This window comes from Mucilaginibacter sp. NFR10 (assembly GCF_900100445.1).
Lineage (GTDB): Bacteria > Bacteroidota > Bacteroidia > Sphingobacteriales > Sphingobacteriaceae > Mucilaginibacter > Mucilaginibacter rubeus.
On sequence record NZ_FMTV01000016.1, the window covers coordinates 1 to 43,190 of the forward strand.

The following is a 43,190-nucleotide window of genomic DNA, read 5'->3' on the forward strand; positions in this document are numbered from 1 at the left end:
GGTACCGTAGCCGGTTACCCGCTGAAAGGAGGGACTATTAACGGGTGGACCTATTACGAGCACCAGGTTACCGGGCAGACGACAGTTGCCGTATCAGGTACAGGTAATATTGATGAACTCAGGTTATATCCGAAGGGCGCTCAGATGACCACCTATACTTATACGCCGCTGATCGGCGTGACCAGTTCGATAGATCCGAAGAACAATGCCTCGTACTACGAATATGACGGCCTCGGACGTTTGCAAAACATCAGGGATAAAGACGGCAACATCGTTAAACATACAGATTACCATTACCAGGGACAATAACAAATTAGAACCAATCACATGAAAAAATTAACCTTAATCACCATTCCATTCGTTTTTATCTCGAACTATCTTTTTGCGCAATGGACAACCAGCGGCACCAATATATATACCAATAATGCGGGCAGTGTGGTTATCGGGGCGACAACCCCAACAGTAGTCAATGCTTCAGCGGCTTTATTTCCATCTGTTACGTCCAAATTTAATGTAGTAACAGGGACCGGACCGGCAACCTTTGCTGATCTGGTAGTTCTGAACCATCCAGGCGTAAACGCAGATGCAGTACAACGGCAGATCGGCCTCGTTTTCAAATTATCAAGCGAAAGCACCACAGGTGAATCTGACAAAATGGGCGGAATGCTATTGGAAAGCAGTAATGTATATGCCAATCTCCCTTCTTTTAGCCTGGTAACAGGCAACATCCGGAGGCTTACCATAGATGCCTCTGGAAATATAGGTATTGGCAAAACGGACCCGCAAAACAAACTGGATGTTAATGGCACCATACATTCTAAATCCGTGCTGATCGACCTGAATGGCTGGAGTGATTATGTGTTCAAAAAAGATTATCGCTTGGCACCGTTATCGGAGGTCGAAGCATATATCGATCAAAACCAGCATTTACCGGAAATCCCTTCAGAACAGGAAATGACCAAAAAAGGGCTTAATGTCAGCGAGATGAACAAGTTACTGATGAAGAAAGTGGAAGAACTGACCTTGTACGCGATAGAGAACGAGCAGAAGGACAAGAAAAAAGACAAGCTTTTGGCTTCGCTCCAGGAACAGATCAACGCGTTAAAGCAACAACTCAAGCCTGCTTCAGGGAAAGCAAAAAAATAACCGAACCTATCACAGCTAAATATTTGAAGCATGAAAAGAAATGCTCGTCACAGAAACCGTTTTACGGTTTCCTTACTTATATCGCTGTTTACAGGCAGTATGCGTTTGGCGGCACAAATCTACCTGTCGCCTCCGGCAACATTAACAGCAGCACCGGCAGCGGGCTCATATTATAACTATACGGGGATCACGCTGAACCCAAACTTCAGTTTTACGGCAGCAACTGGTAGCAGCCTGAACCTGTATATCGCCAATCCCGACTGCCAGCAGCTAACAAACAGTTTTAGCCAAAACCAGAACTATATTATTACCAGTACGCCGCGTACGGCAATGAGCTCGTTTAGCACGAGCGGTAAAACGGCCTGTGACCTGATGCAAACAGTGCAATACTTTGACGGGTTGGGCAGGCCGCTGCAAACGGTACAGGTAAAAGGGTCGACAGCGGGTAAAGATGTGGTCCAGCCATTTGTATATGACCAGTTCGGGCGGGAAGCACAAACGTACCTGCCTTACGCGGCACAGGGAGCAGCAGACGGGAGCTATAAAAGCGCAGCAATCAGCGACCAGAATACATTTTATACCTCCCCGCCATCAGGCTCGGGCGTTTCGGCGGTTGCAAGCCCTTTTTCTATGACCAATTTTGAACCCTCGCCACTGAACCGGGTGCTGGAACAGGGAGCTCCCGGTGCCGTATGGCAGCCGGTAGCGGGCAGCACTGCCGGGCATACCAATAAGATAGATTATACCACCAATAATATCACCGCGCTAAGTGATGTAAACAACAGTTACCTGGCAGTTTTGTACACAGCAGCGATCAACAGTGATCAAAGCCGGACGCTCAACCACGCAAACGGTGCCAACTATGCTGCCGGTCAGCTGTACGTAACAATAAGCAAAGATGAGAACTGGGTAAGCGGGAAGCCCGGCACTACAGAAGAGTATAAAGACAAAGAGGGGCATGTGATACTGAAACGGACATTTAATCAGGTGGGCACAACCGTACAGGTATTATCAACCTATTATGTGTACGATGATCTGGGAAACCTGGCTTTTGTATTGCCTCCGAACAGCAATGCCGACGCGGGTATCACCAGTGCCGCCAATCAAGCCACACTGGATAATTTATGCTACCAGTACCAGTATGATGAGCGGAACAGGATGGTTCAAAAGAGGCTGCCGGGTAAAGATTGGGAATATATGGTATATAACCTTTTAGACCAGGTGATCTTTACCCAGGATGGCAATCAACGGATCAAATCGCCTCAGGACTGGAGCTTTATCAAATATGACGCTTTAGGCAGGGTAATTATGACCGGTACAGAAGGTGGACATACCGAAACCAGGCAGGGCCTTCAGGATTATATAACTACAACACTAAAGAACGCATCGTCAGGAGTTACGGAATGGGAAATTCCCAGTGCTGCCGGTACTCATGGTTATACCAACACTTCATTTCCGACCGGTCCGGGGGCAGTAGCGTTGACGGTAAACTATTATGATAGTTATAACACTCTGGCAGGTTACCCGGGTTACCCAACCAATTTTACCGTATCGGGGAACAGCACTATGACCACAGGATTAATAACAGCCAGTAAGACAGCGGTGCTGAACAACCCCTCAGATTATTTGTGGACAGTACATTACTATGACGATAAGGGCAGGGAAACACAGCTGTTTAAACAGCACTATTTAGGCGGCACGGTAAGCCAGTATAATTATGACCAGATCACCAATACATATAATAACATTACCAGCGAACTGACGACCAGTAAGCGTGAACATTATGTCAAAAACGCGAACAATACGGATAAGGTTAAATCGGTAACGATACTAAACACCTACGCTTATGACCATATGGGCCGCAAGGTGCAAACCAAGGAGCAGATCAACAGTGGTGCGAACATATTGTTGAGCCAGACAGATTACAACGAGATTGGCCAGGTTCAAACCAAACACCTGCACGGAGCAACAGGAGCAGCACCGTTTATGCAGAATATCGCGTATGCCTATAATGAACGTGGATGGTTAAAGAGCAGTACTTCACCCTTGTTTGCCATGCAATTAACCTATAATAATGGTAATACCGCTCCGTTTAATGGCAATATCAGTAACCAAACCTGGCAGATCCAGGGCGGCGCAAGCAAAAGTTATAATTATACCTATGACGCGCTGAACAGGCTGACAGCAGGTATATCTAATGAGAACTATAATGAACAGGGCATTGATTATGATTTGGCAGGGAATATCCAGCACCTGACTCGCCAAAACTCAGCCTATACTTATAATTATACGGGCAACCAATTGCAATCGGTAAGCGGGCTGACCACGGGTACATATCAATACGACCCGAATGGGAATGTCAAATTTGATGCCCGTAACCAGAAGACCATTGCGTATAACCTGCTGAACCTGCCGCAGAGTGTAACCGCAACAGGTTTTAACCTGAGCTATACCTACGATGCGGCAGGTAAAAAACTCCGTAAAAACAACGGGGCGACCATAACCGATTATATTGAGGGCATTCAATACGAAAACGGTAACATCATTTTTATCCAAACCGAAGAAGGCCGGGCGATCAACAGCGGAGGCAACTATATCTATGAGTATACCCTGACAGATCATTTGGGCAACAATCGGTTAAGCTTTGATCAGAACTCGGCGACAGCAATCAGGCAGCAGGATGATTATTACCCGTTTGGTATGGAAATATCAAGAGGTACTACTGCAAGTCCGAAGAATGAGTACCTTTATAATAAGAAAGAACTGCAGGAAGAATTGGGGCAATATGATTATGGCGCGCGGTTCTATGATCCGGTCATTGGGAGATGGGGAAGCGTGGATCCATTGACGGAGAAAATGAGAAGGCATTCTCCATACAATTATGGATTCAATAATCCAATGCGTTTCCTTGATCCTGATGGGATGGTACCTGGAGATTTTCTAGATCAACAAGGTAACAAAATTGGAACCAACGGTATCGATGATAAGAAATACTATGTGGTATCTAATCAAAATGAAATAAATAAAATCTCTACTACTAATTCAGCAGGAGGAACGACCCAAGTTATTGAAGTTTCTTCCGCGATACAATTACCAAGCGAGGTTGTCAGAGATAGAATGGTAGCGGCTGTTGATAGGTCTAATAGCGCTAGTACAGAGGCAAAGGACACGAAAGGTGGTATGCATGAAGAAGGAGGGGTTTATGGAAAGGTAGGAACAAAGGATGTTGCACTTGATTCTAAACCAGGGATGGTATATCAACCGGGAGGAAAAGGTTTAGGTGTGAATCCTTTAAATACAACGGGCAGTACGGAAGACAGAGTAGGGATTAAGATAGAAGGTACTTACCATGTTCATCCCAAAGGAGACGGTAAGACATCTTTTGTGCAGCCTCCATCATCTGCAGATTTAAATAATGCAGGTTATAGAAGTGAAAGGTTTGGTATAAATGGTTCGAGTTACGTATTAGGAGCAGGAAATAACACAATATACATTTATAAGCCTAATGGTGCCAGCGGCACAGCTACTGTTGTTGCAACGTTCCCTTTAGACAAATTTAGACAATTAGGTAAATGAAAAAGCGTATAATATCAATTACAGTGCTGTTGTTTCTACTGATTAGTTGCAAGATTAGCGGTCAGATCAAAAACAGGAACAGTTCTGTTCCCTCGAAGTTCTTTATAGATGAAAAAGATGCTGGTTTATCCGGATTAACCATAGCGTTCAGTGATGAAAAGGGTTTTATTAAGTATGGGATTGTTAAGAGTAATTATATAATACCTCCTCAACTTAATAAGAAAGTAAAGACAATCACTGTAATTATTACCTATAAAGGTTATAAAGGGGTTTTTCATAATGTAGATCGCCGCGTAGTCCAATCAACTCAAGATGTAAAGTGGATTTTTGGTGTTGATGAAGCACCTTTTGACAATTTGATAGGGGTTTCTACCGAGGGAGATAGTGACAAGTACAAGAAGATTGTTTATTGGAAGTTTGACTTACTTAAAGAAGGTGATGGTATAATGTTTACCGATAAGCAAAACTAACCAAGACAATGATAGACATAAGAAAGCCCGGCCAAGTCCGGGCTTTGCTGTTATTTTCTCCGCCCCCCCTGCTGCCGCAAGCGTTTTCGTGGCTGTTGCACCTCACTGGTCGAAGTTTAGCGAAAGCGTAACTTCGACCAAAAACAAAGCAAGCATCCTGCTTGCGAGGTATAGGAAATGCTGGATGAAATCAGCATCCGGGATTTTCGTAAATGTATTATCGGCTATTGATGCTTTGTAGCTGATCTTCGAGCCGCTGCGAGTTGAGCAAAAGGTCTGTGAAGGGAAAGCTGCATAGCAGCGACTTCACAGCATGCTTCACAAGGCTACTGGCGCTGCATTTGACTATAAGGGCAAAGCGTTGGATATTTCAAATGCTGTGACAGTACCGAAGCCTTTTGCGATGGCGCAGGCGAGCCTAAAATGATGAGCGACTGGCTGAGTTAATCTTGAGCGTTGCAAGCTTCACCTGGTCGATAGACCAAGTGAAAGCGCAGCATAGGTGAAAGGTTGATGAAGACAGGGAGAGCTCATGTGATGAACGACTTTGCGCCCTCAAATAGCGTGACAAGCCGCATCTGTGCGTTGGTCTTACTTCCGCACATTTTTAAAACAACCATATACAAAGTATACCTTATAAATAAATAATGTGCGGAGTTAGTTGCACTGGCAAAAAGATGCGGTTTAGCGAGATGTGCTGAAAGCTTATCGAGCGTAACGAAGCTTGGCGTGATATTTTGCGGCGCTTAGAAGTGAAGAACACCGATCTTCCTGGTGTGGTGGGCTATGCGAGGGACAGGCATAAGCAGAGCTTGCCTTTCTCGGTCTAAGCAACCAAAAGCGGGAAAGGCAAGTGATGGCTTATTTAAATTAGACTTAAAAAGTTCAAAAATGGCTCCAAATTAAAACAGTGGCGCAATTTTGCTTTGAATGTCGGAGATAACCGCCTTAAGCTTTTCGTTTTCACTTTCTAATTCTTGTATTCGCGTCTCATATGCAGCAACATCAAGAGAGCTTTTGCTACTGTATTTAACAAAGGTGGCCAAAATATTAACTACCTCGTCTATATCTGCTTTGCAATGAAACTCTTTCTTACGGTGAAATGGGTCGGTGATAAGAAACGTGATCGGGTTATGAGTATAAGATATCGAATCTTTTTCATTGTCGTATTTCGGGTAAGTCACAGCAACTGTCAAAGACCAACCGTTAACTATGCTACGATTATGAACTTTTTGGTTGGGAAAGGTAAAATACACATCGGAGTATGGCACCCTGAATACTGGCCCAAATGTTCCGTGGTTAGATTGATTACCAGTTGTTAAAATAATCGTTGGCGATGCAATCGATTCGTTGGTCAATTTATCCACTCGTTTTGCTTTAAAGCTTGAATCGAGTACGAAATGGTGTGCTTCTTTGATGATCGGCATAGAAAAGATTTAGAGCGAAGATATTCAAAGAAATGCGGTGAATCAATGGGTTATCAGATAAATGAGCTTTAATTACCAAATCTTCCAAAAAGGCTTCTTTCCCGATGTTTGAGCAATTGGAGTTTGATTGGGCAAATCAACTATCGCACGTCTTGAAAAGTCAATATCCCAAACTTCGACAGTACTTAAATCTATCTCCCATAGTTTCAGGAAATCATTTATTTTAATGAGCATTGCCCTGTTCATATGTACTTGCCAATCATCGAGCAAATACTCCAGATGTGACTCGTTGCAAAATAAATGAAGTAGAATGAATGCTGTGTTATCATCTTGCGACGTAATATAGTCAACGAGTACATTAAAATCAGATAGATCTTGGTGAGTAGCCATAAACTCCATTTGAATGCGAACGCGCTCATCATTGCTTATTCGGGGAATGGCAACGAAGTCTTGTTGATTGTTATCAAACTGTTGAAAAAGGCCTGTAAGTAATTCAATTTCGAGATCTGTATATTGAGTTGTGTACTTTGTTTTAAAATCCTCTTCTAATAAAAGATGATCATTGCCTGCAATTGCACCCATTAGATTTAGCTGCTTGGCATAGTAGCAAACTTCATCACGATAAACTATCGGCAAACTCATCGCGGATGCGAGCCAGTTGATTTTATTTTGTTCCTGCTTCGTCATAGTCAATTTATTAAAAGAGCCTAATAAGTGATAGGCTCTAGTTGGGTTTTATTTAGCAATTAATTTTACCTTATAAAAAGGTGCCATTGATCGTTACCTTGTTTTAAGTTTGAAGTCGTCCGCCAGTGTTGCTATTCTTTGAACGTAAAGCGAAAATTAGGCATGTGGCTGCAAGGGTCATGGTAATCGTTTGTTTCATAGTTATATTTATCTTTTGGTTATTCGATAGGTCAGGAATGTTTTACGGATAAATCGCTTTTTACAGGGTTTCGTATAGAGTGAAATTCCTCGTCTTTTGGTTTAGTATTCCGATTCTTGAATAGTTGCCAAAATCTAATATCATGATTTGAAAGGCATTTTCATTCCGATCTAAGGCAATCCATTTCACATGTACGCCATCCTTTTCCTGTTGATTAATCTTTCTTACAAACTTATAAGACTCTCCTATTACGTCGAGTCCTGAGATTGTTAAAGCATTACTAAATAACAAGGCGCGAACCCCTTTAGGTAAATCTTTAAAAGGAGCTTTCTCTAAGGAGCCATCAGGCTTTACTTTCTGATAAGAGACTTTAGTCAGGACGTATTGGGTTTGCCCTAAGCACAAAATTGGGGTTGTAGAGATAAGTAGAATTAATAAAAGCTTATACATTGTGATTAGTTAAGGCACCGAGAAGTTTCTTCGGTAGGTTTTAAAAAATGATTTTATAATCAGTTTGCCAATACGATATTGGTACAATAATAAACTATCTCTTTGTGGAGATAATAATTCATGAAGCTGCACCTGCGAGAGATGTTATCTCTGCGGTTTGGGTTGCCTTTTGCCTGTTTATGGTTTTCTCTCCACCCAAGGTAAAATAAAGGCATTTCCCCATCAAAGCTAACTCCTTCCAGCCTGTTACCTAATACACGAAAGTTAAAGACGCCTTTTAACGCATAATCTTTCCAATCCGAATAGGTTGAAGCCCAAAGTGAAAAGTCGTTTTCTGTGGTGATTTTCTGCGATATTAGCTGGCTAAAAGAGTTGTTAAACAGAGTATTTAGGTTTTGCTCATCAATATTATATTCCTTCTCATTTATACGAACTCTTAGAGAGCGTTGCCCAAAAGATTTGGCATAAGTTAGTGAAACAATAAATAAAGCGATAATTATAGGTTTCATGATAATTTTAAGGTACCGAACAGCCCTTAATCGGTAGGTTTATAAACACGAAAGCGCAGGACTGAACTTAGTCTGCGCATCGGAGGCACCTAGGAGAGCCCTTACAGCAACAAACAAGTCTTCGCCCTACGCTTGCGCGTGGACGTCCAACTCATTTGTTTTTGCTGTTTTGTGAAATTTCCTAGGTTTCCCGAATGCAAAACAAACAAAGCTTAACGCTTATATTTTCTATTTAATGATATGTCTATGTAATGGTATGTTTGCGGTTTCCTCCTGTTTTTATGCGAAGTTAATAAACAGCCGTGACACTATGCCACGGCTTTCATGAGTTTTCTTTGTTTAACGGTTGGTTTGTAAGGTATGACAATCAGCTTATGCTTTTTATGATTGCTATCCTCAACTGCCTCGTATAATGCGGAGCAATCTGTAATAACATACTCCGTGTTAATGCAATCCTCAATGTTGACTGTAGTATGCTCGATAGCTGTAAGCTTATAAAGTAGCCTAACGAACTTCGCAGTAATTAGAGAGTATTCGCATTCCTCTTTAAACTGCTCAAACCCAAAGTGGATAGAATAACGTTCGCCATCGTTGCACTCAAGCGATAAGTAAATTATTGGATTGACAAGTTCATCAATAGTGTTAACCATTGTTCCAGGCTTATTGGAGCGGCACAAGGCACAGCGAAGCTCGTGCCTGAATGTTGATGAGAGTAGCTGTTTGGCTCCTTTAAGGATTTTGAAATATGCTTCTTTAACTGACTTATTATAAGTTAGTAATGGCGGATCATTTTGCTTGGGTTTCATAATGAGATTTGTTAAGGTTCGTAAATGAGAAAAGCCCTGGTTGATGAAACCAAGGCTTTTCGTGTGTTGCTCGAAGAGTTAATTGCGAAGTTTACCTTTTAATAGAATAGGGCTGAAAGGCACTTATCCTTCCTGCTCTTTAAATTCATAGAGGCGTTTCAGTGGCACAAAGTAGGCCGAATCAAGGTACTCTTGCTCGTCAAATGACTGGTAAAGTATGCATTCGGCCCGGAACCAATCTTCCTCCATTAATTCCTGTACGAAAGGCCATTTGATTAATACGTAAAGTTCATCTACCGATGTGGCATTGCTGAATTGATAAGGATTATTCATTGTAAGTTTTAAAGTGTGTGAATAAACTGTTGAGGTTGATAGGCCATAACGCCTTTGAAGAAAGTTGGCAAGTCCGGCTGTCGTGGTCTGTGCGAAGCTAATTTTAAATGGATGAGTAGCTTTAAGAGCTTCACAACCTCTGCCTCTTTAGCGTAGCCGGTGAAGTCATAATGAAGCTGCATATTGCAAGCTGCATCGCATTCAAGGTATAAATAGCCTTTCTCAAAAGCAAAGCAGTAGCATGCATGAGAATCACTATTATCGCCCCTGTAATCACGCTCAAAGTAAACGGTGCCCGGTTCAATGATGTGGGTCTTTAGCACTTGAAGTATGGCTAAGTAAGCAGCCATTGCATGTTCTACGGCAAGTACCATGTTGGTAGGATGGGTAGATGGTTTGACTTTTTTCCACATCTTTTGCTCCCGATAAGGCCATCTGCGGCTTAATGTTGATGGCGATTTTGATTTGTTGTCGTTTTCTGTTTGTCGTGTCATTGTTTGTTGATTAGTTATGGTTTAGAGATTTGATGAGTTTGAGTTTGGAGGCAAGAAATAGGATGGTGCAAGGCAGCACATATAGTTTAGTTATGGCAGCTTTAGGCTGCCAACCGATAAGGTTGCTTTTTGCTGCTTTGCTGACAGCCTTCTTGGCCTTCACACGCAAAGTCAATCGGCTTTCCATCGAGACAAGGTGAGGCGGTAGAAATCGAACCCCTTAAATCGCGCAGAACACTCTTGCCGGAAAATTAAGGAGCAGATGAGGTGTGTAGGGGGGCGTTTTATTTTGATATAGGGAGCAGGGGTGAAAAGAGTATACCGGGGGGATTTGCTGTAGATGTGTATATTAGCCTTATAACCTAAATTGGATCATGATTATTAAAGCACTAGGTTACACTTTGAAGATATGGCTAACCAGCATCGTAATTAGTCCAATTCTTCATCTTTTTATTAACGGTATTACAGAACCTAACATGGGATATGCAAAGATTGGTGTTACAAGTAGCGTATACTTTATTTTAATGTCAATACCCTTTGGAATAATACTTTCAATACCAAGCTTTCTCTTATTGTGGTTAGCAGTTTATCTATTGATACGATTTGATGTGAAGACTAACCAGGCGAGGGGTCTATTATCCGTAATAGGCACAGCCCTTTCTTCCTTGGCGTTCTATATTGTATTTGGGTATGATGATCCGTCATCATACAAAGAGACAGTACTTTGGGCATTACCTTACTGTATAGTTATAGTGGCCTCTGTTTGGTATTATAGATTTGTTAATGAAAGTAAGTGAATTTGTCCAACGCTTTATTTAAAAGGGAAGCCTCGCTAATGACTATCCGAATAATTTGAGCAGTTTACCTTTTAATAAATGCGATTGAAATAGCATCAGCGCAAATAGCTTGTAAACAAAAATAGCTGCACTATGGCAGCTATTGAGGTCGAGTAATCTTGATAATTTACACAGTATGTTTATTTGTAACAGTTATAAATTCATGTAAATCGAATGGCCTTGTAAAGATATAAGCTGCGTTTAACTGCGAGATTGCTTCCGCTTCACGGGGATCGGCTATAACCATAAGTGGCCTGTTACCCACCATCTTTTCCTTAACATTATTTACGAATTCGCTTGCCTCATTGTCATGTTGAATGTCCAACAAAATGAGTGACAGTTCAGGTGTAATCATTTCTACAGAAGTCAGTTGTTTGCTATCGACAATACTAACTGAGTAGTCTTGGCATTCTAAAATTTGTTTAATCGTGTCGGCTGAAGTGTTATCGTTACTTATAAGTAATACTGTTTTCATCTTATTGTTTAAGCCTCAAAGATAGAGTAACAATGAAACATTTTTCAAAAGAAGAATCAATATGTCATACTTGAAATTTGAAAGGAGTAAAACAGTGTTTTTCTGTATAACTGTACTAAACATATGTTTTATCCAAGATGTTAGCAATACCGCATGTTTAGCATTAAAGAATGACTTAAAGGGTAGTTAGCTAACGATTAACCAATAACTATACATTCTAATAAATTCACAAACTTTGTAAATCCCTATAACAATGCACCTTTCTTAAATTAAATAGAAAATAGATACCCTAAATAAATCAAGCAGCCATCAGTATGTTAAAGTTGGCACGTATGATACGCAAGCCATTTTCCCGGATGCCTCTTGAGTTCTTAACCTTTCCTGTTTCAACTTGAAACCAGCCATTATCTTCAAGATGAGTAGCAGCAGCTATCCTAACCTTTCCATTTTCACTACGAATGTTTAAGCTGTTATACATTTCTTGCAACTTGCATTTAACATGTTGATTTGTGTATCCCTTATTCCCAGGCTTGAATTCCTGTTTCAATAGCTTGGCCAATTTTAGTTCTGCTCTTGTGTTCTCTTTAAGAATAATTTCTCTATCAACTCGCTTAACGTTATACTTCAATTTTATCATTGTGGCCTCATCTAGTAGTTCGTGGGCTTGATACGCGGTTGGATTCCTGCTTTTGATTTCATCTTCAATTGATTGTCCTATCGAAAATACTATACCATTTGCCTTCTTCCCTTTATATTCTTTAAGCTTTAGATAATCCTCTTCAAGCTGCTTAGCTTTTGACTTCCGTTTCTCAGTGCTCTTATTTTCAATTACATGATTTGCCTCAAGAAGTTCAACATTGAAGTATCCATCCTCCCAATCTTGCTTTATAAAGTTTATATGATTGTATATCTCGTTGTTTGCTGCTTCGTTTATTTGTTGATCGAGTTTCATAAGATTTAATTGTGCGATTTTTGTTTTGGTATCTCTATCTGCGTATTTGTCAACCTCGGTTTTCTCACTGAGTGTCATGCCTGATTTTGTGCGGTGTGCCACTCTTTCATTCCAGTGGTCTATCCCTAACCTGGCATCCTCTCGAAAATCAATTTTAAATTGCACAAGAGGTTTCAATTCTAAAAGTCCTTTATGGTCTGTGATATGGATTAATTGATATGGTTTATCGCCTTGAATTTCGCCTGATCGCAACCTGCCAAATGCTTGTTTGCCTTTTGTACTTGCACCTACACAGGTTTGAGGCCGATGCTTATCCGTCACTAAAATCATCGTCGCATTGATGTCACGTAAATCCCAGCCTTCAAAATACTTACTTGTGTAGAAGTTGATCTTCTTGTAAATGCCGTCTTTAGGCTCTGCAACAAAATAATTAATCAATTCACCAAGCTTTTGCATGTTCTTTCCGTCTTTATCATCCGCGCAAAAGATATTGCATTGTTCTATCGTTAATCTTGCCCGTTTGATCGCCGCTACAATTTGAGTAACTGAATTATAAAATATGTGCAGATTCCCAGGAAACTCATCACAGTTCTGAAGTATGTAGTCTAATGTGCCAACAACACTCTTTGCTTTCACCAACGTTACTTTACCCAATTTCTCTTCGAATTTGATTCGGTAATGGTGTAAGGATTTAAATCTTTCATCGCTAAATTCGTATGGGGTAGCTGAAATGATAGACTTGTTTTTAAATTGCCAGAAGTAATCGAATGGCGCTAATATGTCTTCACGGTATGCTTCGCTCACGAATGTGTGTACTTCATCGAGTAATAGAAACCATTCGCTAACGATTTCGTCATAACGTTTAACCTCTTCGGCTGCTTTCATTATTCTGCGCATCCCTTCAGGTGTAGTCATTATTTTATGTCCTGTCTTGCTTGTCATCAACATTTGTTTAATATCTTGATATGATACTAATCCATATACAATATCGATCTCGGGGTGCGCTTTTTGCTTACATAGCAGAATACTTATGTTAGGTACAGCTATAAGTGTGCATCTATCTTTATTTTTAATCTCCCCATAAGTTGCGCCTATACCGCAACGTCCTTTATCGATAAAGGCATTAATAGGCACGCCCACAGGCATTATTTTATCTAATCGGGTTTTAGGGGATACTACATAGGTAGTTGTTAATTTGTACAATTTTCATAGTCATTAAAGTTCTTCAGGGTTTATCTAACTTTTAAGAAGTGGTTGTATTCTTAAGGGTGAATCTAAAAAGTCAAAATTTCTAGAAAGTTGGGACAAAAGGAAAGATCAGTTAGCTAAACTGATCCCTAATTGACCCTGCCGATTGGCTATATTGACTTTGAATTTGTAGTACAAATATACGAAATCTTTACGATAAAAACAACTTAAATATCTAATAAGCAAATAGTTACTAAAATCCCAACTCAAGGTATTTAAGATCAAACAACGTTTCACTAATCTTATTAAGCTATTTAATTTACAATTCCTTTGCTTTATTAGTTTAACCAAGCTATCTTTGTCTTAACGGAGCGCTACTATGCTTTATCAACCTGTTCTCCGCTAGGCCGACACCAACCGACATTCCTATGGCCGAATCAATCAAAACGCTGCCTTTAGAGGCAAATGAATTTTTATGTTCTTTGACATGCTGAGGTCGTGTTTGACCTGTTGTTTTTAACTGTACAATCCAGCCAAAAAGTGCACGTTGAGTTGGAACCAAATACAGCTAGTTCTGTTTCGAAACGAATGAAGGGCCGGATACTGCTCTTTAGGCGTAAGCCTGTATCAAGATCCTTAACACAGACGAAAGTCTATTACCAATTATTGTTTCATTACAAAATGTCAAATCAAACTGAGCCTCAAGGTTCCCCTCTCACTCCCATTCAACAACAACGTTATGATTATCTTTTCCCGATCTATGGTGAATTATCGTCGACAATAGTTCGCAACGTGTTCGGCAAAGGCAAAACCTCCTGGAATTCAACTTTAGAAAAGATTGATTCTGTTATTGAGGCCAAGCCTAAAGTGAAAGAGTATTATAACGGTCTGTATGAGACTTTTGAGTTATATCAAGTCTACACTCCAGGGCAAATTATCGGAAAGGTAAATGAAGCTCGTAGGGAAATGGGATTAATCCCTTACACCGAAAAGATTAAGATACAATCCGAAGCTGACTTCAATTTGGTCTTCTTTGTACGAGAGCATTATGAAGATGTAGTGGTTGAAAAAGTTCCGGTGAAAGTGTTTAAGGGGTATCAACCTGTTGCGAAGGTGTTACCAGCTTAGAACTTGGAAGCCCATCCATTTGTACGGATGGGCTTTTTTGTTTATCAAAGCTCTAATAGAGGTGCATACTTAGCAAGTTGTTCACTATCAATCTCTCCTAAGTTTCTAAGATACTTTAATGTTACGGTTATTGCTGAATGGCCTAAAAGCTGTTGCAAAAGGTGAACATCTTTAGTTCTTCGATACAATTGTACCGCTGCTGTATGCCTAAATGAGTAAATGGTTTGATCTTCGAATATCAAACCTAATTTGTACATCTTCGCCCAGGCTCTTGACCATTGGGTGTTAAAGTAGTACTCATTAAAAGGTACTGCATTCAAGCTAAAGATATTGTCGTGTCTTCCCAAACCGGCAAGTTTTCCTCTAAGTTCTACTCGGATATATTCGGGAATGTGAACTACTCTTACCCTGCCACCTTTGTTTTCTTCACCGGATAGATGGACTTCGCTAAGATCGCTTTTAAAACTGCCCATCGTAAGTAATCGCACTTCTTCATGAGGCCTTAACCACGCTCCGTATGTTAACAGGCTACAGATGTAAAGGTTCGGATTGTTAACCTTCAAATAATTTAATATCGGTTTTAACTGCTTCTTTTCGTAAGCCTTATGCAGTACGGCTTTGGATTTCTTCTTTTGGGATTTCTGAATTGTTTCCACTGGTTGGTCTATCAGCCTCCCTGCTGCGGAAAACAGTACACCAAGGTCGCGCCTTTTGTTCATGTAGTATGTGCCCGATGATCGAAACTGATTTAGAAACAAGTCAATCTTTGATGCAGATATGAGCGTTATTGGCCCACTCAAATCCTCGTTTGACATGTATTTCTTAAACTGTCGGTAGATAGACTTTAAATTGCGTTTGTATTTCTTGCTTAGGTCAGATTGTAATTTTGCGCGAGTTGCTTTAAACAGCAGGTAGATACAGGAATCGTGTATTGGTAGTTCGTTCGGCTTCGCTATTTCCTGTAGTTGCGGCTTTTGTACAGGCTTCGTCTTTGTTAATGGATAGGAATTTGCTTCTAAGGCTTTGTGAAACTCGAATCTAAGCTTTTCCAGCAGTTCGCTTCTCTGTGTTAACGAAGTTGCCTTGTTCGGGCTGATGTGTAAGCCTATCTTTTTCCCATTGTATTCTCGGACTCGGTTGTTATTGAAATAAAAAGTTATGTAAGCTCTTTGGGTAAGATCATCGCTTACAACAATTGTAGGTATTGTGAACATACTTGGCGCGTTTTTGGCGCATTCAGTATTACAATATCCCGAAAATGGCCTTTAAATGCACTATCGAAGGGTTGAGCAACAGATTTCTAATCTGTAGGTCTTTGGTTCGAATCCAAATGGGATCACTTAAAAAGCCTCATATAGATCATATGGGGCTTTTTTCTGTTTTTTTTGTGCGGATTTTGTGCGGTTTGTTTTGTTTGGGGCGTTTTCAATGCCCAGCTGCCTTTCCAGGGCTTCTATTTCCTTTCTCTGCGCAAACTAAAAACAAAAAGGCCTTTAAATAGGAATTTCAATCTTACTTGGTGCATTGAACAAACATTTCATCGAATAATTATTCCCACTTTAGTTGTACCTCCTTCTTGAAATCAATTGTCTGATGGTTTTGGCATTGTACTACTGCTTAAGAAATGAACACCTATCAATCCACCTTTCAAGTTTTGATACAGGTCTTTTATATGCGGTACCCTTCGGCCTGCCATTTAGCTTGCCGGAAACTCCCTTTTTAAAGCCCATTTTGTTGTTAATTATTGTTTTTTGTTGTTAATACCCAAAGATATCGGTGTGTGGAATTACGGTTAAATTCTTGGATTTACCTTTGGGGATTGGTAAAAATAAAGGCACAAAAAAGCCCTGCTCGATGGCAAGGCTGGATTTATAGAATATCTTTTAGATTACCGGGCTACTATGCCCGGGCCAAAGGACTTGATTTAGCTGACTTTTTGTTGAGGCAATTGCTATTTCCCGTTATTAATCTTTTCTATAATATGAGTTATTTGAGTCATTAATGGGCAGGTCCCAATTTTTCTTTCTATAAATTCAACTGAGAATGTTTTTATTTTTCCTGGCCTAATCCAAGTGTCTTTTGTTAAACCCATTGCATAACCTTCTTCAGAATCGAATTTAACAAAAATAGTATGCTCATCGTCTCCATCATTTTGAGACGTGCAATACACCGTAATTATATCAGAATTTTTATTTTGGTTTTGAAGAACAACAACTGGCCTTACTTTCAATATAGGTTTACCATTTGGATCTTTGCCGGCAGGATAAAGCATATTAACAACATCGCCGCGAAAAAATTTGGCCATTCGATGTACTTAATACTCATCGTCAGCCAGATCACCCCAAGAGTCCACTAGCTTTTGATACTTTTCAGGATCGTTTATTATTTTATCGGCATTATTAGGATATACTTTCTGAGACATTTCTCTTTGAGTGTATACTACTAACCGGTATGACTTTCTTACTTCTCTTCTAAGAAAGAATGACATAAACCAGTTTTCATCTTCAAGCTCCTCTAAAATCTCAGGTATTTTTATCTCTAAGTCTTTCAAAACATTATAGAAGTGAAGCTCAATTTCCATTTGCTTAACTTCGGTTTGTTTTTCAAATTTTGAAATATTCGATTTAAGATTCTTTTCGAAATGTTTTCTCGCGGTTCTAATTTGTCTGCAATATGAGATGTTATCGTGTATGCTTTGTTTTTGAGTTTTAAATCGCTCAATCATCTGTTCAATTACTTGGCATAATTGATCAAGAGGGGATAAGTTTGGCTTTTGGATTGCTAAATTCATGTGGTTCTTCATAACAATATTCCTTTCAGTCTATGTTATAGATGCCAAATATATACCAAACAAATTGAAAAAGATACATATCTTAATCAATCAGTAAAATAAGAGATATGCTGGTACCCATTTATTTATACTGCTATATAGGCGTTATTTAAATTCATTACAATAGCGTTTTTAGCCCTCACAGTGAATTATTGATGCCTAAATTGTATAAGTTCATATTCATGTTCATAAAATTGGTTTAAACCAAAATTAACGTTGAAAAACTTTTTTTAATTTGTGACAAAAAAATGACAATTAAAACTTGCGGATTTAAACCTTGCTGAATTTTTGGCCGGTTTACTGGGCATCGGGTAATCAACAACGTGGTTTTTTAAATTCCACTACCTGGCTATTCCTTGTTAGATAGCTTTTTCACCAATTCCTTTAGGTCTTTATTTTCTTGTCCGATTATACTAACCTGTTGAAGTAGCATTACCACCAATTCCTCATTGAGCTCTTTCGCGTAACACGCGGTTTTGTAATCCAATTCATTGCCCGGCCCGATAGAAAGATTAACCTCAGCGACCAGTTGTAAGTTGCGGGCAATTTTTTCCGTTAAATTCATGATTTTTCTATAAAATGTGATACCTAAAGTGATACCTTTTTACTTTATTAATTTAAAAAAGGCTCATATTGGCTTAAAAAGCCATTTTTATATATTCTTTTGCGGAGTGATTAGGGCTTGAACACTGAATTTCAAGCGTTTTTTTTGATTATCATTAATCAGCTAATCTTCTATCTTAGAGCCATTTAAATTTTGTTGGGACCAGAGAAATGCCCATAAAATTTTAGGGAGTTTTTTTATTCTTTGTTATTGGGTCCGAATGCAATCCAGCCTCGTTCGGCTTTATTCTCAATTCTCTCTCCAATGTTTCTATTCTCTCATATTCTTTTGCGAACATCTTTTTGGCCCGCGCCTGCTGTCTGGGGCGATCTGCTTCAATTTCAGCTACACATTTTTCATGAAAAAGTTGCTTTTTGCTTTTCCTTGCTGGTTTTGGCGGTATATCTGGAGATGCTGGTTGCGACGATATGAGTTTTTTTATATTCTCATTTATTTCTGAAAGGAGATCTATAATCAAGTCAAGCTTATCACTCATAATATCATTAATTAGAAAACATCTATTATCCCTCAAACACCGGCTCCCAACCCGGAAAATATTCCTGTATCGCCTCTATCCTGGCCCTGTTCTTTTTCACCGTAGCCTTAAAGGCCTTTAAGTTCATCATCCTGATAAAATCAGGGTCAAGGTTGTACTTGTTTGGTTTTGCGGCTTTTACCGGCACAACTACCGATTTTTCACCAGCAGTTTTATTAGCCATCTTTTCGGTAAGTTTAATGGCCATGGCTATATTCATGTTACCAGCCGCTACCTCTGCCTGTATTACTGCCTTAAATGCTGCAAGCTGATCCATCATAGCAATATGAGCTTTCGGCTGGACAACTTCTTTTTTCCTTGCCATACTGATTTATTTATTTGTTTCTAACGATGCAGACACCGAATAGGTTTTTATAGCGGTGGTGACCGCCTCGCTGATATCAACCTTGCCGGTATAACTATAAAACGATGTGTTACCGGAATCATCCAGGTTCTTTGTCATTTCTGTAGTGTTAATAATCGCGGAGTGTAGGACAAAGCCATATTCGTCAATAAAATCAACTGTCAAGCGGCCGGGAAGATAATTATCGCTCAGGTCATTTATGCCAAATAGTTTAAAGGTGTAATATAAATTGCCGTTACGAAAAAGGGCCTTGATATTGCAATATGCACCGCGTTTAATAAAATTCAGCGAATTATCTTTTAAGCTGATTAATTGAGGTTTTGATGATGATAGCTTTGGAATATCGGTGCTACTCATATCTCCAATTTCCTTTACCTCGTTGCCAATTACCCGGTATACTTTATCATCATGAATAAATGTGTTTTCGCCAACTGAAGTGTAGTTAGGTCGGCATGAGGAGCCTGCTATAGCTATCGCTGATAGTATGGCCATGTGGATTGATTTCATTGTGATTGGTTTATTAAGGGCAATATACCAACAAATGATTGGAATGATGTATTTCCTCTGAAGGAATATTTATCTTAGCAAACCGGGGGAGCGTTTTGGAAACGCATTGTAGCATGATTATGTTTGATTTGCAGCCCCCGGCTTGTTACTTTCCGTCTACCGCGACTAACCACTTTTCAAGCTCTGACCATTTGAAAAGCACCTTTTTGCCGGATTTATAATAGGGTATCTTGTTTTGTGACACCATGTTATATAGGGTACCTTTTACCAGATTTAATTTTTCTGCGGCCTGTTCTACGGTTATTAATGGCTCATCAATTTCAATTGTTGGCATTCCTGGTATAGCGTTTAATACCGCTTGCACTTCTTCCCGGATGATCTGTCTAAATTCCTGATCCGTGTAGGTGGCTTTAATGATATGTTTCATGTAATTATTTTGTTTTAACAAAGGTATAAATTAATCATAATTAAACAAATATTAAAAATAATTATATAAAATGTTTGTTTTTGTGATTTTAGTTGTACATTAGCTATTGCAAATCAATTTTAAAACCATGTTACAAACAACAACTTACCAGGGTAATCAATTCAAGTTATTGATCGCTCCATTGGCACCAGCGCCGATTTTCAGCAAGCCTGCTGTAAACAAACAATTACCGGCCATTTATTATGTAGATGATGTTGTTCTTTTAGGGACCAGCATAGAAGTAGAATACACTTTAAACGATGAGTGGTTAACCGCCTCAATTGAATTTCAGACTGTAAGGGCTTTCGTAATAAAAACAGGCATGAATGATTACTGCTTTGATACCGCTGATTGTGGCGGTTGTCACGTGCAGGATAGCGGATCTTTTGAGGTTGATACATACATCAGCGAAAATCTCAACGATACAGTACTGGCTTATCTACAATCAATTAAGGCTGGGCAATACAGCCTTAACTAACGAAGCCTAACCATTGCATTAACAAAATTATCTGAAATCACCATTTAAAGTAAAGGATTATGGACAACAACACACAGCGCGCTCAACAAATACGAGCCATGAGGAATAAAGATATTTTAAACACCATTAACGAGTTTTTCACTATTGGAGGCCCGGAGCACCATATTGAGAATATGACCGATTTGTTAAAAGAGGTTTTTGTAAATTATGATGCGTATGAACTTGATGAAAACAGTAAACCTACTTATAGGTATCTAACATTGAGCCCAGAATACTTAATAGAAAAGATTTACATGACTTGCGATGCAATTAAATTCATTGCTCAACTTGGGAGTAATTTTGAAGCCTTTAGAGAATTTGGGGGCATGGAACAATTTGAAAATAACGGGTTGCAAAGCTAAATTTTAAAACAATGGAAATTCAAAATATAGATCTTGAGCAGAATGAAATAGCTGCGATACAGGGACTTTTCACCGGATTTAAACATTTTAGCCCAAGTAATATAGGCTCAGATGCAGGAATGATGCCAGGTAATCATTTTATTTATAATATAATCGCCGGCAATGCTCTGTTTGATGAATTAAACCACGTTATTGATATTTGGGGCGATCCTGCAACAAGCTTCAACAAATTAGAAAAGGTATTTGGATCATACCTGCAATGTAATCCCGTTGAAGCGGATAGCACTTTTAATATGTTTTGTTTCATTTGTCGCCTGATACTCAAAATTAAAGATAGCGCTGATTTTGTCGAAATAGAACACCTGAAGTATTCACGGGTTAACGATGCATTAGATAGCCTTGATAGTTTAGGGCAATCAAATTCTCAAATATTGTTTACCGCGAAGTGACACGCGTACCTGTAAATTACAGAATTAAAAAGGCCCCGCTGAAAACCAGCAGGGCCTTTTTAATTCATAGACGACTTATAATCATGATTATTAATAATTTTCTTAACCCTTGCTGATATAATAAACGTAATGATTCATAGCAAGATGATGGATTGTTTTATGCGTAAAAAAGGTGTTTATGTAAATGCCAGTTACCCCATAGCGCTATATCTACTATCGCATTAAGCGAGGTTGCATCGGCTGCGACCGCGTTATTGGTCTTTGTGAGATACTTACTGACCCTTATTTCTCTCCACGTCCCCTTGATACTGAGAAAGTATCAATTAACCTATCAATATCCTCATCCGCCTGTCGGCCGGCATCATCAACGCATTTCTGCAAAATGCCCATAAGCTCACCTACCAATTGGGTGTATAAAGTCATGTCGCCATTAACCAACCTAGCGCAAATCAAACTGGCAAAGTTTTGACAACCATTCTCAAAGCTATTGAAGATCGTTTTGCAATAAACCTCTTGTATATTATGCACCAAGTCAATTGGTAATAGGCTTCCGGAAAGTTTATCAATCTGAATGTTCTCCTTGATAACTTTAGCAGCAACCAACTCGCCATCGCCCTTAATTTTCATCCTGATATAACGCTGCATACTTTCAGTATCTTCATCACCTTTACCCTGCCGGCCACCTTTATTGCCTGCAAACAAGGCAAGCAAAGCTTCAGGGCTTAATGATTCAGGCATAGGATTATCATCATAGTCATCATCAACATCCGCATCTGGCTTACCCTTGCGCGGGTTAACCGGTATCCTGGAAATAATATCCTGCATCTCCTTTTTTGAGTCGAGGGCACTCTTTCGCTTATCTCTAAAAGCTTTGTTTATCGGGTTTGTTGTGTCGATAAACTTACCTTTATCACCATGAACTATAACCTTCTTACGGCTTATGTAACTCCGTAAGCTGTCCATGTCAATGCCGCATAAGTCGGCAAAATCCTGTCTCGATACTTGACCCATAAAAAAAATATTGTTTCGGTAGTAATAAATCAGTAAAATAGTGGCTTGAATATCATTTAAACGCAGTTTTTGTCGGCAAACAGTTACACCTGAATTTTGTATCGAAACAAAAACCGAAACACGGTTAAATCAGGTGTAACTATGTGTTTGCTGGGATGCGCAACGTATTGCAGGAAATGGAAACTCGTTCCACAGTACCTTAGCTAATTATGTTAGCAAGTCCGACCCATGCCTTACATGTTTTTAATAAAGTCCTGTATCGCTGTTGATATTACATTTACTTTTACAGGTTCGTTGCCCTTAACTCCATGCGTACGCATGGGTTTAATGAGGCCGGGGCCGGAAACCTTTGTACTCTTAACTGCACCGCCCGGATCATGCATGTATACATCAACCCTGCTGGGAGCGGCGGCAGGTGCCTGGCTTTGCATCTGTGATACAAACACAGGTGTTTGTGCTAACGTAGGCTTAGGCGGCGCTGGAGCTATTGAATTGTTTAGGACTATACCCATACCGGTCCTCATATTTGCAAGGCCATGCGCGGCGTTGCTTGCCCAATTCCAGTGTGTTAGTTTGCCGATGATATCCAGCATCTGCTGAAGCGGGTACAATATAGCATCCATAAGGACTTTACCCACAGTCTTGAATCCCTCAATTAAGCCGCCCGTTTTAAACGATGTGGTGATAGCATCCCAATTACGTCTGAATGATTGAATTAAGCTTATAACGAGCCCCAGTGGGCCCAAAAAGATAGATACAGCTGCGCCCCAATCGTCCCACTTTGCAATAACGGTAGTTACCACAGCTATTAAAGCTACAATGCCGGTAATTATCCAGCCGATTGGAGTAGCTTCAAGTGATATGCCGAATGCAGTTAGCACTACACCAAAGCCGGCAAATGCATCCGCTACCAGGCTAACGGTCATGGCCAGTGGTGATGCTACTAATAAAAATGCACCTAAACCTGCTGTGATTTTTATAATTGTATCAGTCAATTCCGGGTTTTTATCCATCCAGTTAATTACGCGGTCAACTATAGGACTAAGCTTTTGGCTAACTTTGGTTAGGGTGGGTAATAAATGCAGGCCTACTTCGATGCTAAACGCTTGTAGATTGTTCTTTAACAATGTAAACTGGCTGCTGGTAGTGCCTAACATGGTTTGAAACATATTGTTACCTGCATTGGGCTGGTTTTTCATGTCGCCCATGTTTTCTGTAAAGTGTCCGTATGCTTTACCACCTGGTGTTAACGCTGCTTGAGCGATAAACGCCCCGATACGGCCCCATGCTTTAGCCCTACGTAAACCCATTTTGTCAAGTGAGTGATTAACGGCTTCCATTGCAGGGACCAGTCCACCGAAGCGTTTTATTAGCTGCTGACCGGCAAAGGATCCGTGTACTCCTAACGATTTAAAAGCTTTGATCATTGTATCGTTCGGCTTTAATAGTGCTTGGGCCGCACCTTGAATTTGATTGTAGGCTTCTGCTGCCGATGATCCTTTAACAGTGAGGGCACCAGTCATTGCTAAAAACTCGTTTAGTTTTACACCGGCAAGTTGAACAGATATTGCAGCCTTTCCAAAACCTTCGCTCATCTGGCCAATTGTGGTTTTTCCATTCCTTACCACAAGGGCCAGTTTGTTGTAAATCTGAGCTGCAGTATCACCTTCGCCGCCAAAAACTACCATCACAGATGATAACAGGTGTGAGGCCTCTTTAACGCTGCCTAAGCCGGCTACAGATAGCTTTGCAGAGTTATTTATAGCATCGAGCCCTTTTGCACCCTTAATGCCAGCGCTATTGATGATATACAAACCTTCAGCAACATCTTCATAAGCTACCGGCACCTTTCGGGTAATATCCAGTACGCCCCGGTTCATGGCAACCATCTGTTTTGCGTTCAGGCCTGCTATGGTATTAACCTTAGCCATGGTATGTTCAAACGCTACCGCTTCTCTTGCTGAATGAATAAACGGCGAAAGGATGGCGGCCCCGGCTATTGCTGTATAACCGGCTATGCTACGTGCGCGGGTGGAGATATTTTGCATACTTCCAATAAACCTCTGGTTAGCCTGCATTGCCACGTTGGTGAAGCTGGTTAACTTCCCTTGCATGCGCCCTAATACGCCACTGAATCTATCGATGGCCGTAAAGGTGGTAGGTATGGTTAATGATACACTCATCTCTTTATAATTATTAGTGGAACAGGGGGTATGGACATTGTCTTATTTAGCTTAAGCATACGTTTCACCAATGGTGAATTATTTAACTCTTCAAGCCGTTTCATTAAAAGCGATTTGGCCAATGCTGGGGAAAAGGTAGATGTCGACCTGGTAAAAGCAGGGGCGCTTAATCTGGCCGCTAATGGACCATCTACAAGTTTGTATTTGTGATTTGCAAGCGTAGCTGATTTATCCAGTGACAGGATTGCGTTGGGTAAGATCTTCCTTTTTACCCAATTCGAGTTTTCTAATGTTGCTGCCATATAAATTATTTTTTCTTTGTTGTGTCGGTTAAATGTTCACGTTGTTCAAATATTTCATCGTACCAGTACAATATACCATGGTGATCTCGGTCATCACAGTACATTGTATCGATATGCTGGTTACTTGCCCACTGTAGGTTTAACCCAAGTGTTTTGATCACCCCATCTATCTCAATGGGATGTCTATAAAAAAACCGCAGTTAATTTTGTGATTACCTCCAGGTCAAAATTTTCTATCTTATCCAGCATGGCCGCCGGCTGATCAATCAAATAGGCAATAAGGCGTATCGATAGCTCAAACTGATCATTAGGCATTGTAAGGCCATGTTGCAGATTCTTCATAGTCATCACCGGCACACGGGTTTTAAATTTTACTTCTCCCAATGCTGTACCGCCTTCGGTATTTTTAACAGGCTTTTCAAGGGTAAGAACCGGCTTGCTATCTTCAAAAATTAGGTTGCCTAATTTTATTGCCTCAATAGGGGCAAAAAACTCATCCTTAAACTGCTCTTCGTCTTTAATTGGCTTACGAATAAAGCTTTTGTAAAAGTTCTTGAAGTCTTCGATAGCTATTTCTTCAGCTATCACATAGTTTGTTGTTTCCATATATTTATTATTAAAAATTTCAGTTATTTATTTCAATGCGGGCTAAAATGGCGGTTCCCGCTCATTTGTAGAGATGGACCAGTTATTGTCATCCTTGTCATTGTGCCCAAACAGACTATTGCTATTGGGATCGGCCTGCTTATCGCTGTACGCCACGCCTGATAGCCAACATATATCATCTTCATTGCTGCGACCGGCATCTATTTGGGATTGCGTTGCCAATAGGGGTAAAAGCCGTGTGTTATAGTCGCAATACCTATATTTGATCATTCCTTTTTTACCCAAGTGCTCCCACTTAACCTTTTGGATGTGTATTTCAGTATTTTGGGTTTCATCATTCCTGAAGACTGTAAATCCGTTTTGCGTTATATTGAAGAAATGCGCGGATCCCGAGATACTGTACAAGTTTGGCACCTGGTAGTTGATGTTTCCCGTACCAACATCTTTCTGCATTTTGGTGGGGTGGGCAACTAAAAAAGTATGTACCCCATGTCTTTGATTAAATTTTACAATTTTTATAAGTTGCTCAGCAGTATATTTTACTTCAGAATAGCCGTTAGGTATGTTGCTTTCAATTCGATTCCAGGGGTCGATGATCAGTCCTTTAATTCCTTTTTTTAGTACCAGCTGCTTTGCCTTTTCAAGAATAGTATCAAGTAAGAAATCTTCACTTTCCGGATATATGATATGGAATTTTTCGGTTAACCATGCCCTCATACTGTCCATACCTTGTTCTGATATGTTTTTATAGCTTACGGGCTTTCCAAGTAGCTTTTTAATAAGCCTGAGTATGTACATCTCCTTTGGATGAGTTTCCGGGCTGAAAATGCCAAATGACCAACCCGCGTTAAGGCAAAGTTTTAGGCTAACCTGCTCTAAATAGATAGTTTTACCGTGGGATGGAATACCGGTAACAATCGTTAACTCTCCGGGCATAAAACGCAAGTATTCATCCAGCGTTGTATCGCCAGTTCTGTCACCGTCTGGCAGACCGTTTCGATAGATATCCATAACGCCGGGCCAAAGGTCATTTACTGAAAATATGCCAGCAATAGGAAACTCTTTAGCAGATTCAAGCAACTTTAATAAACCTTGCTCTCCGCGTACCCTTAAATAATCATTGGCATCTTTTAGGCCGTCAAAAGAGAGTGTAAAACACCGTTCATACCCTAACCTTCGCGCCAACTCATCTCTTAAAGCGTGCCCAGCTGTATCGTCATCAGTTGAAAGGTATATTTTAGTTTTATTTTCAAAGTATGCATGGCAGTTATCGAGATATTCGATTTTACCACCTTTACTTGCTCCGTTTGGTACACTGATTACCGCCTTGTATCCAGCCTGGTGCCATGACATCGCATCGATCTCACCCTCACATATGATACATTCGGCACTATCTTTGGCTGCATTGATATTATAAAATATCAGTTCTGCATCCTTAGCAAGTTTAAAGTTCTTTTTACCGTCCCGATATTTGATATTAATCAGCTCATCACCACGCCAGTAGTTAAACTGAACTGTATTTACTCTGGCTAATCTGTTAGCTTCAACTTTAGCACTTTGATCATCGTTGCCAGCTTCCTTAAGTTTCTCAAAGTGATGATTAAATACCTGAGGCATCCATTCTCTTCCCTCGGTTACGCGGAAATCAATAAGGGTTTGCTGTTTAATTGATCGGCCGGAAAACCATTTTACCAAATCCGTTGAAAGTGAAGTTTTGTTGTTAAATACGGGCCTTAAATAAATCTTCTTTTCAAACACCGGCCTTTCAAACACCCGACCTTTCCAATCGCAGTTATGGCATTTGTATGTCCCATCTTCAATGTTAACACTTAAGCACAGATCTCTTTTATTTTTACGAGAATGCGAACAGTTGGGGCAAATTGTTTTTCCTGATCCGGAAATACGTTTAAGATCGATCCCCAGATCTTCCAGCATCTGTCTATTGTTGATCATGACACAAATCCCCTTTCTTTATGAACAGGGGCCTGATTTTCGGGCGTAAACCAATTGGTTCTTAACTTTTGTTTCCAGTTTATTACCTGATTGCCGTTGGTGTCATGCCAATTGCCTGTATCGTAATGTTTAAATGCGCGAATGGCAGCTGTTTCAGAAAAGCCGTTTTCAATAAAGTAGGCTTTGACCTCAATAATATCAGGTGGGGTAAATACCTTTCCTTTATTGTTCTTTCCTTTACTATTCTTTCCTTTTATATCCTTTATAGCATTGCTATCGCTATTAGTTTGCAATGCGTTCGCATAATTACCTGCTTTATCCCATCTTTTATTTGCACTATTGGCAGCTTTTTGCGACTTCTCGGCACGTACTTGTAAACGGCGGTCAACACTTTCGGACCAGAATAATGATCCGTCATTTTTAAAAAGCTCAAAGTCGTTGATAAGTGAAGTAATGCAAGTGCTATCCGAATGCAATGCGAATGCATAGCTTTCAATTTCTGATAATTGTAATTTGCCTCCCTGCTCGTAAAGCATTTCTATCAAATCCCAGTAAGTACCTTTGCCCGCTTGCCCTAATTTCATTAGTACCTTTAAAAGCTTAGGATCGTTACGAGCACCGTAATCGTGTGAAAAGAAATAAGTATCCTTGCTCATGCCGGTACCCTCCATGAAGGCAAAATGTAACGCGTAGAGCCTTCTATTTCAATTGTTATAGCCCAGGTCTCAGATAGTGCATTATTTAATCCATGTACCGCATCAGTTGTTGGGCATTGCATCAGTCTAATAAAATCACTATGGCTAACCGGCTGATTATTTTTAATGATGTCCAGCGCCTTGAAGGTTAGTAAGGCATCTTTTACCTCTGCAAGTATTTTATTTGCATCATGGCCGCTATTATAAGGCGGTGGTGGCGATGATAGTCGAGGTGTAAGACTGTATTTTTTTATAAAGAGATTGCTCTGCATTTGTATTCTATTAAGATTACCTATTGCAGCTGTAGGCCTTGTGTTGAAGTTTTAATTATAATGTCTGCAAACTTGTGCAGTACAATTAATTGATTAACTTTTCCTTAGCTTATTAAAAGAGAATTTTAAAGGATATGGCCGTGTCACCGGTTATATCCTTTTTTTATTAAAATTTACCTGGTTGCGCTTTGCTTTTGATGTAGAGGTCGATATCTGACCGTTTGATAAAAACAAGTTTGCCGATATTGAAGACAGGAAGCTGCTTACTTCTTATCAGGTTGTTAATTGTTGATAACGATACCCTCAATGCTGTTGCCGCCTCTTTTTTTGTAAGATTGGCAGGGTCAATTTCTGATTTTGTTTCTGGGGTGTTTATTGACTCTTCGCGGATAGCGGCCCGGACCATGCTTATAAAATCCTCCCGCGTTGCTACAATTAATGTTTGCATATCTTGTTGCTATTGTTTGAATGTTGGGTGCTGAACTGTTCTAAATCGGACCAGTTAATACGTATCTGCCGGCCTATGTTAAAAGCAGGTAGCTGATTTAGCCTAATTAGTTTGCGAAGGGTTGGAATGGAGATATTCAGGAACTCACAGGCCTCATAGCGAGTGGCTGGCGGCTTCGTGGATAAAGCAGGCTGCCGAATTATATTGAGGTCGGTTAAAATATCAACTAAGGCAGATTTCAAGCCTTCTTTTGATACTATGTATTGTGCTTCCATTTCCGTGTTTTTACCTTGTTTTCCAAAAGTAAAGACACGGATTGTGCTCTTTATTTATCTAAAGCTTTATAAAGTTTTATAAAGCTTTGGTCGAAAGCATATTTTCGATCAATTGTTTTTCGGTGGAGTATTGGCTGTTTTTTTGGGTAACTCTGGAGGGAATTGTCACTGCATTATATAATGGCTTCTGTTTGTCAAATATTTTGTTAAGTGAAGCAACCAAAGCGCTCATTTTGATATTTATGGTATTTGCGCCTGCCGCTCTATTTGGGGGATCGAAATTAGTCGAATCGGTACATTTTAGTTCAGTTAACGCATAAAGCATGTCCTTTATTCGATTAACATGAGCGTTTTTATATTCTGTTTTTAACTTCGATATAATCGATTGGCCGGCGGTATTAAGAAAATCATTCTCAAAGTAACTGGAGTTGTTATTGGTTGGTGGAGGAATTGAAGCCTGAGTATTTGAACTTGATGTGCTGTTTATCTCATACCATGTAATCAATGGCAGCTCACCAGGTAATGAGCCAGCGGAAAACCTGTTTAATCGCTTTTCTGATATCCTGCTAATTCCTAAGTTGGGAGTTTGAATCGAATCAATTGAAAATGATCGATTAAGTCCGGCTTTGATTTTATCAATAACACCAATTCGGGTAATTATATCTTCTATGATGTCGTCAATGAGGTTGGGAGTAATTTTTAATTTGTCGATACTTGAATAGTCTGGACCAATGTACTTAAATGCAAGGTTGTTACAGTTAGTGAAAAAGGTTTTAAACGAGTTTGCCGGATCAGCTGGGTTTAAATCCAAAGAGTCAATACTATTTAAATAACTCTCTATAAATTGTACTTTTCTAAAAGCAATATCTTGCTGTAACGTTGCCAATTCAAGAATGGCATCTCTAATTACTACTCCCGCCTTATGTATATCAAGCATTATTACATCTTCGCTTGTACGATCATTTTTTAATTCTGCCAATCGTTTGATCTTGATTTCTTTGCTATCGCTTGATTGGAGGATTGAAAGCCAGGCATCATCCTGTTTGATGCTTTCAATCAGGGAATTAGGGAATCTATCGTAAGTTGAGTACTTTAATATTAGGAATCTTGTATTGTCATAATTAACGATATCGAAAAAGAATGACATTAAATTTTCAAATATTGTATCGTAATTTTCCATTAAACTAAACCTCCGCTAATTGCCTTCATCGTTTGCCTATTCCATATCTCCCGCATTACTTCGGCTTTTTCTTTCGGAGTAACTTTAATGTAATTTAAAAATGCTTTTTCGGTCGTGTGGCCGGTAACTTCCATTATAACTATGGTAGGTACACCCATTTTAAACATGTTTGATGCAAATGCGCGCCTGGCAGTATGTGTTGATACCAATTCATTTAAAGGTTGTTTTATTATGTAATTGGTGCCGCCCTTTGCTTTTTCGAGGCTAACAAGATCCGTAAGCCCAACTTCTTTAGAAACCTCTTTTATGTAAGCATTCAGCTTTACATTTGAAATGGCAGGGGGTAAGGAATTTGTTGTTTTGCCCTTATATCTCGACATGATCTCCTTTACAGCGCTATGTATTGGTATGGCAACGTTTTTGCCGGTCTTTTGGGTTTTAATCTCAATGAAATCTTCTGATAGGTTTTTGGCTTTTATATTGGTGAAATCCGAAAACCTTAATCCGGTCCAGCAACCTAATAGAAATAAATCCCTTGCTTTCTCTAATCTGCTATCCTTTGAAAAGTCATGGTTTAACATGGTTTCGAGCTGCTCACTTGTAAGGTAAACATTTTCAACACTCACAGCTACTTTAACAAATCTTTTACTGGTGTATTGATTGTTGGTGTGGAGCTTCTCTTCTTTGCTTTCGTTCATGCAGGTTTTGAGAAATTTAACTACTGTGCCGAAATAGTTATCTGACAGCCTTTCCACTTGGTATGCAAATTCTTTAAGCTCGAAATAAAAATCAAGTGTTATATCATCGAACTTGAATGACTTAACGCCTTTATGAGCGGCAAAGCGCTTCAAAACGCCATATGCGCTATTATAGTGTCTAATTGTGCCGGGAGCGTATTTAACACCATGCGCCTTTACTCTTTTACCGCTTTTGGTATCGGCGATCACCTGATCGATATATGTGAAAAGATCTTTTGTAGTCACCTTAGCTTCGGTGCCTGGCAGCTTTCCGCCATTGTTAATAACTTGTATGGCTAATTCCCGTAGTGTATCAGGCTCAGGGTAAGCTTTTGTCGATATCGTTAGATGGTCAAATGCAATATCAATGCTATCCCTTACCAACTTCAGGCTTTGAGCGATCATAGGACCATCTTTAAAGCTGGCCATTTGTCGCGGTTCCTGGTTTTTAACATTCCAGTAGCGTGGTTCGATGGCTATCCCACTTGAAAACACCGAGCGAGTACTATTATACCGCACAAAACAGCGTAGTGGAGTAAGCTTACTGGCTGCTTTTGTTTGCTGCAATACAAATTTTACTGTGTGTTTAAAGGTTGCCATGATATTTGATTTTGCTTAATCAAATATAACACTTTGTGCGGATTTTGTGCGGAAAATTTGAATGTTGTTGAATATTGGTGACGCGTGGTATCAGGAAAACCCGCTTTATTGATGCTTATAAGCTGTTTTTGTATGGTGTGAAATTTCGGTAATTGCAGGGTTATCGTCCAAATGGGATCACTTATAAGAAAAGCCGTTTCGTATACATAGAAACGGCTTTTTTTGTACATGAGGGCACTTTTGAGGGCCGGCCATATCTTGAATCGACAGTCGTCGTGTCAGCTTGACCCGGAATATAGTGGTCAAGTTCAACAGAATCTCCACCCACCAACGAGTATTGTATCAACTTTGTAGCCCCTGTAAAAGTCATTACTAAGTGAGTTCATATGTGCTATTTCTCCGGTAAGCGAGTTATAGACTATACGAAAGTCTGGTTCTTTTTTCAGTAAAGCACAGCAGTCGGCGCAAGCCCGAATTGCTTTTTAAAGGCAAAGGAAAAATGGGACAGATTTTCGAAGCCCAGCTCAAGATAAATGTCTTTGGGCTTTTGGCTTTGCTGGTGGATGAGAAAGTAAGCTTCTTCCAATCGCTTTTTTGTCAGCCAGCGTCCGGGCGTGTCGTTATAGATTTGTTGGAAGTCACGCTTGAAAGCGGATAGGCTCCTGCCTGTCAGAAACGCGAAGCGCTCCAAAGGGACATTAAACCTGAAGTTCCGGGTCATGAAAGCTTCGATGTCTATCTTTTGCGGCGCACCGAAGTTGAATAATACGGCAGCAAGGCCTGGGTCGTTTTTGAGCAGGATCAATAGCAGTTCTTCCCGCTTGAGATCTGCAAAAGCTTCCTCGATCTCGGCCTCGCCCCTATAATAGGGTTCGAGGGAATGGATGAAGCTGGTGAGTAGCTGATCGTCCTTGACCGGCCGGATGGAATCGTCTGACGTGGCGATGCCGGTATCTACCCGGTGCCGGGCTAAAAACCGTTTTAAAAAGGCTTCATCCAGGACGATAACGATCTTTTTAAAGTCACCGTCCTGCTGCTGCTTGGTGTAGCGTAGCAAATGGTTCTTACGGGCGATGCAGCTGTCGCCGGGATGAAAGTGGTAATGCTTGTCGCCACTATATGCCAGCATAGAGCCTTTTAGGAGGTACAGAAAGAAATGATCGGATATGACCTGTTCGGGAGACATTCCGGGACCTAAATGACAGGATTGCAGACTACTGGTGATCATACTCAAAAATACTTAATTCAAAAGACTATCCACACTTGCCAATATCACTTCTTCCTTACTGCGAGGATACCAATTCAATACCCGCTGTGCCTTTTCGTTGGAAATGGCAATATAGAAGGATTCATCCAGCGGTTTCAGGTCGGCGATGTTTCCGGCGTATTCGGGTCTTTCTTTCCGGATAAGCTCAGCCACGTCGTAAAGGCTCATGACGCCGATGGCTGTTGCCAGGAAGCGCTCGCCCGCTGCGGCCGGATGTGTCATTGCTTTGAGGTGAATATCGGCTACATCACGCACATCTACCACGCCAAAAGTGAAGGGCAGCGTTTCTTTGATCTGGCCATCCAATACGCCTTTCACAAAGCCGATAGAGGTGGAGAAGTCTTTTCCCAGGGCAGGGCCAAATACGCCAACCGGGTTTATTACGGTGAGTTCCATGCCGTGGTCCTCGCTGTTGATCCAGTCCCAGGCAGCTTTTTCGGCAATCGTTTTAGATTTGATGTAGGCGCGGTCTGTTAGTTCGGGGTCTGTCCAGTCTTCTTCGGTAAAGGTGTAGCCTTTGGGATCTTTGCTGTAGCCGATGGCGGCAAAGGATGAGGTTAATACCACGCGCTTCACACCGGCATAGCGGGCGGCTTTCAATACCCGTAACGCGCCATCCCGTGCGGGTATAATCAGCTCGTTGGCATCTTCGGGTTCTTCGGCAGGAAATGGGGAAGCTACGTGCAGCACATAGGTGCAGCCATCAGCTGCCCGGTTCCAGTTTCGGTCATTAGTCAGGTCTGCTTCCACAAAGGTGAGGTTTTCAAAGGATTTGATTCCGGCACCTTTGAGCAGGTTAATTACTTCGTCTTTTCTTTTTAAGGAGCGAAGGGTTGTTTTAACAGTGTAGCCTTGTTGTAAGAGTTGAAGGATACAATAGATGCCAATGAAGCCTGTGCCACCTGTTACTAATACGGTTGGTTGTTTGATGTTATTTTCCATTTTGAATTTTCTTTTGACAAAGATGGCGCTAATGCGGCTTGCCTGTTTTGTTTAGAAGTTCAACTTTGTTTTGTTTAAAAGTCCAGAAAATTTGATTTTGCTTTAATCCGCTGACTATAAGGTTTAGCACATAACCATATATTTTTCCAAGTGGATAAAGCAATTCTTAATTCCAACCTGTCTTTTTATAGATGTTAAAGTAACACTTAAATTTGCGCTGAATCCATCATGAAAAATTCTTATATCTATGAAAAACAAACATCAATATTTATTTTTTGGGTATATTCATTGAACTTGAAATGAATGTTTATTTAACAATTAATTTAAGTTTTTATTTGATTATTGATTTAATTGATTTAGATTAGTAATACAATTAAAACCTAATTATAGTTCCTCTACACGTTGAATTTTTATTGACTGATAAACAAATTAGTTGTTTTCAATGAAGACGGACTGTAACTATTATAAACATCAAATTTATAATGAAACCAATTGAGTTAAATCATACTGACGACGTTTTATTATTGCAGCAAATAGAACAGGGCAGTCAACATGCATTTAATTTATTGTATGAAAAGCATTGGGGGAACGCCTATTCTGAAGCATATAAACGTTTAAAGGATTCGGATCAGGCAAAAGATATAGTCCAGGAAGTATTTACTCATATTTGGCTCAAAAAAGAAAGTCTCCGTATTCATAATCTACCGGCTTATTTAACAGTAGCTATACGTAATAAGGTGTTTAAACTGGTTGAAAAGCAGAAAATCATTCATCCATTCTTTGATGTTATTGATGACCTGCCTGCATCTTGTCAACAAGCTGACGACAATTTGCTTTGGAAAGAGTTTTTAATATCTTATGAGGCGCTTTTAAATACGCTTCCTCCCAAAAGGCAAATTATTTTCCGCCTTCATTATCAGAACGATTTACCAACCAAAGAAATCGCGGCACAATTGGGTCTCACAAGAAAAACAGTTCAAAACCAGCTCCTAAAAGCTATTGAAAAATTGAAAGTGTCATTATTACCCTTCCTTTCTTTATTGATCATTTTATTTGGGGCAATAAAATAATTAGGTCTGTAAAAAATAAATTTTTTAGTAGAGTGGGACTTTTGGTTGTTTATAGGTCATATCTATAATCAATAGTACAACCTATTTTAAATGGACAAGCAATATTTTCTTGAACTGTTGCATAAATATCTCAATAATGAAGCAACAGATGAAGAACAGCAATTTTTAGTTAAATATTACGAGTTGTTTTCTGCCGAGCCAGATATTATTTCACTATTGAGTGATGAGCAGAAGAAGGAAATCAAGGAAGAAATAAATGCCTCAATTTGGGAAAGCATCGATAAACATACCGGGGTTGATAAAAAAATAATACGCCTGAAGACCTGGGTCAACAAAATAGCTGCCGCAGCGGCAATCATAGGAGTTTGTGGCATAGGATATTTATTCTTACACAATAAACCGGTTGTTAAACCTCCCCAGTCATACTCGGCCCATCGGCCAAAACCTAACCTGTTTCTGGTACTGCCTGACGGAAGCAGGGTAATACTCAGTTATGGTAGCAAACTTAGTTATGCTTCATCATTTGATGGCCTTGCGAAACGCGAAGTATATCTTACCGGTGAAGCCTTTTTCGACATAAAACATAACAACTTAAAACCTTTTGTTGTACACACCGGTAAAATAAAAACAACCGTGTTGGGTACTGCATTTGATGTAAAAGCAGTGCCTGGTGATAAAACCATAACAGTCACCGTTACCAGAGGCAAGGTAAAAGTCAGCAATAATAACAAGCTCCTGGGCATTATCGTTCCCAATCAGCAGATTACCTTTGACCGGCAAAAATCCATTTCAACGCAAACTAACATAAATGCAAAAAACTACACGATCTGGACGGCGAAGGATGATTTGTATTTCGAAGATGTAACTTTTGGGGAAGCAGCCAAGGTATTGGAAGACCGGTTTAAGGTTAAAATATTATTTACAGATCAGTTGGTTAGTTCAAAACACTTCACCTCTACTTTCAATAAGTCTGCTAACCTGGATCAGGCATTAAAAAGCATTTGTGAGTTCAATGACGCCATTTATTCGTACGATAAAGCAAAGACTACCATAACCATCTCCACTAAGTCTCAAGCCAATTAAACTAAATCTCAAACCAATTAAACTTAAAGTATATGAAGAAAAAGTACCTCAAAAATCACAAACAGATCCTGTTTCAAAGAAGTCCGGATAGTTTTCCGGCATAAAAAACCCTCTGAACCATTTCCGGGGAAATAACCTCAGAGGGTCGCTAACACTATTCGACTGCAATCGATTGTATTAGCCGGGTGTTTTAAATTTTAACATTCAATCGAAGACATTAATCACTTAAAACAAACTAAATTATGAATTTTTCCATAATTCTGGCAGAGCCGCGGCATTTTGTTAAATACCCGCTTAGATTTCATCTGCTAATTGACTTAAATTTTAAACAGTGTATGAGAATCGGGATAATTTCAATGTTCATATTAGCTACTTCAATTCCTGTATTTTCAGCAGCCCCTGTAAAGAGTCAGACAATTGACCAGGTAGCGGTGAATCTTACACTCAAGAATGAATCACTTGTAAAAGCTTTTCATAAAATCGAATCACAAAGCAGTTTTCATTTTATGTATCGCAATGATGATGTGAAAGATATTCTCAACCTGGATATTGCTGCCAGTAATAAATCGATAGCAGTAGTTCTGAAGGCCATTTTGTCTAACACTTTACTCAAATTCAGACAGATTGATGACCAGATATTAATTACAAAATCAAATCAGGATAAAGCGGCAACCGGTGAAAAAGCAGATGTCACTACTGATATAGTAGCATCCAAAGGCATAATTAAAGGAACGGTAACCGATTCAAAGGAGAGTCCGTTAGCGGGTGTTACGGTAAAACTGGATGGCGCGATTTCATTAAATAAAGCAACAGACGTTAACGGCAACTATAGCTTCTCTAATTTACCGGCAGGTAACTATACGCTCACTTTTACTTTTGTTGGTTTTAAATCGGTAACAAAAACATTAGCACTAGGAGAGGATCAGCAAAGTGTAATTAATGTGGCGTTAACGGAAAGTACAAATGGCCTGGACGAAGTGGTTGTAACTGGTTACGGAACCCAGAAAAAGCGGGAAGTAACCAGCGCAATTACCTCTGTAAGTGCAGCACAATTTAATAAAGGTAATATCAGTGATGTTGCACAGTTATTACAAGGTAAAGTAGCCGGTCTTTCTATCGCACGCCCGGGTGGCGACCCTAACGGTGGTTTTGCCATCAGGTTAAGGGGACTTTCTACTTTAGGAGCTAACACACAGCCGCTAATAGTGCTTGATGGCCAGGTGGGGGCTGATATTAATACAGTTGATCCAAATGATATAAAAAGTATTGACGTACTGAAGGATGGTTCGGCCGCTGCAATTTATGGCACACGCGGTTCGGCAGGCGTTATCATTATAACAACCATCGCAGGAAAGAGAGGGATGTCAAAGCTTACTTATAACGTTTCAGGTACTGAAGAAACCCCTGCCAAATTTACCAAGCATATGACAGCCGCCGAGTTTGTTGCACTTGGCAAAGGGACAAACTATGGCTCTTCTACCGATTGGAATAAAGAAATAACCCGTTCTGCCTTTTCACATGTACATAATTTAGGTATTTCGGGAGGTGATGAACGTACGGTTTATGATGCAACTTTAAACTATCGCAATAGTCAGGGTGTTGCAATCAGAACTGGTTTTCAGCAATTAAATGGCCGTTTGAATATCACACATAAGGCTTTGGATAACAAATTGGTCCTTAATTTAAATATAAATACTACTAACAGAAACTCACAATTTGGTTTTCCAGATGCTTTCAAATATGCAACCATTTTTAACCCCACAGCACCAGTTCATTCTACAGATCCTTTATATGATTTAACCGGCGGTGGTTTTTTTGAATCCAACTTCGTTGATTATTCAAACCCGGTGGCAATGTTGGTTCAAAATACTAACGAAGCGCGGAATAAGAAGTTTAATATTGGCGGAACTGCGACCTATGAGCTAACCAAAGGGCTGAAATTTGCTACTAAATATTTTAAACAAACAACAAGCATTTATCATTCAGAGTACTCCCCAACTACAGCCTTTATTTCCAGGGGCTTCCCGTTGGGCAGTGGTTTTAGCCGTTCGGGCATTTCTGCAAAATTTGATGATGAATCTGAAAACAGTTTACTTGAAAGTACCTTGTCTTACGACAAAACAATACATAAACTGGAGATTGCCGCTGTCGCCGGATATTCGTATCAGGATTTCTTCTACCAGGGATTTGATGCCCAGGGCGGTAATTTTGTAACTGATGCTTCGGGTCAGAATTTTGCAGCCGCTCTTGATTTTAAAAATGGTATAGGTGTAGTTGAAAGTTATAAAAATGAGAATAAGCTGATCTCGTTTTTCGGGCGGGTAAACTTAAACTATGATAATATCGCTTTCCTTTCGGCCAGTTTAAGAAGAGACGGTTCAACAGAGTTTGGTGTAAATAACAAATGGGGCTTTTTTCCTGCTGTTAGTGCAGGTTTTGATTTGAGCAGAATATTAAAGATTCAAAGTATAAGCAACCTCAAATTGCGCGGCAGCTACGGTGTTACCGGTGCATTACCACCGTTTCCGTATCTTTCATTGTCTACTTTATCAAATAGCGGCGGTACCTATTATGCGGGTAATGGTGTATATCTGAGCACCTACAGTGGCACCAGAAATCCTAACCCTGGTCTGAAATGGGAGAAAAAAGCTGAAACAGATATCGGGTTAGACTTTTCACTGTTAAACGGAAGGTTAACCGGTACCTTTGACTATTTTAACAGGAAAACTACCGACTTGATTTTTGACGTTACGGTGCCTTCGCCGCCGGCGTTATTCAACAATACCTGGGAAAATATTGGCGAACTGAGTAACTCGGGTGTGGAATTAGCTCTAAGTTATGAAGCTATTAAAACACCTGACTTCAGTTGGACTACCGGTGGCAATATTTCAAGTTACCACGTAGTTTTAACAAAGCTGATTGACGCTTTAAAAGGTTCGTACGTAGGGGCTACCAACCTTGGCACTCCTGGCCAGGAAGCCACGCAGTTAACGAGGGCGGTAGAAGGTCAGCCGATCGGTATACTTTACGGGCCCAAATATGTAGGTGTTGATGCAAATGGCGTATACCAGTACTCTGACGGTAAAGGCGGCACTGTTGGGTTGGCAAATGCACCACGCCAGGTTATTGGTAATGGCTTACCTAAATTTGAATTTGGGATTACCAACGCCTTTAGATACAAACAGTTCGATTTTAACTTTTTTCTTCGCTCATCTATCGGTCATCAGTTAATCAATACTTACCGCGCGTTTTACGAAAATCCAAATGTTGCAACCAGCTACAATATAGTAAATACCAAGTATTTCAATCCCAAAGTTACCGATGGTGCCGCATACAGCAGTTATGACGTTGAAAAAGCATCTTTCCTGAAACTGGATAACGCAACGTTTGGCTATACTTTCAAGATTGCCAAAAGCAATAAACCGGGGATGATTAGCAGTTTGAGAGCCTATATTTCGGGCCAGAACCTTTTCACTATTACCGGCTATACAGGTGTTGACCCGGAGGTTAGGTACGCTGACTCTGGAAATGTGTTAGCTCCGGGTATCGACCGCAGGGAGACATGGGTTTACACAAGGTCATTTACCCTTGGCGTTAATTTGGGATTTTAATTAAGGTATTTTTCAAAGTTTAATATATACAAATATGAAACATAAATCATTAACAAGATATTCGTTGCTGGTGTTGCTTGCTGCGGCTTCATGTACAAAGCTGGATGAAAAAGCATTGCTCTACGATCAGGTAACTGAGGATAGTTTTTATAAAACAGATAAGCAACTGGCGGCCGCTGTGGGGGCTGCATATTCTTCTATTTATGGTTATAACGGTGCTTTCTTTAACTTAAATGAGGTTACTACAGACGAGGTTGTTGTACCAACACGGGGCGCTGACTGGGGTGACGGTGGGCACTGGGTACGTTTAAAAACACATAAAACCAACAGCACCGATTCGCAACCAGCTAATGGCTGGAGCCTTGGTTTCGGCGGGGTTACCACTTGTAACAAAATTTTAGCCGCCCTGGCTGTAAGTAAATCACCAACTGCTGCTACTTATGTAGCAGAATTAAAATGTTTAAGGGCCATTTACTACTACTGGCTGCTTGATTTGTTTGGCAACGTGCCTATCACCACTGATTTTTCGGATACCAAGCCCCCTGCAACCAAAAGCCGGGCCGAAGTTTATGCTTTTATTGAATCAGAATTACTGGCAAATATTGAAAAACTACCCAAAATAGGCACAGGCGATGGCCCATACTACGGCCGTGTTACTTATTATGTTGCTGAAGCAACTTTGGCCAAGTTATATTTAAATGCCCAAACTTATACCGGGACCCCACAATATGACAAAGCATTAGCTGCATGTGATGTAATTATTAATTCCGGTAAGTATACGCTGATGAATAATTACGCCGACAATTTTTCAAGGAATAATACGGGTTCAACCGAGTCTATTTGGGCGATACCGTTTGATGGGGTTAAAGCGAGCGGCTTTAATATGAATATGGAGACTTTGCACTTGCAAAGCCAGAATACTTATCAAATGAATAACCAGCCATGGAATGGATTTGCCTCGGTACAGGAATTTTACCAATCCTATATTGACCCGGCGCAAAACCCCGGCCCGCAGGGAACTGTTGTAGGCCTTGACCCCAAAGGTACACCTACTACCGGCACACTCGACAAACGGATGCTGAATAATTTCCTTGTGGGACCTCAATACCAGGCTGATGGGGTAACCCCCTTAACGGACGGCGGTGCAGATGTGACGGATCCTAATGGTCCGCCTATTACCTTTACCCCTTACATTAACGAACTGCAGCCCAATGCCTGGAGACAGGCGGGTGCTCGTATTGGTAAATGGCAATTTTATAAAGGTATGCAGTCAAGTTTGGATAATGATTTGGCAATTTATAGATACGCCGATATTTTGCTGATGAAGGCCGAATTATTAGCCAGAAAAAGTGGCAATTGGAACGACCCGGTTACGCTTGCCTTGGTTAATCAAATCCGAACAGTACATGGAGGGGTTGCACCATTCACCAGTTTAACTCCTTTAATATTTTTAGCAGAGCGCGGCCGGGAAATGTTCGCAGAAAGCTACAGAAGGCAGGATATGATCCGTTTTGGTGTTTATAATGACGCGTACCGTTTCCACCCGGCCGATCCGGATGCTCACGTTAATATTTTTCCGGTACCCGAACCTCAAATTAATGCAAATCCAAACCTGAAACAAAACCCCGGGTATTGATAAAATGCTTTGAGTTTGGCAAAGGTGCTCTTTTAAGGAAAGCAAGTGATTTATTACTTGCTTTCCTCATTAAATACCACGGGTTTACCTAATTGACCTGAATATTGATTTAAATGTTTGATTATTAGTTGATTGTGTTTTGTTGTTTTGATTGAGTTGTTGTCAACCCATCAGGTTTAGAAATTGCGACGGCTACAATATTTGAACAAGGTTAAAAGGAACTTATTTTATATAAAGTGAATGATTAAACGGGTACTTAATATTATTCCTGAGCCAATTGTATTATTGGTTTATTCTCCAATAAAACGTAGCTCCCCAAAGGTCATTTTATTTTTCACAGCCTTTTGGCGTTCCGTTATAGCGGCAAAGATATATGCTTCATGCACAGAGGCCAGCTATATTCGGCAGGTACCGTTTTTTGCATTTTTATTTCTGATGGGCTGCAATCCCATCGAGCCTAAAAAAGACGAAGGCAACAAACTTTTTTCACTGCTTCCTTCATCATCCACGGGAATAACTTTTGCCAATGATGTTAAATATACCGAACAACTGAATGTTTATACCTACCGTAATTTTTATAACGGTGGGGGTGTTGGTATTGGAGATATTAATAATGACGGCTTGCCGGATGTTTTCCTTTGCGGAAATCAAAAATCAAACAGACTCTATTTAAACAAAGGCAACTTTCAGTTCGAAGACATAACCGATAAGGCTGGGCTCTCTTCGGCAGGTGTATGGTCAACGGGCGTTACCTTTGCGGATGTTAACGGCGATGGGCTGTTGGATATTTATATATGTAAGTCGGGCGATTTTTCCGGGAAAAACAGAAGTAATCAGTTATTCATTAATAATGGTAACCTCACGTTTACCGAAAAAGCGGCCGAATATGGGTTAAATAATAAAGGCTTGTGTACTCATGCTGTTTTCTTTGATTACGATCACGACGGAGACCTGGATTGCTACCTTCTTAATAATTCGTTTCGTTCGGTAGGGAACTATGATTTGATCAAAGATCAGCGCAATATTCCTGATCCCCTGGGTGGGAATAAACTGTATCGTAACGACGGTGGTCATTTTACAGACGTGACCCAACAAGCAGGAATATACAGTAGCAAAATTGGTTTTGGATTAGGTGTAACTATTTCTGATGTAAACGGGGATGGCTGGGACGATATCTATGTTTCCAACGATTTTTTTGAACGTGATTACCTCTACATTAATAATCGCGACGGTACCTTTAAAGAGTGCCTTAGCGACGCAATTAGGGAACTAAGCCAAAACTCAATGGGAGCTGACATAGCCGACATCAATAATGACGGCTATCCTGATATTTATGTGACTGATATGCTTCCTGAACCGGAATCAAGGTTAAAAACAAAAACAGCTTTTGAAAACTGGGATAAGTATCAGTCCGACCTCCAAAATGGATATTATCAGCAATTCCTTCGCAATGTTTTGCAGCTGAACCAGGGCCCGGTTATGAATAAAAACTTAGCCGAAAATAAGATAAACTTCAGCGAGATAGGCCGGCTTTCGGGAGTTCATGCAACCGACTGGAGTTGGGGCGCGCTGATCTCGGATATGGATAATGATGGGTTTAAAGACATTTTCGTTAGCAACGGTATTTATAAAGACCTAACCGATCAGGATTATATCCAATTTATGGCTAACCCGATACAAGTAAGAAAAATGATGGGTAGTGAGAAGGAAGTAATTAAGAAGCTAATAGATAGTATGCCCTCGGAGGCTGTGCCTAACTATGCCTACCGAAACAATGGGGACCTGACATTTACCAATAAGGCAGCCGAATGGGGACTTGGAGATCCGGGTTTTTCGAATGGTTCGGCATATGGTGATTTAAATAACGATGGTGCGCTTGACCTGGTGGTGAACAATGTAAATATGCCGGCCTTTATCTACCGAAACAACAGCAGGAAGCTGGAGCCGGCGAATAAATATTTGAAAGTAGTATTGCAGGGCGAGGGGAGGAACCGGTTTGGCGTAGGGGC

Annotated in this window: 43 protein-coding genes and 1 tRNA gene; 15 read left to right on the plus strand and 29 right to left on the minus strand. The window is 40.2% G+C overall.

All coding sequences use genetic code 11. The features are described 5' to 3' along the window. The 4 genes from BLP33_RS27255 to BLP33_RS26450 all read left to right on the plus strand — a co-directional run. On the plus strand, positions 1-309 hold a 309-nt coding region (locus BLP33_RS27255), incomplete at its 5' end, for a hypothetical protein (RefSeq protein WP_139160082.1). 18 nt (positions 310-327) lie between these two features. Continuing rightward, positions 328-1,146, plus strand: a complete 819-nt coding sequence (locus BLP33_RS26440; protein ID WP_090534861.1) for a hypothetical protein — start codon at positions 328-330, stop codon at positions 1,144-1,146. A gap of 30 nt (positions 1,147-1,176) precedes the next feature. Then, a complete protein-coding gene (locus BLP33_RS26445) occupies positions 1,177-4,722 on the plus strand; it encodes a DUF6443 domain-containing protein (protein ID WP_090534863.1) in 3,546 nt (1,181 codons plus the stop codon). Continuing rightward, on the plus strand, positions 4,719-5,192 hold the full coding sequence (locus BLP33_RS26450) for a hypothetical protein (RefSeq protein WP_090534864.1): 474 nt from the start codon (positions 4,719-4,721) through the stop codon (positions 5,190-5,192). The genes BLP33_RS26445 and BLP33_RS26450 overlap by 4 nt, the downstream gene beginning before the upstream one ends. A gap of 902 nt (positions 5,193-6,094) precedes the next feature. Here BLP33_RS26450 and BLP33_RS26455 read toward each other — a convergent pair. The 9 genes from BLP33_RS26455 to BLP33_RS26500 form a co-directional block, all read right to left on the minus strand. After that, entirely contained in the window at positions 6,095-6,619 is a 525-nt protein-coding gene (locus tag BLP33_RS26455) for a hypothetical protein (RefSeq protein ID WP_090534866.1), read from the minus strand. 72 nt (positions 6,620-6,691) lie between these two features. After that, positions 6,692-7,306, minus strand: a complete 615-nt coding sequence (locus BLP33_RS26460) for a hypothetical protein (RefSeq protein ID WP_090534867.1) — start codon at positions 7,304-7,306, stop codon at positions 6,692-6,694. Between the two features lie 259 nt (positions 7,307-7,565). Further along, a complete protein-coding gene (locus BLP33_RS26465) occupies positions 7,566-7,955 on the minus strand; it encodes a hypothetical protein (protein ID WP_090534869.1) in 390 nt (129 codons plus the stop codon). Between the two features lie 59 nt (positions 7,956-8,014). After that, on the minus strand, positions 8,015-8,464 hold the full coding sequence (locus tag BLP33_RS26470) for a hypothetical protein (protein ID WP_090534871.1): 450 nt from the start codon (positions 8,462-8,464) through the stop codon (positions 8,015-8,017). Positions 8,465-8,772: 308 nt separating this feature from the next. Continuing rightward, positions 8,773-9,270, minus strand: coding sequence for a hypothetical protein (locus BLP33_RS26475; protein WP_090534872.1), 498 nt, complete (start codon positions 9,268-9,270; stop codon positions 8,773-8,775). 123 nt (positions 9,271-9,393) lie between these two features. Further along, positions 9,394-9,603, minus strand: a complete 210-nt coding sequence (locus tag BLP33_RS26480; protein WP_090534874.1) for a hypothetical protein — start codon at positions 9,601-9,603, stop codon at positions 9,394-9,396. Positions 9,604-9,611: 8 nt separating this feature from the next. Further along, the gene (locus tag BLP33_RS26485; RefSeq protein WP_139160083.1) at positions 9,612-10,097 is read right to left on the minus strand and encodes a hypothetical protein; all 486 of its coding nucleotides are present in this window, start codon (positions 10,095-10,097) and stop codon (positions 9,612-9,614) included. A gap of 963 nt (positions 10,098-11,060) precedes the next feature. Further along, entirely contained in the window at positions 11,061-11,408 is a 348-nt protein-coding gene (locus BLP33_RS26495) for a DNA-binding transcriptional response regulator (protein WP_090534880.1), read from the minus strand. 298 nt (positions 11,409-11,706) lie between these two features. Next, positions 11,707-13,563: a DEAD/DEAH box helicase family protein gene (locus BLP33_RS26500; protein ID WP_139160084.1), complete on the minus strand. Its 1,857-nt coding sequence runs from the start codon at positions 13,561-13,563 to the stop codon at positions 11,707-11,709. Between the two features lie 666 nt (positions 13,564-14,229). Between BLP33_RS26500 and BLP33_RS26505 the strand changes: the two genes are divergently transcribed. Further along, complete coding sequence (locus tag BLP33_RS26505; RefSeq protein WP_090534883.1) at positions 14,230-14,676, plus strand: hypothetical protein; 447 nt, start codon at positions 14,230-14,232, stop codon at positions 14,674-14,676. Between the two features lie 44 nt (positions 14,677-14,720). On the opposite strand, the gene BLP33_RS26510 is transcribed toward BLP33_RS26505, so the two are convergent. Then, positions 14,721-15,890, minus strand: a complete 1,170-nt coding sequence (locus tag BLP33_RS26510) for a site-specific integrase (RefSeq protein ID WP_090534885.1) — start codon at positions 15,888-15,890, stop codon at positions 14,721-14,723. Between the two features lie 35 nt (positions 15,891-15,925). Here BLP33_RS26510 and BLP33_RS26515 point away from each other — a divergent pair. After that, a tRNA-OTHER gene (locus tag BLP33_RS26515) sits at positions 15,926-16,015 on the plus strand. A gap of 612 nt (positions 16,016-16,627) precedes the next feature. On the opposite strand, the gene BLP33_RS26520 is transcribed toward BLP33_RS26515, so the two are convergent. From BLP33_RS26520 to BLP33_RS26550, 7 genes are all read right to left on the minus strand, one after another. Continuing rightward, positions 16,628-16,981, minus strand: coding sequence for a type II toxin-antitoxin system PemK/MazF family toxin (locus BLP33_RS26520; protein WP_090534886.1), 354 nt, complete (start codon positions 16,979-16,981; stop codon positions 16,628-16,630). Between the two features lie 9 nt (positions 16,982-16,990). Continuing rightward, the gene (locus BLP33_RS26525) at positions 16,991-17,467 is read right to left on the minus strand and encodes a hypothetical protein (protein WP_139160085.1); all 477 of its coding nucleotides are present in this window, start codon (positions 17,465-17,467) and stop codon (positions 16,991-16,993) included. A 388-nt stretch (positions 17,468-17,855) separates the two neighbouring features. Continuing rightward, a complete protein-coding gene (locus BLP33_RS26530; protein WP_090534890.1) occupies positions 17,856-18,071 on the minus strand; it encodes a hypothetical protein in 216 nt (71 codons plus the stop codon). Between the two features lie 223 nt (positions 18,072-18,294). Then, positions 18,295-18,606: a hypothetical protein gene (locus tag BLP33_RS26535; RefSeq protein ID WP_090534891.1), complete on the minus strand. Its 312-nt coding sequence runs from the start codon at positions 18,604-18,606 to the stop codon at positions 18,295-18,297. A gap of 25 nt (positions 18,607-18,631) precedes the next feature. After that, the gene (locus BLP33_RS26540) at positions 18,632-18,970 is read right to left on the minus strand and encodes a hypothetical protein (protein ID WP_090534893.1); all 339 of its coding nucleotides are present in this window, start codon (positions 18,968-18,970) and stop codon (positions 18,632-18,634) included. Between the two features lie 6 nt (positions 18,971-18,976). After that, complete coding sequence (locus BLP33_RS26545) at positions 18,977-19,516, minus strand: hypothetical protein (RefSeq protein WP_090534894.1); 540 nt, start codon at positions 19,514-19,516, stop codon at positions 18,977-18,979. Between the two features lie 145 nt (positions 19,517-19,661). After that, the gene (locus tag BLP33_RS26550) at positions 19,662-19,943 is read right to left on the minus strand and encodes a helix-turn-helix domain-containing protein (RefSeq protein ID WP_090534896.1); all 282 of its coding nucleotides are present in this window, start codon (positions 19,941-19,943) and stop codon (positions 19,662-19,664) included. 127 nt (positions 19,944-20,070) lie between these two features. Here BLP33_RS26550 and BLP33_RS26555 point away from each other — a divergent pair, with 127 nt between their 5' ends. Genes BLP33_RS26555 through BLP33_RS26565 form a run of 3 tightly spaced genes read left to right on the plus strand, consistent with a single transcriptional unit; the run spans position 20,071 to position 21,310 of the window. Further along, the gene (locus BLP33_RS26555; RefSeq protein WP_139160086.1) at positions 20,071-20,460 is read left to right on the plus strand and encodes a hypothetical protein; all 390 of its coding nucleotides are present in this window, start codon (positions 20,071-20,073) and stop codon (positions 20,458-20,460) included. 59 nt (positions 20,461-20,519) lie between these two features. Continuing rightward, a complete protein-coding gene (locus BLP33_RS26560; RefSeq protein WP_090534899.1) occupies positions 20,520-20,861 on the plus strand; it encodes a hypothetical protein in 342 nt (113 codons plus the stop codon). An 11-nt stretch (positions 20,862-20,872) separates the two neighbouring features. Beyond that, positions 20,873-21,310, plus strand: a complete 438-nt coding sequence (locus BLP33_RS26565; RefSeq protein WP_090534901.1) for a hypothetical protein — start codon at positions 20,873-20,875, stop codon at positions 21,308-21,310. A 282-nt stretch (positions 21,311-21,592) separates the two neighbouring features. On the opposite strand, the gene BLP33_RS26570 is transcribed toward BLP33_RS26565, so the two are convergent. Together BLP33_RS26570 and BLP33_RS26575 are read right to left on the minus strand one after the other, a co-directional pair. After that, positions 21,593-22,321, minus strand: coding sequence for a hypothetical protein (locus tag BLP33_RS26570; protein WP_090534902.1), 729 nt, complete (start codon positions 22,319-22,321; stop codon positions 21,593-21,595). A 233-nt stretch (positions 22,322-22,554) separates the two neighbouring features. Continuing rightward, the gene (locus tag BLP33_RS26575; protein ID WP_090534904.1) at positions 22,555-24,504 is read right to left on the minus strand and encodes a phage tail tape measure protein; all 1,950 of its coding nucleotides are present in this window, start codon (positions 24,502-24,504) and stop codon (positions 22,555-22,557) included. A gap of 30 nt (positions 24,505-24,534) precedes the next feature. On the opposite strand from BLP33_RS26575, the gene BLP33_RS26580 reads away from it, so the two are divergent. Continuing rightward, on the plus strand, positions 24,535-24,714 hold the full coding sequence (locus BLP33_RS26580) for a hypothetical protein (RefSeq protein WP_090534905.1): 180 nt from the start codon (positions 24,535-24,537) through the stop codon (positions 24,712-24,714). Between the two features lie 275 nt (positions 24,715-24,989). Here BLP33_RS26580 and BLP33_RS26585 read toward each other — a convergent pair whose 3' ends face one another. The 10 genes from BLP33_RS26585 to BLP33_RS26630 all read right to left on the minus strand — a co-directional run bounded on the left by BLP33_RS26585 (position 24,990) and on the right by BLP33_RS26630 (position 33,781). After that, positions 24,990-25,412 (minus strand): hypothetical protein, encoded by a 423-nt coding sequence (locus BLP33_RS26585; RefSeq protein WP_090534907.1) that lies wholly within the window; start codon positions 25,410-25,412, stop codon positions 24,990-24,992. A gap of 42 nt (positions 25,413-25,454) precedes the next feature. Further along, positions 25,455-27,365, minus strand: coding sequence for a toprim domain-containing protein (locus BLP33_RS26590; protein ID WP_090534908.1), 1,911 nt, complete (start codon positions 27,363-27,365; stop codon positions 25,455-25,457). After that, positions 27,362-28,036: a Lin1244/Lin1753 domain-containing protein gene (locus BLP33_RS26595; protein ID WP_090534910.1), complete on the minus strand. Its 675-nt coding sequence runs from the start codon at positions 28,034-28,036 to the stop codon at positions 27,362-27,364. The genes BLP33_RS26590 and BLP33_RS26595 overlap by 4 nt, the downstream gene beginning before the upstream one ends. Then, positions 28,018-28,332 (minus strand): hypothetical protein, encoded by a 315-nt coding sequence (locus BLP33_RS27260; RefSeq protein WP_139160087.1) that lies wholly within the window; start codon positions 28,330-28,332, stop codon positions 28,018-28,020. The genes BLP33_RS26595 and BLP33_RS27260 overlap by 19 nt, the downstream gene beginning before the upstream one ends. A 166-nt stretch (positions 28,333-28,498) precedes the next feature. After that, complete coding sequence (locus BLP33_RS26600) at positions 28,499-28,780, minus strand: helix-turn-helix domain-containing protein (RefSeq protein ID WP_090534912.1); 282 nt, start codon at positions 28,778-28,780, stop codon at positions 28,499-28,501. Beyond that, the gene (locus tag BLP33_RS27920) at positions 28,768-29,055 is read right to left on the minus strand and encodes a helix-turn-helix domain-containing protein (RefSeq protein ID WP_090534913.1); all 288 of its coding nucleotides are present in this window, start codon (positions 29,053-29,055) and stop codon (positions 28,768-28,770) included. The genes BLP33_RS26600 and BLP33_RS27920 overlap by 13 nt, the downstream gene beginning before the upstream one ends. Before the next feature lie 76 nt (positions 29,056-29,131). Next, entirely contained in the window at positions 29,132-30,235 is a 1,104-nt protein-coding gene (locus tag BLP33_RS26610) for a hypothetical protein (protein WP_090534914.1), read from the minus strand. Further along, entirely contained in the window at positions 30,235-31,572 is a 1,338-nt protein-coding gene (locus BLP33_RS26615) for a site-specific integrase (RefSeq protein ID WP_090534916.1), read from the minus strand. The genes BLP33_RS26610 and BLP33_RS26615 overlap by 1 nt, the downstream gene beginning before the upstream one ends. Before the next feature lie 442 nt (positions 31,573-32,014). Further along, complete coding sequence (locus BLP33_RS26625) at positions 32,015-32,800, minus strand: helix-turn-helix domain-containing protein (RefSeq protein WP_090534919.1); 786 nt, start codon at positions 32,798-32,800, stop codon at positions 32,015-32,017. 12 nt (positions 32,801-32,812) lie between these two features. Further along, a complete protein-coding gene (locus BLP33_RS26630) occupies positions 32,813-33,781 on the minus strand; it encodes an SDR family oxidoreductase (RefSeq protein WP_090534921.1) in 969 nt (322 codons plus the stop codon). A 482-nt stretch (positions 33,782-34,263) separates the two neighbouring features. On the opposite strand from BLP33_RS26630, the gene BLP33_RS26635 reads away from it, so the two are divergent. The 5 genes from BLP33_RS26635 to BLP33_RS26655 form a co-directional block, all read left to right on the plus strand. Next, positions 34,264-34,851, plus strand: coding sequence for an RNA polymerase sigma factor (locus BLP33_RS26635; RefSeq protein WP_090534923.1), 588 nt, complete (start codon positions 34,264-34,266; stop codon positions 34,849-34,851). A 90-nt stretch (positions 34,852-34,941) separates the two neighbouring features. Beyond that, a complete protein-coding gene (locus BLP33_RS26640) occupies positions 34,942-35,934 on the plus strand; it encodes a FecR family protein (RefSeq protein ID WP_090534924.1) in 993 nt (330 codons plus the stop codon). A 335-nt stretch (positions 35,935-36,269) separates the two neighbouring features. Then, complete coding sequence (locus BLP33_RS26645) at positions 36,270-39,545, plus strand: SusC/RagA family TonB-linked outer membrane protein (protein ID WP_175490128.1); 3,276 nt, start codon at positions 36,270-36,272, stop codon at positions 39,543-39,545. A gap of 34 nt (positions 39,546-39,579) precedes the next feature. Continuing rightward, the gene (locus BLP33_RS26650; RefSeq protein ID WP_090534927.1) at positions 39,580-41,181 is read left to right on the plus strand and encodes a RagB/SusD family nutrient uptake outer membrane protein; all 1,602 of its coding nucleotides are present in this window, start codon (positions 39,580-39,582) and stop codon (positions 41,179-41,181) included. A gap of 240 nt (positions 41,182-41,421) precedes the next feature. Next, the coding region (locus BLP33_RS26655) for an FG-GAP repeat domain-containing protein (RefSeq protein ID WP_217633234.1) at positions 41,422-43,190 on the plus strand (1,769 nt) is incomplete at its 3' end.

Excerpts from the sequence above, each read along its gene's own strand:
- BLP33_RS26585 (WP_090534907.1), bottom strand. The coding sequence starts at position 25,412 with ATGGAAACAACAAACTATGTGATAGCTGAAGAAATAGCTATCGAAGAC.
- BLP33_RS26460 (WP_090534867.1), bottom strand. The coding sequence starts at position 7,306 with ATGACGAAGCAGGAACAAAATAAAATCAACTGGCTCGCATCCGCGATG.
- BLP33_RS26510 (WP_090534885.1), bottom strand. The coding sequence starts at position 15,890 with ATGTTCACAATACCTACAATTGTTGTAAGCGATGATCTTACCCAAAGA.
- BLP33_RS26555 (WP_139160086.1), top strand. The coding sequence starts at position 20,071 with ATGTTACAAACAACAACTTACCAGGGTAATCAATTCAAGTTATTGATC.
- BLP33_RS26520 (WP_090534886.1), bottom strand. The coding sequence starts at position 16,981 with ATGGCCAAATTTTTTCGCGGCGATGTTGTTAATATGCTTTATCCTGCC.
- BLP33_RS26650 (WP_090534927.1), top strand. The coding sequence starts at position 39,580 with ATGAAACATAAATCATTAACAAGATATTCGTTGCTGGTGTTGCTTGCT.
- BLP33_RS26545 (WP_090534894.1), bottom strand. The coding sequence starts at position 19,516 with ATGAAATCAATCCACATGGCCATACTATCAGCGATAGCTATAGCAGGC.
- BLP33_RS26525 (WP_139160085.1), bottom strand. The coding sequence starts at position 17,467 with ATGAATTTAGCAATCCAAAAGCCAAACTTATCCCCTCTTGATCAATTA.
- BLP33_RS26550 (WP_090534896.1), bottom strand. The coding sequence starts at position 19,943 with ATGAAACATATCATTAAAGCCACCTACACGGATCAGGAATTTAGACAG.
- BLP33_RS27260 (WP_139160087.1), bottom strand. The coding sequence starts at position 28,332 with ATGCAGAGCAATCTCTTTATAAAAAAATACAGTCTTACACCTCGACTA.
- BLP33_RS26540 (WP_090534893.1), bottom strand. The coding sequence starts at position 18,970 with ATGGCAAGGAAAAAAGAAGTTGTCCAGCCGAAAGCTCATATTGCTATG.
- BLP33_RS26625 (WP_090534919.1), bottom strand. The coding sequence starts at position 32,800 with ATGATCACCAGTAGTCTGCAATCCTGTCATTTAGGTCCCGGAATGTCT.
- BLP33_RS26575 (WP_090534904.1), bottom strand. The coding sequence starts at position 24,504 with ATGAGTGTATCATTAACCATACCTACCACCTTTACGGCCATCGATAGA.
- BLP33_RS26635 (WP_090534923.1), top strand. The coding sequence starts at position 34,264 with ATGAAACCAATTGAGTTAAATCATACTGACGACGTTTTATTATTGCAG.
- BLP33_RS26475 (WP_090534872.1), bottom strand. The coding sequence starts at position 9,270 with ATGAAACCCAAGCAAAATGATCCGCCATTACTAACTTATAATAAGTCA.
- BLP33_RS26590 (WP_090534908.1), bottom strand. The coding sequence starts at position 27,365 with ATGATCAACAATAGACAGATGCTGGAAGATCTGGGGATCGATCTTAAA.
- BLP33_RS26610 (WP_090534914.1), bottom strand. The coding sequence starts at position 30,235 with ATGGAAAATTACGATACAATATTTGAAAATTTAATGTCATTCTTTTTC.
- BLP33_RS26495 (WP_090534880.1), bottom strand. The coding sequence starts at position 11,408 with ATGAAAACAGTATTACTTATAAGTAACGATAACACTTCAGCCGACACG.
- BLP33_RS26440 (WP_090534861.1), top strand. The coding sequence starts at position 328 with ATGAAAAAATTAACCTTAATCACCATTCCATTCGTTTTTATCTCGAAC.
- BLP33_RS26530 (WP_090534890.1), bottom strand. The coding sequence starts at position 18,071 with ATGAATTTAACGGAAAAAATTGCCCGCAACTTACAACTGGTCGCTGAG.
- BLP33_RS26470 (WP_090534871.1), bottom strand. The coding sequence starts at position 8,464 with ATGAAACCTATAATTATCGCTTTATTTATTGTTTCACTAACTTATGCC.
- BLP33_RS26630 (WP_090534921.1), bottom strand. The coding sequence starts at position 33,781 with ATGGAAAATAACATCAAACAACCAACCGTATTAGTAACAGGTGGCACA.
- BLP33_RS26535 (WP_090534891.1), bottom strand. The coding sequence starts at position 18,606 with ATGAGTGATAAGCTTGACTTGATTATAGATCTCCTTTCAGAAATAAAT.
- BLP33_RS26450 (WP_090534864.1), top strand. The coding sequence starts at position 4,719 with ATGAAAAAGCGTATAATATCAATTACAGTGCTGTTGTTTCTACTGATT.
- BLP33_RS26580 (WP_090534905.1), top strand. The coding sequence starts at position 24,535 with ATGGACATTGTCTTATTTAGCTTAAGCATACGTTTCACCAATGGTGAA.
- BLP33_RS26480 (WP_090534874.1), bottom strand. The coding sequence starts at position 9,603 with ATGAATAATCCTTATCAATTCAGCAATGCCACATCGGTAGATGAACTT.
- BLP33_RS26595 (WP_090534910.1), bottom strand. The coding sequence starts at position 28,036 with ATGGAGGGTACCGGCATGAGCAAGGATACTTATTTCTTTTCACACGAT.
- BLP33_RS26505 (WP_090534883.1), top strand. The coding sequence starts at position 14,230 with ATGTCAAATCAAACTGAGCCTCAAGGTTCCCCTCTCACTCCCATTCAA.
- BLP33_RS26565 (WP_090534901.1), top strand. The coding sequence starts at position 20,873 with ATGGAAATTCAAAATATAGATCTTGAGCAGAATGAAATAGCTGCGATA.
- BLP33_RS27920 (WP_090534913.1), bottom strand. The coding sequence starts at position 29,055 with ATGGAAGCACAATACATAGTATCAAAAGAAGGCTTGAAATCTGCCTTA.
- BLP33_RS26465 (WP_090534869.1), bottom strand. The coding sequence starts at position 7,955 with ATGTATAAGCTTTTATTAATTCTACTTATCTCTACAACCCCAATTTTG.
- BLP33_RS26600 (WP_090534912.1), bottom strand. The coding sequence starts at position 28,780 with ATGCAAACATTAATTGTAGCAACGCGGGAGGATTTTATAAGCATGGTC.
- BLP33_RS26570 (WP_090534902.1), bottom strand. The coding sequence starts at position 22,321 with ATGGGTCAAGTATCGAGACAGGATTTTGCCGACTTATGCGGCATTGAC.
- BLP33_RS26640 (WP_090534924.1), top strand. The coding sequence starts at position 34,942 with ATGGACAAGCAATATTTTCTTGAACTGTTGCATAAATATCTCAATAAT.
- BLP33_RS26615 (WP_090534916.1), bottom strand. The coding sequence starts at position 31,572 with ATGGCAACCTTTAAACACACAGTAAAATTTGTATTGCAGCAAACAAAA.
- BLP33_RS26455 (WP_090534866.1), bottom strand. The coding sequence starts at position 6,619 with ATGCCGATCATCAAAGAAGCACACCATTTCGTACTCGATTCAAGCTTT.
- BLP33_RS26560 (WP_090534899.1), top strand. The coding sequence starts at position 20,520 with ATGGACAACAACACACAGCGCGCTCAACAAATACGAGCCATGAGGAAT.
- BLP33_RS26445 (WP_090534863.1), top strand. The coding sequence starts at position 1,177 with ATGAAAAGAAATGCTCGTCACAGAAACCGTTTTACGGTTTCCTTACTT.
- BLP33_RS26645 (WP_175490128.1), top strand. The coding sequence starts at position 36,270 with ATGAGAATCGGGATAATTTCAATGTTCATATTAGCTACTTCAATTCCT.
- BLP33_RS26485 (WP_139160083.1), bottom strand. The coding sequence starts at position 10,097 with ATGACACGACAAACAGAAAACGACAACAAATCAAAATCGCCATCAACA.